Source organism: Inquilinus sp. OTU3971 (assembly GCF_038440215.1).
The window spans coordinates 1-43321 of the sequence record NZ_JASATH010000050.1; the positions used below are offsets into that span (position 1 = coordinate 1).

Genomic DNA, 43321 nt, shown 5'->3' on the forward strand with positions numbered 1-43321 from the left:
GTGAGATATCCGGGCTATCTCCGTTCGGCGAGAAGCGCAGTCAGCCGGGAAAATGGCCTTTTCCCATGGCGACCCATCCGGGCGACCGCTATAAGCCGGTCATGACTCAGGATAAGATCGCCACGGCCCAGCTTTCCAGCATGACCGGCTTCGCCCGCAAGGAGGGCGGCGTCGAGGGCATATCCTGGGTGTGGGAGGCGCGCAGCGTCAACGGCAAGTCGCTCGACCTCCGCCTGCGCACCCCGGCCGGCTTCGAGCGGCTGGAAGTGGCGGCGCGGGTCGAGCTGGCCAAGCGCTTCCGCCGCGGCAACGTCACCCTCAACCTGTCGCTCGGCCGCAGCGAGGCGGCGCCGCAGCTGCGCATCAACCGCGAGGTGCTGGACCAGCTGATCGCGCTGGTGCGAGAGGTCAACGGCGACAGCGCGCCGGTCCAGGTCGACGCGCTGCTCGGCGTGCGCGGCGTGGTCGAGAACGGCGACTCCGCCTCGGCCGAGCTGAACGGTGCCGTCGAGGCCGAAGCCGGGGCGGCGATCGCGCCGCTGCTCGACGACCTGCTGGCGACGCGACTGGAGGAGGGCGAGCGCCTGCGCGACGTCCTGGCCGGCCAGATCTACCAGATCACCGAGCTCGTCGGCCAGGCCCGGGCCTCCGCCGCCGCCCAGCCGGAGGCGCTCAAAGCGCGGCTCAAGGCCCAGCTCGACCTGCTGCTCGACGCTCGGCCGCCCTTGGCCGAGGACCGGCTGGCGCAGGAGGTGGCGGTGCTGGTCGGCCGCTGCGACGTGCGCGAGGAGCTCGATCGGCTCGACGCCCATATCGGCCAGGCGCGTGGCCTGCTCGCCGCCGGCAGCGGCGTCGGGCGCCGGCTTGATTTCCTGTGCCAGGAGTTCAACCGGGAAGCCAACACGCTGTGCTCGAAGGCGGCGGATGTGGCGCTGACCCGGATCGGCCTCGACCTCAAGGCCGTGATCGAACAGTTCCGCGAGCAGATCCAGAACATCGAATGACCACGGATATTCCTCGGCGCGGGCTCATGCTCGTCCTGTCCTCGCCCTCGGGGGCGGGGAAGACCTCGATCACCCGGGCCGTGCTGGCGCGGGACCCGAACCTGACGATCTCGGTCTCGGTCACCACCCGCGCCCAGCGGCCGGGCGAGATCGACGGCACGCACTACCACTTCATCGATCAGGCGGCCTATGACGCCATGGTCGCCAATGACGAGCTGCTCGAGCGTGCCAAGGTCTTCGGCCACGGCTACGGCACGCCGCGCGCGCCGGTCGAGGCGGCGCTGGCCGCCGGCCGCGACGTCATCTTCGACATCGACTGGCAGGGCACCCAGCAGCTGGCACAGAAGGCGCGGACCGACCTAGTCAGTGTCTTCGTCCTGCCGCCGACGGTGGAGGCGCTGGAGCAGCGGCTGCGCGCCCGCGCCCAGGACAGCGACGAGGTAATTGCCGGACGCATGGCCAAGGCGGCGGACGAGATGAGCCACTGGCCGGAATACGACTACGTGATCGTCAACCGGGATCTTGATGCCAGCATCGCCCAGGTGCAGGCGATCCTGGCGGCGGAACGGCTGCGCCGCAGCCGCCAGACCGGCCTGCCGGACTTCGTCCGCTCGCTGCAGGCCAAGCTTTAGCGGGCGAAGCCATACTTCCGCCGGGAAATGGACTAATCGCGGACACGTTTTGAATACAATATAGCGCTATCTGCTTTACTTCGATATTCATATTTCGTTTTCGCGATCGCGCGGTGTCGTGACGAGCGGCTTCGCCTTTTCGTCCTCTCCATTGCACGAGGGATTTCAGCCATGCCTATTACCGGTCGCGACTGGGAAATTCATATCGTCCGGTCGCGTGAGGAGACGCGCGTCGGGAAGGCTTTTGCCCGCACCGTCGGCAGCTACCAGGTGTTCCACAACGGGACCGCGGTCGCGCAGCTGAGCGGCACCATGGTCGAGCGGCAGGGGCCGGGCGACAACACCAGCACCGGCGTGTCGAAGCATCGCAGGGTGGCCGCCGGAACCTATGAGCTCCATACCCATGACGGGGCCAGCAACAACAAGTACATGACGATCGGCTATTCTCCGTCCGCTCAGATCAACAAGCTTCCGAAACCGGCCCTGCGGCTGTCGCCGACCGGATCCAGAACCGGCATCCTGATCCATCCGGCGAACGGGTATCTGGCAAGCATCGGCTGCCTCAACCCGGCCTCCGCCCTCAACGGTCCGAACGACAACATCCAGTGGAGCGACAGCCGGTCCCGCGTGATCGCGCTGATCGACGACCTGAAGGCGTTCCTCGGCAGCCAGTTCCCGGCCTCAAACAACAAGAAGATTCCCCGCTGCCAGTGCGTCATCGATGGCGAGCCTTGAGGAGGGGTTGCCATGACACAGCGTCTCCGGCAGGCACCCTCGGCCGTCGCCGCGGCCATCGTGTCGATGCTCGTCGCGGGGTGCCAGGGCTCGCAACCGGCCATGCCGGCCTCGGTGCCGGAGGCCCCGGCCACCACGCGGGTCATATTCGGCGCCGCCCCGGGCAGCATTCCCCGGGGTGTCCCGGTCGATGAGGAGTATCGTCGCGAGTTCGAACGCTGCGACCGGGAGAACATCTTTCGGAACCAGCTTATGACCGGGTTCCGGCGGTGCAGTGGGGATCCGAATCGGCTGACCGCGCTCGACCGCCTCGATGACGGCACGATCTCCTTCGATGCCAAGCTCGGGCTCGACATCGATGGCGGCTTCAAGGCACTGACCGATCCCGGGCTGACCGATCTGAGAGACACCTCCTACCGGTATCCGGACGGCAGTTCCGTCTATTCGGACACGGTGCCGTATGTGGTCATCCCGCAGGGTAGCGACTTCTCCCGTCTCACCGGGATTCAGATCGGGGATATCGGCGTCGTCCTGGATGGCTCCAAAGCCATTCCGATCCTGGTCGCCGATCGCGGGCCGGCCAACAAGATCGGGGAAGGGTCGATCGCGCTGTTCGAAGCGATCGGTGACAGCCGCTGCCGGACGTGGCAGGACCCGGATCGCAAGACCCGCTGCAGCGACATTCGCGACGCGAGCCTGAACCGCAATGTCCGATACCTGCTCTTCCCGAATTCGAAGATAGCAGGCCTGACGCCGCAGACCGTGAATCAGCGCGTGGCCGAGGAAGCGTTGCGGCGATTCGAGACGCTGAAGGCTGCAGCGCCAGGGCCCTGACGGTCGCCGGGCTCTGGGTCAGCTCCGCCGCGCGACCGCCTGGGCCAGGCGGACGAAACCGGCGATGTCGATCTCCTCGGCCCGCGCGGTCGGCGGCAGGCCCGCCTCGACCAGCAGCGCCTCGGCCTCGCCCAGGCTGCGCAGGCTGGCGCGCAGCATCTTGCGGCGCTGGCCGAAGGCGGCGGCGGTGACCGTCTCCATCGTCGCGAAGGGCACGTCCTCCCGATCGGGACGGGGGCGGAAGCGGACCACGGTCGAATCGACCTTCGGCGGCGGTGTGAAGGCGCGGGCCGGCAGGGTCAGCAGCGGATCGACCTCGGCGCACCATTGGGCGATCACCGACAGCCGGCCATAGGCGTGGCTGCGCGGCTCGGCCACCATCCGGTCCGCCACCTCCTTCTGGAACATCAGCGTCAGCGACCGGAACTCGTCGATCCGGCGCAACCAGCCGATCAGCAGCGGCGTCGCTACATTGTAGGGCAGGTTGGCGATCACGGCGCGGGGCGCCGGCACCAGGGCCAGGATGTCGGTCTTCAGCGCGTCGGCCTCGACGACCCGCAGCCGGTCGCCGGCGACGGCCGCCAGTTCCTCCAGCGCCGGCTGGAAGCGCCGGTCGCGCTCGATCACCGTGACGCTGTCGGCGGCGGAGGCCAGGAGGGCCCGGGTCAACCCGCCCGGGCCCGGCCCGATCTCGACCACATGCACGCCGGCCAGGTCGCCGGCCTCGCGGACGATCCGGGCGGTGACGTTGAGGTCGAGCAGGAAGTTCTGGCCGAGCGACTTCTTGGCCGCCAGGCCGTGCCGCGCGATCACGTCGCGCAGCGGCGGCAGGGCGGCGATCGCGTCGCGAAGGGCGTCGCCGGACAGGGTCAGAGACCCGTCAGAGCCGGATGTCGATATAGGCGTTGCCGCGCAGGTCGCGCAGCAGCCGACGCTGCATCATGTCGATCTTCTGGTCGGCCAGGCCGCCGCGAATCTGATCGCGGTCGACGCCGTCGGTCGGGGCATCCTGGCGGGAGCAGACCATCATCACGGCGACGCCGTTCGGCACGCGCAGCGGCGAGCTGACCTGGCCGTCGGGCAGGGCGCTGACCACCTGGCGCATCGCGTCGGGCAGACGGTTGAGCATGACGTCGCCCAGATCCGGGTTGGCGGTCACGCCCAGCTCCTTGGCCTTGGCTTGGAAGGCTTCGCAGCCGTTCACGCTGGAGAAGTCGTTGCGCATCTGCGAGACCACCGTCTCGACCCGGTTGCGCGGCGCGGTCGGCGGCACCGGGACAACGATCTGGTTCAGCCGGACCTTGACGCCGGCCGAGGTGTTGGCGTTGACGGTGCGCTTGTCGCGCAGCAGCAGGATGTTGTAGCCGCCGAGGGTGCGGATCGGGTCCGACACCTGGCCCTGCTGCATGGTGCCGAGCACCTGGTCGAGCGCGGGTTCGAGCTGCCCGGCCAGCACCCAGCCCATGTCGCCGCCGCTCTGAGCGCCGGCGGCCTGGCTGAACTGACGGGCCACGGCGGGGAAGGGGGCGCCGCGCCGGATTTCGGAGACCAGCCGGTCGGCCAGGGCCTTGACCTGGCCTTCGCCGGCATCCTGGTCGACCGCCAGGAAGATCGAGGCGACCAGATACTGCGGCTTGCCCTGGTTGGCCTTCAGCCGCTCCACCACCTCGTCGATCTGGGTGTCCGAGACCTCGACCTGGGAAAGGAAGCGGCGCTGGATCAGCTGGCGCCAGGCGAGCTGGGCCCGCACCTGGTCCTCCAGCGCGGTCTGTGGCACGCCGGTGGACTTCAGCATGGTGAACAGCTGCTGCGTCGACATCTTGTTCTGGCCGGCGATCGCCGCCAGCGCCCGGTCCACATCCTGGTCCGCAACGGCGATGCCGGCGCGCTTGGCCTCCTGGCCCTGCAGCTTCTCGTCGATCAGCAGGCGCAGCACCTGGGGCAGCAGCCGCTGCTGGGCGTCCGGAGTCGCCGGCAGGCCGCTGCTCATCAGCGCCAGCCGCATGCGCATCTGCAGGTCGGCCACGGTGATCACATCGTCATTGACCACCGCGGCGATGGTGCCGACGGCGGATGCCGGGGCGGGACGGGTCTGCGCCATGGCCGCGGGAACGGCGAGGGAGGTGATGGCCAGGATCAGGGCGACGATCGGGGCCGACAGGCGACGGATCATGAGGGCGACACGGCCTCGCTGTTGAAAGGCGCAGATACAGCACGTGACTTTGGCCGACTCAAGGCAAAAGCGGCCGAATCCATAATGGGCTAACCATCCTCGAGATGGAGCAGCGCGGCGACGCCGAACAGGAGGGCGACGCCGGAGGTGGCCCAGGCCGCCATCGGCACCGGCAGGGTGCCGGCCCGGCCGAGCGCCGCCACGATGTCGCCGAGCACGAAGATCGAGAAGCCGGTGACGATGGCGCCGACGATCATCAGCACGGTGTCGACCCGGCGCCCGGGCCGCAGGCTGAAGGCCGCGGCCACCAGGATCATCGCCGCCATCAGCAGCGGCTGCGACAGCAACCCCTGATAGGCGATGCGGTAGCGGGTCGAGGAGAAGCCGGTGGCCTCGAGGTTGCGGATATAGTCCGGCAGGTCCCAGAACGAGATGGTCTGCTGCGACGCGAACCGCTCCTGGATCCCGTTGCGGGTCAGGTTGCTTGCGATCGAGGTGGTGTCGACATGCTCCGCCGGCGTCTCGCCCTTCATCACCCAGGCGTCGCTGATCACCCATCTGCCGTCCTGCAGCTGGGCGCTGGCGGCGTCGATCCGGCCGCGATAGGTCTCGTCCGGGTTCAGCAGCAGGAACATCGCGCTCTGCAGCTGGTCGCCATTGCTGCCGACCTTCTCGGCATGGATGACGACGATCCCGCTCTCGTCCTTCTGGCGCAGCCAGAAGCCGGTTCTCGCCACTTTCATGACGTCGCCGGTGCCACCCAGGAAGTCGAGGTCCAGGCGCTCGAAACGGCTGTACATCGCCGCCGAGATCGGGTTGACGACCGTGATCTTGAGCACGCCCAACACCATCGCCGTGGCGATCACCGGCGCCAGGAACTGCCAGGCCGACAGGCCGGCGGCGCGGGCGACCACCAGCTCGCGGCTGCGGGTCATGCGCCAGAAGGTCACCATCGCCGCGATCAGCACGGCGAAGTGGAACAGGATCTCGATGTCGCTCGGCAGCTTGAAGGCGGCCAGGGTGAACGCCAGGCTGACCGGCAGCTCGGGGATGGAGCTGACCTGGCGCACGAACTCGACGAATTCGAACACCGCGATCACGCCGCTCAACACCAGCAGCACGGCCATGAACCAGAACAGGAACTGCCGCACGATATAGGCGTAAAGGGTGGGGGAACGGAGCATCGGGTGCGGTTGGCCTGTGGTGCCGAAGGCGGGTTGGGCAGATCTTCTACCTCAGACGGCCCGCCGCCGCGACCATCAAGGAGTCGCAGCCGAGCGGTGCGGGCCGTTTCGACCGGTGACGGCTGTGAAACCCGCTGTTACCTTGCAGGTTCCGCCGCCTTGGCCGCGGCCATCGGAAATCGCCCGGAAGACGACAAGATGCAGATCTCCTTCGCCTCGCCCGCTTCCGTGGAAGCCGGCGCCCTGGTGCTCGGCGTGTTCGCCGACGGTGTTCTCTCCGCCGCCGCCGCCGCGGTCGACAAGCGGTCGAAAGGGGCGTTGTCGCGGGCGCTGAAGGCGGCACCGAAGTTCAAGGGCGGCCGCGACGAGACGCTGGCGCTGTACGGCATCGCCGGCGCCGATCAGATCGTGCTGTTCGGCCTCGGCAAGCCGGAGGAAGTCGACGCGGTCCGGCTGCAGCGGGCGGGCGGCGCCGTCGCCGCGCTGCTGAACCAGGCCCGGATCAGCGAGGCGACGGCCCAGTTCGAGGGCATCGCCCTTGCCGGCCAGGGCGCGGGGGCCGCAGCCGCCGAATTCGCGTTCGGCGTCCGGCTGCGGGCCTGGCGCTTCGAGCGCTACCACACCAAGGAGAAGCCCGAGGCCAAGCCGACGCTGAAGAGCCTGACGGTGCAGACCGGCGAGGTCGCGGCGGCGAAGAAGGCCTTCGCCCGCGCCGATGCGGTGGCCCAGGGCGTGTTCCTGACCCGCGAGCTGGTGTCGGAGCCGGCCAACATCCTCCATCCCGAGAACTTCGCCGCCAAGGCCAAGGAGCTGGCGGATCTCGGCGTCGAGGTCGAGATCCTGGGCGAGAAGCAGATGCGCAAGCTCGGCATGGGCGCGCTGCTCGGCGTCGGCCAGGGCTCGGCGCGCGAGAGCCAGCTGGTGGTGCTGCAGTGGAAGGGCGCCGGCGGCAAGCGCAAGGACGAGGCGCCGATCGCCTTCGTGGGCAAGGGCGTCACCTTCGACACCGGCGGCATCTCGCTCAAGCCCGGCCAGGGCATGTGGGACATGAAGTGGGACATGGGCGGCGCCGGCGTGGTCACCGGGCTGTTCAAGGCGCTGGCGCTGCGCAAGGCCAAGGTCAACGCGGCCGGCGTGCTCGGCCTGGTCGAGAACATGCCGTCCGGCGACGCGCAGCGGCCGGGCGACATCGTCACCTCGATGTCCGGCCAGACCATCGAGGTCTGGAACACCGACGCCGAGGGCCGGCTCGTGCTGGCCGACGCGCTCTGGTACACGCAGGACCGGTTCAAGCCGAAGGCGATGGTCAACCTCGCCACCCTGACCGGCGCGGTCATCATCGCGCTGGGCACCGACCATGCCGGGCTGTTCGCCAATGACGACGCGCTGGCCGAGAAGCTGACCGCCGCCGGCAAGGCGGTCGAGGAGAAGCTGTGGCGCCTGCCGCTGGGCGACGCCTATGACAAGCAGATCGACAGCGACATCGCCGACATGAAGAACATCACCGGCAGCCGCGACGCCGGGTCGATCATCGGCGGGCAGTTCCTGCAGCGCTTCGTCAACAAGGTGCCCTGGGCCCATCTCGACATTGCCGGCACCACCTGGTCCAGCAAGGACACGCCGACGGTGCCGAAGGGCGCCACCGCCTTCGGCGTGCGGCTGCTGGAGCGCTTCGTGACCGACAATTACGAGGGCTGATGGCCGAGATTCGTTTCTACCATCTGACCGCGCGGACGTTCGAGCAGACACTGCCGGTGCTGCTCGACCGGACGCTGCAGCGCGGCTGGCGCGCCGTGGTCAGCGTCGGCTCGGAGGAGCGGGTGGAGAGCCTGGCCGGCCATCTCTGGACCTACTCCAAGGAAGGGTTCCTGCCGCACGGCACCAAGCGCGACGGTTTCGCCGAGGAGCAGCCGGTCTGGATCAGTGACCGGGTGGAGAACCCGAACGCCGCCCAGGTGCTGTTCCTGGGCGACGGCGCGGAGTCGGACGGCGACGGCGCCTTCGCCATGGTCTGCGACCTGTTCGACGGCAACGACCCGGAGGCGGTGCAGGCCGCCCGCGGCCGCTGGAAGCGGTTGCGGGACGCCGGCCACACCCTGGTCTACTACCAGCAGGACGAGGGCGGGGCCTGGAGCGAGAAGCAGCGGGTGGGCGGGTGACGCCGCGCACGGCGCTGTGGCTCGCGGTCGCCCTCTGTGCCCTGCTGGTCCTCGTGCCGGGGATCGATCTCGTCGTTTCCGGCTGGTTCTACGCCCCCGGCAGCGGCTTCGCCTGGGACAGCGCGCCGCTGGCGGAGGCGATCCACGAGTTGGTGCAGATCCTGGTCCGCACCGCCGCCGTGCTGCTGCTGCTCGCCGCGGGCTGGACCTGGCTGCGGCAGCGGCGGCTGTTCGGCCTCGATGCGCGGCGCTGGACCTTCCTGGCCCTGGCGCTGGCGGTCGGGCCGGGGCTGGTGGCCAACGCCGTGCTGAAGGACCATTGGGGTCGGGCCCGGCCGCGGCAGGTCGAGGCCTTCGGCGGCAGCGCTGTGTTCACGCCGCCGCTGATCCCGGCCGGCCAGTGCAGCCGCAACTGCTCCTTCGTCGCCGGCGATCCGACGGTCGGTTTCGTCGTGCACAGCGTCGCCTATGTCGTGCCGGCGCGGCGGCGGCGCCGGATCTTCTGGGCATCGATGGCACTGGGCGGCATGCTCGGCCTGCTGCGCATCGGCATGGGCGGGCATTTCTTCAGTGATGTGGTCTTTGCCGCCTTTGTCACTCTCCTGGTCAGCGCCGGGCTGCACGCCCTGCTGTTCGACCGCTGGAGTACGGCCGCGGCCTGGCGCGACTTCACCCGCGGCCTGATCCGCTGGCCGGAGCCGGGGTGAGCCGGAGGACCTATCCGGCCAGCGCCTGCGCCGCCTCCAGCTTGCCGTTGGCTTCCAGCCAGGCTTCCTCGGCGGCGTCCAGCTTGCTCTGCACGTCGTGCAGCGCGATCTGCTGTTCGGTCGCTGCGGCCGGGTTGCTGTAGAGCGCGGTGTCGGCCAGCTTCGCCTCGATTGCCTTCTTCTCCCGCTCCAGCCCCTGGATCCGCTTCTCGATCTCGCGGATCGCCAGGCGCAACGGGGCCAGCTGGGCGCGGGCCTCGGCGGCGGCGCGGCGCTGCTCCTTGCGGTCGGCCTGGCTCAGCTTCTCCGCCTGCCGCCCGGCGCGCTCCTGCCGGCGCTGTTCGTTCAGCAGACGGCGGTAGTCGTCGAGGTCGCCCTCGAAGGGGCTGACCGCACCGTCCTTGACCAGCAGAAGCCGGTCGGCGGTCAGCTCGATCAGATGCGGATCGTGGGTGATCAGCACCACGGCGCCGTCATACTCGTTCAGCGCCTGCACCAGCGCCTGGCGGCTGTCGACGTCGAGATGGTTGGTCGGCTCGTCGAGCAGCAGCAGCTGCGGCGCCTCGCGTGCCATCAGGGCCAGCAGCAGCCGCGCCTTCTCTCCGCCCGACATGTCGCCGATCCGGGTCTCCGACCGGCGCTGGACGAAGCCGAAGCGGCCGAGATGGGCGCGGATCTTCTCGTCGGTCGAATTCGGCATCACCCGCCGCGCCTGGGCGATGGCGTTCAGCGACAGGTCGAGCTCTTCGGCCTGGTGCTGGGCGAAATAGCCGACCTTGAGCTTGTTCGACTTGCGTAGCTGCCCGGCCATCGGCTGCAGCCGGCCGGCGAACAGCTTGACCAGGGTCGACTTGCCGTTGCCGTTGGCACCCAGGAGCGCGATGCGGTCGTCCATGTCGATCCGCATGTCCAGATTCTTCAGGACCGGCCGCTCGTCATAGCCGACGGTCACCTTGTCCAGCACCAGGATCGGCGGCGCCAGCTCCTCCGGCGGCGGGAAGTCGAAGCTGATCGACTGGCCCTCGACCAGGGCCACGATCGGCTCCATCTTCTCCAGCGCCTTGACCCGGCTCTGCGCCTGGCGGGCCTTGGTGGCCTTGGCCTTGAACCGGTCGATGAAGCTCTGCATGTGGGCGCGCTGGGCGATCTGGCGCTTCTGCAGCGCCGCCAGATGCTCCAGCCGCATGCGGCGCGTCTGCTCGAACTGGTCGTAGCCGCCGGTGTAGGCGGTCAGCTTCGCGTTCTCGAGATGGATGGTGGTGTCGACCACGCGGTTCAGCAGGTCGCGGTCGTGGCTGACCATCAGGATGGTGTGCGGATAGGTCTTCAGCCAGGTCTCGAGCCACAGCGTCGCCTCGAGGTCGAGGTGGTTGGTCGGCTCGTCGAGCAGCAGCAGGTCGGGCTGCAGGAACAGCGTCGCCGCCAGGGCCACGCGCATGCGCATGCCGCCCGACAGGTCGCCGACCGGCCGGCCTTGCGCCTCGGTGTCGAAGCCGAGGCCGGCCAGGATGGTGGCGGCCCGGGCCGGGGCGGTGTGGGCGTCGATATCGGCCAGGCGGGTGTGGATCTCGCCGATCCGGTCGGGATCCTCGGCGGTCTCCGCCTCCTCCATCAGGGCGGCGCGCTCGGTGTCGGCGGCCAGCACGGTGTCGAGCAGGCTGGCCGATCCCTCCGGCGCGTCCTGGGCCACGCTGGCCATCCGCCAGCGCCCGGGATAGCTGATCTGGCCGCCGTCGAGCCCGATCTCCTTGCGGATCGCGCGCAGCAGCGTCGACTTGCCCGTGCCGTTGTGGCCGACGAGCCCAGCCTTGTGCCCGGCCGCCACCGACACCGAAGCGGAGTCGAGCAGCACGCGGCCGGCGATGCGGATGGTGATGTCCTGGATCTGAAGCATGGCGGCGGCGTCATAGCACGACCGGGCCGGATTCGGGCCTTCGGATTCGGCTTCGGTTGCCGGATCGGGGCGGCCCGTCTATAAGGCCGCGCAATTCCGATCGCCAACGCCTGAAAACCGAGGATCCAATGGCCGAGCGCACCCTGTCCATCATCAAGCCGGACGCCACCCGCCGCAACCTGACCGGCAAGATCAACGCCAAGTTCGAGGAGGCCGGCCTGCGCATCGTCGCGCAGAAGCGGATCCAACTGAGCCGCGCCCAGGCCGAAGCCTTCTACGGCGTGCACAAGGAGCGGCCGTTCTTCAACGACCTGTGCACGTTCATGATCTCTGGCCCGGTCGTGGTCCAGGTGCTGGAGGGCGACAACGCCGTGGCCCGCAACCGCGAGGTGATGGGCGCCACCAACCCGGCCAACGCCGCCCCGGGCACCATCCGCAAGGAGTTCGCGGAATCGATCGAGGCGAACTCGGTGCACGGCTCCGATTCGGCCGAGAACGCGGCGATCGAGATCGCCTTCTTCTTCGCCGGCACCGAGATCGTCGGCTGATCCGAAGCGCTTTCGGCCATCCCCGCTGCGGCGGGGATGGCTGGATGCCGCCTTCCGGGCAACAAAAAAGGCCGGTCCCGCGGGGACCGGCCTTTTTCGTGCCAAGGGCGGAAATCAGAGCAGGAACAGCGCCATGCCGATCAGCAGGATGGCGACGGCGACAATGCCCCAGGTGCTGAAGCGCACGAAGCTGGCATACATCTGCTTGCGCGAAGCCAGCAGCTCATCGGGAACCTGATTCGTGCCTTCGCTGGCCATCGCGCCCATCCTCGTCACGCTTTCGTATGTTTGCGATCGAGGCACCATTTACGGGTGCCCCCCGGCCTTGTCCAGTGAAATAGGGTTTAATTGTCGCAGCGTCTATTGGGCTTTGTGACAATTATCACAATGGGTTGCGGATCGCGCCTGCGGCGGCGTCCGCACCGGTGATCCGAACCCGCCCATCCTCGATCCGGACCCGCCCTTCGGCGACCCAGCGCAGGGCCATCGGATAGCAGCGATGCTCCTCCACCAGGATGCGCGCGGCCAGGCTGGCGGCGTCGTCGCCGTCGAGCACCGGCACTGCCGCCTGGACCAGGATCGGCCCGTCATCGACCACAGGGCGCACGATGTGCACGGTGCAGCCGGCGAGCCTGACCCCGGCGGCCAGCGCCCGCTCATGCGTGTGCAAGCCCGGGAAGGCGGGCAGCAGCGACGGGTGGATGTTGAGGATGCGGTCATGCCAGCGTCCGACGAAATCGGCGCTCAGCACCCGCATGAAGCCGGCCAGGCAGATCAGCTCGACCCCGGCGTCGCGCAGCGCCTCGTCCATTGCCGCCTCGAAGGCGGCCTTGGACGGATGGGCCTTGCGGTCGATCGTGGCGGTGGCGATGCCGCGCGCGGACGCGACGGCGAGCCCACCGGCACCGGGGATGTCGGACAGCACCAATGCGATCTCGGCCGGGAAGTCCGGCGCGTCACAGGCCTCGGCCAGGGCCGCCATGTTGCTGCCCCGGCCGGAAATGAGGACGCCGACCTTAACCCGAGGGTTCAGACGGCCCATGCCGCCTCCGTGCCCGCGATCGCCACGGAATGCCCGGCATCGGCGACGACCCGACCGATCCGACGCACCGTCTCGCCCTGGCCGGCCAGGATCGCCGACACCGCCTCGACCCGGTCCGGCGCCACGATCATCACCATGCCGATGCCGCAGTTGTAGGTGCGGGCCAGCTCGGCCGCGTTGAGGCCGCCCTGCGCCTTCAGCCAGCGGAACACCGGGGGCAGGGGCCAGGCGCCGGCGTCGAGGGCGACGCCCAGCCCGTCCGGCAGCACCCGCGGGATGTTCTCGGTCAGCCCGCCGCCGGTGATGTGCGCCAGGGCGTGGACGCCGCCGGCACGGATGGCCGCGAGGCTGCTCTTCACATAGATCCGGGTCGGGGTCAGGAAGGCCTCGCCGACCGTGGTGTCGTTGGCGAAGGGCGCCGGCGCGTCCCAGGCCAGCCCGGCTTCGGCGACGGTGCGGCGGACCAGCGAGTAGCCGTTGGAATGGACACCGGTCGAGGCCAGGCCCAGCACCACATCGCCGTCACGCACGTCGCGGCCGGTCAGCGCCTGGTCGCGTTCGACCGCGCCGACGGCGAAGCCGGCCAGGTCGTAGTCGCCGGCGGCATACATGCCGGGCATCTCCGCCGTCTCGCCGCCGATCAGGGCACAGCCGGCCTGGCGGCAGCCCTCGGTGATGCCGCGCAGCACGCCGCCGCCGACCGAGCGATCGAGCTTGCCGGACGCGAAATAGTCGAGGAAGAACAGCGGCTCGGCGCCCTGCACCACCAGGTCGTTGACGCACATGGCGACGAGGTCGATGCCGACCGTGTCGTGCCGCCCGGTCTCGATCGCCACCTTCAGCTTGGTGCCGACGCCGTCGGTGGCGGCGACCAGGATCGGATCGCGGAAGCCGGCGGCCTTGGGATCGAACAGCGCGCCGAAGCCGCCCAGCCCCTCCATCATGCCGCTCCGCCGCGTGCTCTCGGCCAGGGGCTTGATGTCGCCGACGAAGGCCTCGCCCTCGGCGATGTTGACGCCGGCCCGGGCATAGGCGTCGGAGCTGTCCTTGGGGTCGACCGGCGGGCACATGATGACCTCGCAGAGAGGGGTGCTATATAAAGGCGGATTATCCGTGCGGATGGGCGCGGACCATAGCGAAACCGGAAGGCATTGCAATGATGCTTCGCATCGGATCGACCCTGGCTGTGGCGGCCGCGCTTCTCTGCGCCGGGCTGGTGCCGGTGCGTGCCCAGACCCCGGGCGGCGCGCCGATCGCGGGCAGCGCCTCCGGCTATTCGGTCGACAATGTCGCGGTCGAGGCCAGCGCCGGGAACGCCACCGAGGCCCGCGCCAAGGCTTTCGCCCAGGGGCCGCGCAAGGGGCTGCAGCAACTGCTGCAGCAGATCGGCGCCGATCCAAACCGCGTCTCCGGCATGTCCGACGCCGACGTCGAGCGGCTGGTGCAGAGCTTCCAGGTGAAGTCGGAGCAGGCCTCGCCCGGCCACTATTCCGCCAATCTGGCCTACACCTTCCGCAGCTCCGGCGTGCAGCAGCTGCTGGCCGGCGGCTCGCAGGACCACATCGCGACCCTTCCGGGCACTCCGCCGGGAACCCCACCGCAGCCTGGTGCCGCGCCGGGCTTCCAGGCGCGAGGCTCGGTCACCGTCACCGTGCCGATCGCGGCGCCGGCCGACTGGTACGACGTGCAGGGCCGGCTGACCCGCCTCGGCGGCGTGGTCTCGTCCTCCCTGCTCAGCCTGACGGCGCGACAGGCGGTGCTGGAGCTGCGCTTCCCCGGCGACCAGACCCAACTCAACCAGATCCTGGCGCAGCAGGGCCTGACGGTGCAGCAGGGCGCCCAGGCGCTCGAGCTGCACCGCGCCGGCGGACAGTAGCCCCGGCGTGACGACACCTTTGGCATCGAGGTCAGGCCCCTTGCGCCGTATGGTCCGATACCTGCCGAACCTGCTCAGCCTGGCACGGCTGGTCGTGGCCCCGGTCACCATCTGGCTGATCCTGGACGGCCGGCTGGTCACGGCCTTCTGGATGTTCTCGGCAGCGGCGCTGACCGATGCGATCGACGGCATCCTGGCCCGCTGGCTGCAGGCGCGCACGGCGCTGGGCAGCTATCTCGACCCGATCGCCGACAAGTCGCTGCTGGTCGGGACCTATCTGGCCCTGACCTGGACGGCGGAGCTGCCGGTCTGGCTGGTGGTGCTGGTGGTGGCGCGCGATATCGGCCTGGTGCTGGGCGTGGTGGTGCTGCACTTCGCCGGCCGTGGCACCCGCTCGCTGACCCCGTCGATGATCAGCAAGCTGAACACGGTGATGCAGATCGCGCTGGTGGTGCTGGTGATGGCCGCGCCCGGGCTGGATGTCGACGCCAGCGGCGTCATCGCGGTCCTGGTCTGGATCGTGGCCGGGACCACCACGCTGTCGGCGGTCGGCTATCTGCGCGAAACCGTCCGCCGCTTCTTCACCCCGGCCGGGGTGCATGCGTGAACGGCTCCACCCAAATCCGCTTCTGGCTGATCGGCTTCGTCGTCTTCTGCCTGCTGGTGTGGCTGCTGAGCGGCGTGCTGGCGCCGTTCGTCACCGGCATGATCATCGCCTATCTGCTCGACCCGGTGTGCCGGCGGCTGCAGGCGATGGGCATGGCGCGCTGGCTGGCGACCACGGTGCTGCTGCTGCTGTTCCTGGTCATCGCCGTCCTGGTGACGCTGATCATCCTGCCGATCCTGCTGAACCAGGTGACCGGGCTGCTCTCGGCCGTGCCCGACTACGTGGCCCGGGCCGCGACGCGGCTGCAGCCGCTGATCGCCGAGCTTCGCCACCGCGTGTCGGCGGCGAATTTCAACGAGATCCAGAAGGCGGTCAGCCAGTATGCCGGCAGCGCCGTGTCCTGGATCGGCACGGTGATCGGCAGCCTGTGGCAGGGCGGCATGGCGCTGATCGACCTGCTGTCGCTGGTCTTCATCACGCCCGTGGTCGCCTTCTACATGCTGCGCGACTGGGACCACATGATCGAGGTGATCGACCACAACCTGCCGGTGGCGCAGCGTGAGACCATCCGCGGCCTGGGCCGCGAGGTGAACCACACCCTGTCCCGCTTCATCCGCGGCCAGCTGATCGTCTGCCTGCTGCTGGGGCTGTTCTACGCCATCGCCCTGACCATCGTCGGGCTGAATTTCGGCCTGCTGGTCGGGCTGATGACCGGCCTCCTGTCGATCATCCCCTATGTCGGCTCGCTGGTCGGCCTGGTCAGCTCGATGGGCATCGCGTTCGTGCAATATGACGACTGGACGATGTGGGCCGTGGTGTTGGGCATCTTCGTGCTCGGCCAGTTCCTGGAGGGCAACTTCGTCACCCCGAAGCTGGTCGGCGAATCCGTCGGCCTGCATCCGGTCTGGGTGATCTTCGCGCTGCTCGCCGCCGGCAGCCTGTTCGGTTTCACCGGCGTCATGCTGGCGGTGCCGATGGCCGCCGTGATCGGTGTGCTGACGCGCTTCGCCCTGCACCGCTACCGGCAGAGCGCGCTGTACCGCCAGCCGCCCGCCGACCCGCCGGACATGGATCTCCCCACCGTTTCATGAGCAAAACTGCCAGCCCGGTGGCCCAGTTCGTCTTCGACCTGTCGCTGCCCCCCGCTTTGGGGCCCGAGGATTTTATCGTCGCCGAGAGCAACCGCGAGGCCGCGGGCTGGATCGCGCGCTGGCCGGGTTGGCCGGGACCGGTCCTGGCCCTGCATGGCGCGCCGGGAGCGGGGAAGAGCCATCTGCTCGGCATCTGGGCGCAGCGCGCCGGTGCCCGGATCCTGGCCGGCGACGCATTGGCCGCGACCGATCCGGCCGAGCTCGCCGCCGCCGGGGCGGTGGCGCTGGACGATGCCGATCGCGTGGCCGGCGACGCCGTGGCCGAGCGAGCGCTGTTCCACCTGCACAACCTGCTGAAGGAAGCCGGCGGCTTCCTGCTGCTGGCGGCGCGCGAGCCGCCGGCGCGCTGGGCCGTGGCTCTGCCGGACCTCGCCTCGCGACTGAAGGCGGCGCCGGCCGCGGGCCTCGGCGAACCCGACGACGTGCTGCTGGCGCAGGTGCTGGCCAAGCTGTTCGCCGACCGCCAGCTCGCGGTCGGGCCGGAGATCGTGCAGGCGATGCTGGCGCGGATGGAGCGCAGCTTCGCCGAGGCGCGCCGGCTGGTGGCCGAGATCGACGCCGCCAGCCTGGCCCAGGGCCGCTCGATCACCCTGCCGCTGGTGCGCGCGATCCTGGCCGAGCGGGGCTAGGCGACACTGTCGACATACCGGAAGGCGATCGGCGACAGGCGGGCGCCGGGGAAGCGGTGCAGCCCGGCGCGGCCGATCAGCCAGACATGGAAGAGGGGGCCGAGCAGCCCGCGGATGGCGGGGTCGAGCACGTCCAGGCCGCCGGTATAGGCGCCGAAGGCCGGCAGCACCAGGCGGTGCTCGTCGGCGACGAAGCAGCGCCCGGTCACCCGACCGGCGCGGCCGCTGATCGCCGCCTTCGGGTGGTAGTGGCCGGAGATCTCGCCGGACGCCCCTGGCCGGGCGGCGTGGCGGCAGACCAGGCCGTCGACCTGCAACTCCTCGGTTCGGTCGCCGGGCAGGGACCGCGGCAGGTCCGGATCGTGATTGCCCAGCACCCAGATCCAGTCCCGGCCTCGCGCCAGCCGCATCAGCGTCGCCAGGTCGTCGGCGGCGAGGCGGTCGGCCCCTTCCGAATCATGGAAGCTGTCGCCCAGCGCCACCACGACCGCCGGGTCCAGCCGGCCGATCGCGGCGCCGAGCCGGGCCAGGGTCGCGGTGCTGTCATAGGGCGGCAACAGGCGGTGCGAGCGCTGGGCCAGCGCCGTCGCCTTCTCCAGATGCAGGTCGGCGACCAGCAGCCAGCGCCGCTCCGCCCACCACAGCACGCCCGACGGGTCGGGCCGGAAGGCGTGGTCGCGGAGCGGGATGGTGCGGGTCGGCATCTCCCGGATGTAGCGCCGAACGGAGCCGTGGGGCAATGATCTTGTTCGATTTCTGTTCTCCGCTCCGCGGCCGGCGGAAATCTGCGTAGGGACCTCCACCCGGCAGCGTTCAAGGGGCCGTGATCCGGGAAATGCCGGGTGCCAAGCGGAGGAGACTGACTTCATGTCGATCATCAGAGGGGTCGCCATCGTCCTGGCCGCGACCGTCCTGGGCGGTGACGCCGGCCGGGCGCAGGAGCCGGGTCGATTCGCGGATCGGATGTTCGATCGGATCGACGCCGACCGCGACGGTGTCCTGACCCGGTCCGAGGTCCAGGCGGCACGCAGCCGCATGTTCGATCGGATCGACACCGACCGCGACGGCGCCCTGATCGCCGCCGAGGCCGAAGCGGCCCGGAACCAGGCCCGGGCGCGCACCGACGGGCGGTCCACACGCTTCGCCGGGATGCAGGGCGAGCGGCTGGCGGCGCTCGACCGGAACCGTGACGGCCGGGTCTCGCGCGACGAGTTCGTCGCCGGGACCGGCTGGTTCGATCGCCTGGACACCACCGGCCGCGGCGTCACCAAGGCGCAGCTCGCGGCCCTGATCAACCAGGCCCGCTGACGGCGGGCGAAAGGAGGGGATGATGACCAAGCTCGGCATAGTGGCGGTCGCGATGGGGCTTCTCTTGGTATCTGGGCCGACGAGCGCCGATGACTGGCCGCGAAGCCGGACCGGTCCGAATGGCGGAACCCGGACAATCACCGGACAGTGCGGCGGGCATTCCTGCAGCCGCACCGTCGACGTGACCGGTCCCGGTGGCCGGTCCTGGTCCCGCTCCCGAGGCGTGGTACAGGGCCCGTTCCGCAGCTACGGTTACCGCGCCGTCACCGGGCCTGCGGGCCGCGGCTATGCGGTGGGCCGGGTCTGGCGGCGGTTCTGACGAATCGCGGAATGGCGGCATGGCTGAGGGGGTGGGCGAGGAGGCGTTGGCCGATGCCGATCTGCTGGCCCGCATTGCGGGCGAGGACCGGCGTGCCTTCACCACCCTCATGCGCCGCCATGGCGACAGGGTGCGGGGCCTGGCCCTGGGGTTCACGGGCCGGGCGGCGGAGGCCGACGACATCGTGCAGGAGGTCTTCCTGATGCTGTGGCGGCGGCCCGACGCCTGGACGCCCGGCCAGGCGGCGTTCACCACCTGGCTCTACCGCGTCGTCGCCAATCGCTGCCTCGATCGGGCGCGGCGGCAGCGTCTGCGACGCTGGCTGCCCTTCGCAGATGTGCCCGAGCCGACCGACGACGCGCCGACCGCCCTGGCTGCACTGTCCGACCGCGACCGCCTGGCGGCGGTCGGCCGGATGATCCGGACCTTGCCGGAGCGACAGCGTCTGGCGCTGCTGCTGGCCGTCCAGGGTGGGCGCAGCAATGCCGAGATCGCATCCATCCTGGGCATCAGCGAGGGTGCGACGGAACAGCTTCTGGTCCGTGCCCGGCGGACGCTGCGCGCCATGATCGAGGAGAGGGAGCCATGACCAGGGCCGAATTCGACGAGGCGCTGCTCCGCTTCGGGGCCGATCTCGACCGCTGGCCGCAGAAGCTGGCCGCATCCGCCCGACAGCTTTTGGGCCGGGACCCGGCGGCGGTGGAGATCCTGGCGCAGTTCGCCGCCTTCGAGGACACGGTCGGCGCCGCGATCCACCCGCCGCCCTTCGGCGCCGCCGAGATCGGCCGGATCCTTGCCGCCGTCGAGGCGGAAGAGGCGGGCTGGCGGCCGACATGGCGCTTCTGGGCTGCAAGCGCAGGGGCCTCGCTGCTGTCTCTCGCCGCCGGCGCCATGGTGATGCTGGCGACGCTGCCGGGCCGCGGCGATCTCGACATCGCCCTGTCCGTCCTCGGGCTGGTGGCCGGCCAGGGTGACATCGGAGGCCTGCTGTGACTGCGGCGCCGCGGCGGCGAACCACGCTCGTCCTGGCCATCGTCCTGGCGGCCTCGCTGTGCCTCAACCTGTTCCTGGGCGGTGCCTGGCTGGCCGGCCGCTGGTTCGAGCGGCGCATGGAGACGACCACCGCCTCGGTGATGCGGGCCTATCCGCCGGAGCTGCGGCGGGACGTGCTGCGCCGGCTGCTGCAGGACCGGGCGGAGCTGCGGTCGGCGGTCGGCGGCCTGCGCGAGGCCCGGCTGCGCATGTTCGCTCTGATGCGGGCCGACCCGCTCGACCGCGGCGCCCTGGACGCGGCCATGGCCGAGGTCCGGGCCAGGACCGGCGCGCTGCAGGCGTTGCTGCAATCCGCCCTTGCCGACACCCTGGCGGGGACTCCGGCCGAGGAACGCGCGAAGATTCTGCCACCCAACGCTGGCCTCGGCCTTCTCGACGACCGAGATCCCTGAATGCGGTCCGGGCGGTCAGGCTTTCGGCTCCAGGATCGCCCCGATCTCCTGCGCCTTGCGGTGGCCCAGCCAGAACAGCCCGGAGGCGAGCCCGACGAACAGGACCAGGAAGACCCAGAGCGCGGTCGCCAGATAGTCGTACATCGGGTCGGCGGCGGCCGGGCGGATCATCAGCAGTCCCAGCACCAGGATGAACAGCACGAAGCCGATCACGCTGAGATTGACGGCGTAGGTGTGCCAGGTCGCCAGCCGGCGGTACTCGATCCGGCATTCGACGATGGCGCGCTTCTGCGCCTCGTCGCCGGCGAATCGGTTCAGCTCGATCTTCTGGCGCAGTGCCAGCAGGTCGCGCAGCCACTGGCTGAGCTGGATGTAGAAGAAGCTGCCGACCAGGCCGGCCAGGGTCAGCAGCGGGCTGAGCAGCGACAGCGGGTTGGTCATGGCCGGCCCTCCCGGCCCAGCGCATCGAGCAGGGCCAGGATCGCCTCCGCCGTGATCGAGAACCAGGTCAGGGTGGGCGACGAGGGCTTCTTCGCCGGCGGTGCCGGCCGGTCGCCCTTGGTGATCGCCGCCGCAACGGTGTCGTAGAGGGTGACGAGCTCGTCATAGCCGCCGCGCGACAGGCTCAGCTCGAAGCGCTGCACCTGGGCCCGGCCAGCCTCGGCGGCGGCGCGGGCGTCGGTTTCGGTACGCTCCAGCACCTGGCGCAGCTCGGTCCGGGCGGCGGCCCGCCACTGCGCGGTGCGGCGGGCGCGCAGCAGCCGCGCCAGGTATTGCGCCCGCGGCAGGCCGAGCTGGTAGCGGGCATAGATCCGGTTCGCGTCCGGCTGCTCGTCGCTGTGCAGCGCGTCGTAGAACCGGGCGACCCAGGCCTCGGCCTGCTGCCCCTGGCTCTCGTACCGGCGCTCGCCGAGCACCCATTCGCTGACCAGGTCGACGCACAGCGCCTCATAGCCGGAGTCGATCCGCGCCCGGCTTGCCGGCGAGGCGTCGAGCGCCAGCGCCGCCTTGGCCCGGGCCAGGCGATCCCGTCCGTCCGCATCCTCCGCCATCACGTCTCCCCGATTCCGCCGTGCGGACCGATCCTAACGAATCCCTCGGGCGGCGGCAGGACACATCTGGTGAGCTTGGCGATCAGGCGGGCAGCCCGGCCTTGAGCAGGCCGTCGCGGCAATGGGCGCGATCCTCGTCCCGCTTGTAGTGCAGGGTCGCCAGGAACGCCTCCGTCGTGAAGGCCGGATCGATCCGCAGCACCGCCTGGGCATGGGCGCCGGCGGCGGTGGAGTCGCCCATCCAGGCCAGCGCGGCGGCAAGGAAGGCGTGATGGCTGTGGTCGGGCTTGGTGATGTGGCTATAGGCCTCCACCGCCTCGGCATAGCGCCGGGCGGTGTAATAGGCCCGGCCGAGATGGCTCCAGAACCGCTCCGGGTGATGCGGGTTGAGCCGCATCGCCTTGCGGATCCAGTCGATGCCCTCTTCCGGCCGGCCGAGCCAGGTCAGGATCTCGCCCTGCTGCACCACGATCAGGTCGTAATTCGGGTTCGACGCGATCGCCCGTTCCTGGTGGTACATGGATTTGTCGAATTCGTCCCGCGCCAGGGCGACGGCGGCCAGGATGCGGTGGACATCGGCGTCGTTGTCGTCGAGGGCGATCGCGGTCTCGAGCTCGCCGACCACGGCGTCCCAGGTGGCGTCGCGGTCGGCGCACCAGCCATTGACCCAGCTCTGGCCCAGCACGCAGGCCCGCCAAGCATGGGCATGGGCGTATTTCGCGTCGAGGGCGATGGCACGGTCTAGCATCGCCAGCGCCTGGGTATTGTCGTCGCGCGTCGACCGGTGGTGCAGCACCTTGCCGGCCAGCAGGCATTCATAGGCTTCCAGATTGTCCGTGGTCTTCCGCTTCGCCCGGTCGCGCGCCGCGGCCTCGACCCGGCCGGGGAGGGTGGCGGCGATCGCCGACGTCACCTCGTCCTGGATGGCGAAGATGTCGGCCAGGTCGCGGTCGTAGCGCTCGGCCCAGATGTGGCGGTCGGTCTCGGCGTCGATCAGCTGCACCGTGACCCGCACCCGGCCGCCGGCCTTGCGCACGCTGCCCTCGACCACGTAGTGGACGCCGAACTCGTGGGCCACGTCCTGCACCTTCACCGCCTTGCCCTTGTGCACGAAGGCGGAGTTGCGCGAGATCACCAGCAACTCGTGGAAGCGCGACAGCTCGGTGATGATGTCCTCGGTCAGCCCGTCGGCGAAGAACTCCTGCTCCGGGTCGCCACTCATATTGGCGAAGGGCAGCACGACGATGGAGGGCTTGGTCGCGGCCGGAACGGCGGCAGCGACGTCGGACGGGGCCTCCGCCGCCACCGTGTCGAGCCGGACCCGGTAGACGCGGATCGGCCGGGAGATGTTCTTGACCGCCTGCTCGCCGAGATCGTCGAAGCCGAAATCGAGCCGGTCGCCGACCTGATCGCGCACCGCGCCCGACACGCAGATCCCGCCCGGCTCCGCCAGCGCCTCCAGCCGCGCCGCAACGTTGACGCCGTCGCCGAACAGGTCGCCATCCTCGACGATCACGTCGCCGAGATTGATGCCGATGCGGAACTGGATCCAGCGGGCCGGCGAGACGTCGCTGTTGCGCCGGGCCATGCGGCGCTGGATCTCCGCGGCGCAGGTCACGGCGTCGACGACGCTGGCGAACTCGACCAGCAGGCCGTCGCCGGTGGTCTTGACGATGTTGCCGCGGGTCTTGGCGATCGCCGGGTCGATCAGCTCGAGCCGATGGGTCTTCAGCCGCGCCAGGGTGCCGGACTCATCGGCTTCCATCAGCCGGCTGTAGCCGACCATATCCGCCGCCAGGATCGCCGCCAGCCTGCGCTGGACCTCCGGCCGTTCCATGGGCTCGTCCTCGCCCCGAAAGACGCAATTTTAGCAAATCCGGACCGGGGCGACAAACGATGTCGGCCGGTCAGGCCCGCTTTCGGCCTCTCTCGCCCCGCTTCGGGGTGGCCTCGGCGATCATCTCGGCGGCGGCCTCCTCCAGCATCGTGTCGATGGCGCCGTCGGCGATGCTGACCCGGCCGATCTCCAGCAGCACCGGCACGGCCAGGGGCGAGATCCGGTCGAGGGCGCGCAGCGTCAGCTTGCGCCGGGCGCGCTTCAGCAGCAGGGTGACGCGGCCGAGATCGACCAGGCCGCGGGCCGCGTCGGCGCGGGTGGCGCGCAGCAGCACATGGTCGGGCTGGTGCCGGCGCAGCACGTCGTAGATCAGGTCGGCGCTGACCGTGACCTGGCGGCCGGTCTTGCGCTCGCCGGGCATGCGGCGCTCGATCAGCCCGGCGATCACGGCGACGTTGCGGAAGGTACGGCGCAGCAGGCTGGATTCGCCCATCCAGGCCTCCAGATCGTCGCCCAGCATGTCCTCGTCGAACAGCGGCGCCGGATCGGTCACCGGCTCCAGGCTCCAGGTCGCCAGCACGTAGTCGGTGGCGACGAAGCCGATCGGCCCCAGCCCGGCGCGCTCCATCCGCTTGGTGATGAGCATGCCCAGCGTCTGGTGCGCCTGCCGGCCCTCGAAGCAGTAGGCGACCATGTAGTGCCGGCCGCCGCGCGGAAAGGTCTCGATCATCAGCTCGCCGGGACCGGGCAGGCCGGAGCGGTCGCGCTGCAGCTCCAGCCATTCGCGGGTGTCGTCCGGCAGCCCGGCCCAGTGGGCGGGGGTGGACAGCAGGCGCCGCACCCGGTCGGCCAGATGGGTGGTCAGCGGCATGCGGCCGCCGGCATAGGCCGGCACCTTCGGCTCGCCGCTGGCGGCCCGACTGCAGATCACGCTCATCTCGCGGATGCCTTCGAAGCGCAACAGCTGCCCCGCGAACATGAAGGTGTCGCCCGGCACCAGCCCTTGCGCGAAATACTCCTCGACCTCGCCCAGCACCTTGCCGAAGCCGCCGGAGAGGCGGACCTTCAGCATCTCCTCCTCGACGATGGTGCCGACATTCATCCGGTACTGCCGGGCGACCACGGCGCTGGCCACTTTCCAGCGGCCCTCGGCATCCTGCTTCAGCCGGTGGAAGCGGTCGTAGTTGCGCAGCGCGTAGCCGCCATGGGCGACGAAATCCAGCACGTCGTCGAAGTCGCGGCGGGTCAGGCCGGCATAGGGCGCGGCCCGGCGCACCTCGGCATGCATCGCCCGGGCGTCGAAGGCGGCGGAGCAGGCGCAGCCCAGCAGGTGCTGCGCCAGCGTGTCGAGCGTGCCGGGGGCGGGCGGGTCGCCGTCCAGCGTCATCGCCTCGATGGCGTCGGAGGCGGCGCGGCACTCCAGCACCTCGAAGCGGTTGGCGGGCACCAGCACCGCGACCGAAGGCGCGTCGAAGCGGTGGTTCGACCGGCCGATGCGCTGCAGCAGGCGGCTTGCGCCCTTCGGCGCGCCGATCTGGATCACCAGGTCGACCGCCGCCCAGTCGATGCCGAGGTCGAGCGAGGAGGTGGCGACCACGGCGCGCAGCTCGCCCCGCGCCATCGCCGCCTCGACCTTGCGGCGCTGCTCGGCCGCCAGGCTGCCGTGGTGCAGCGCGATCGGCAGCACCTCGTCGTTGAGCCGCCACAGCGCCTGGAACACCAGCTCGGCCTGCGCCCTTGTGTTGACGAAGAGCAGCGTGGTGCCGGCCTTGCGGATGCGGTCGTAGAGGTCCTTGGCCGCATAGGTGCCCATATGGCCGGCCCAGGGCCGCCGGCTCTCGGTCTCCATGATCTCGACGACCGGCTTGATCCCGGGCGGGCCGCGCACCGTGCGCACCAAGGCCGGGTCGGCATGGCCGGTCGGCGACAGCCAGGCGACCAGCGCGTCGGGATGCGCCACCGTGGCCGACAGCCCGATCCGGCGGGCGCCCGGCGCCAGGGTGGCCAGGTGGGCGAGGCCGAGCGCCAGCAGGTCGCCGCGCTTGGTGCCGGCCAAGGCGTGCAACTCGTCGACGATGACGCAGCGCAGCGATCCGAAGATGCGGTCGGCGTCGCCATAGGACAGCAGCAGCGCCAGGCTTTCCGGCGTCGTCATCAGGATCTGCGGCGCGTGGCGGCGCTGGCGCTCGCGCTTGATCTGCGGCGTATCGCCGGTGCGGGTCTCGGCCCGGATCGGCAGCCGCATCTCGGCGATCGGCTGCTCCAGGTTGCGGTGGATGTCGACCGCCAGCGCCTTGAGCGGCGAGATGTAGAGCGTGTGCAGCCCTTCACGCGGCCGCTCCGCCAGCTCGGTCAGCGTCGGCAGGAAGCCGGCCAGGGTCTTGCCGCCGCCGGTCGGGGCGATCAGCAGGGCGTGGGTGCCGTCGCGCGCCGCCTGCAGCATCTCCAACTGATGCGGGTGCGGCGTCCAGCCCTTGTGCCGGAACCAGCCCAGGAAGGCCGGCGGCAGCAGCGGTTCGGCGGTCTCCGCCAATGCGGTCATGGGCCTGCGCCTCGACATCCAACCATCACGGCACCGCGCCGTTTCGGCCATGATCGGGAGGCAGCCTGCGCCGACCCCGTCACCCGGACAGATCAGCCCATGACCCGCCGGACACGCAAGCGTTTAGTGTTTGTTCTCGTCACCTTCGGCGTGTTTGCCGCCTTCGCCTTCGCCAGCAACAGCTCCTGGCTGCACGGCGCGCCGGGCGGCAAGCCGGTGCTGCTGGCGCATCGCGGCCTGGCCCAGGGCTTCGACCGGACGGGGCTGACCGGCGAGACCTGCACCGCCGCCCGGATGCTGCCGCCGGAGCATCCCTATCTGGAGAACACCATCGCCTCGATGCGCGCCGCCTTCGATCTCGGCGCCGGCGTGGTCGAGTTCGACATCCAGCCGACGACGGATGGTCGTTTCGCCGTGTTCCACGACTGGACCGTCGACTGCCGCACGGACGGCCACGGCGTCACCCGCGATCACAGCCTGGCCGAGCTTCAGGCGCTCGATATCGGCCATGGCTACACCGCCGATAGCGGCAAGACCTTCCCGTTCCGGGGCAAAGGCGTCGGGCTGATGCCGTCGCTGGACCAGGTGCTGGAGGCATTCTCCGGCCGCCGCTTCCTGCTGAACGTCAAGAGCAACGATCCGGCGGAAGGGGAGCTTCTGGCCCGGTATCTCGCCGCCCTGCCGGAGGATCGCCGCGACCTGCTGGCTGTCTATGGCGGTGACCGGCCGATATCGGTGCTGCGCGAGCGGCTGCCCGACTTTCGCTCGATGTCCCGCGCCTCGATCAAGGACTGCTTCGTCACCTACGCCGCGCTGGGCTGGACCGGCCATATGCCGGAGCCCTGCCGGCGGTCGGTGCTGCTGGTGCCGTCGAACGTCGCGCCCTGGCTGTGGGGCTGGCCACATCTTTTCGTCGCCCGGATGCAGGCGGCCGGCACGCCGGTCTTCCTGATCGGCCCGTGGAGCGGCGGCTTCTCCGAAGGCATCGAGGAGCCGGCACAGATCGCCGATCTGATCGCCGACGGCTATGCCGGCGGCATCGAGACGGACCGGATCGACCGGTTCGCCGCTGTTCTGAAGAAATGAATCGGGACAATCCGTCTTTGCTGTCTGCACTCTCCGGACGATCCAAGGTCTTTCATCATACAAATATCGATTCAGTTTTAGCGATTATTGTAGAACTATCCTTCGTGGTGGCCCGGATGATACGACACGAAATTATATAACAACTCTGATGCGTTTTTTCCTTTCCCTCCTAAGATGCCGGCCGACGGGCTTCAGGCTCGAAGAAACCAGGAGGAAGCGCGATGGGCCCTGTGAGCCAATCGTCCGGCGCCGCGGCCGAAGGCGGCGATCTCGCCCGCCGGCTGAAGAGCCGCCACATCCACATGATCGCGATCGGCGGCGCCATCGGCGTCGGGCTGTTCCTCGGCTCCGGCAAGGCGATCGCCAAGGCCGGGCCGGGGCTGCTGCTGAGCTACGCCATCGGCGGCATCGCCATCTTCTTCATCATGCGGGCGCTGGGCGAGCTCTTGCTGCACAAGCCGGTGGCCGGGTCCTTCGCCACCTATGCCGAGGAGTTCGTCGGCCCCTTCGCCGGCTTCGCCACCGGCTGGTCCTACTGGTTCATGTGGGTGGTGATCGGCATGGCCGAGATCACCGCCGTCGGCGTCTATGTCCACTACTGGCTGCCCGACGTGCCGCAATGGATCCCGGCGCTGGCGACGCTGGCCGTGCTGACCCTGGTCAACATCGTGGCGGTGCGGCTGTTCGGCGAGCTCGAATTCTGGTTCGCGCTGATCAAGGTCGTGACCATCGTCGCGCTGATCCTCGGCGGGCTGGCCGTGATCGTCTTCGGTATCGGCGACCTGGGGCAGGGGGCCAGCGTCTCCAACCTGTGGTCGCATGGCGGCTTCCTGCCCTTCGGCATGCTCGGCGCCGTGCTGGCGCTGCAGATGGTGATGTTCGCCTATCAGGGGGTGGAGCTGATCGGCGTCACCGCCGGCGAGGCCGAGGACCCGGCCCAGGTGCTGCCGCGCGCCACCAACGGCATCATCTGGCGCATCCTGATCTTCTACCTGGGCGCGCTGGCGGTGATCATGTCGCTGTTGCCCTGGACCCAGCTGGACCCGAACGCCAGCCCCTTCGTCTTCGTGTTCGACAAGCTGGGGTTGTCCGCCGCGGCCGACGTGATCAACCTCGTGGTCATCACCGCCGCCGCCTCGTCCTGCAACAGCGGGCTGTTCAGCAACGGCCGCATGCTGTTCACACTGGCCCGGTCCGGCCAGGCGCCGCGCGCCTTCGGCCGGGTCAGCCGCAACCATGTGCCGGTGGCCGGCATCGCCGCCTCGGCCGCGGTGATGCTGATCGGCGTCGGGCTGAATTACGTGGTGCCGGAGGAGGCCTTCATCTGGGTCACCAGCATCTCGCTGGTCGGCAGCCTGTGGACCTGGGGCATCATCATGATCGCCCATCTCGGCTACCGCCGCGCCGTGGCCGAGGGCCGGTCGGCGGCCGTCGGCTTCCGCATGCCGGGCGCGCCGGCCGCCAACTGGCTGGTGGTGGCGTTCCTGGTGCTGGTGGCGGTGTTCCTCGGCTTCGACCCGTCGACCCGGGTGGCGCTCTATGTCGCGCCGGTGTGGTTCGCGCTGCTGATCGTCGGCTACCTGCTGACCGGCGGCCGGCGCCGGCCCGCGCTCGGTCTGTCCTGACCCTTTGCGCCGGCGGGCGGGCCGGCGCATAAGGGGCGGCGACAAGAGCGGAGGATGCGATGCGCGCGGATGGACCGATCGGGCTGATGGCGGCGATCCCGCAGGAGCTGGCGGCGCATGACGATCTGGTGGTGCGCACCGAGCGCGAGATCGCCGGCTGCCGGTTCCGCCTCGGCCGGCTCGGCACCCGCGACCTGGTGGCGGTCGAGGCGGGCATCGGCAAGAGCCACGCCGCCATGGTCGCGACCCTGCTGCTGCAGGAGTTCAAATGCAGCTCGCTGCTGTTCTCCGGCGTCGCCGGTGGCCTCGACCCCGACCTCGCCATCGGCGACGTGGTGGTGGCCGACCGGCTGGTGATGCACGACTACGGCGCCCGGGTCGGCGGCCGGCTGAAGCCCTACCAGCCCGGCGTGCCGCCGCTGCCCGGCTTCCCGGAGGAGACCGGCTACAGCCTGGATCAGAACCTCAGAGAGAAGATCAGGGACGCTCTCGAAGGCATTGATATCGGTGGGTTCGGCGCCGCGGCAACCGGCGGAGAGCCGCATCGGTCCCGGCTGATCTTCGGCACCATCCTGACCGGCGACATCTTCCTCAACGACACGCAGGAGCGCGAGCGGCTGCAGCGCGAATTCGGCGGTGTCGCCATCGAGATGGAGGGTGCGGCGGTGGCGGCGGTGGCCGAGCGCTTCGGCGTGCCCGTGGTGGTGGTCCGGGCGCTCAGCGACCTCGCCGGCAGCGAGAGCCACATGGATTTCCGCGCCTTCCTCGACGCCGCCGCCCGTATCGCCGCCCGCGTCGTCGGGCGGATCTCGACGGTGCTGTAGCCGGATCCTTGCCAGACGCTCCGAGACGGACGAGCGGCCGCGTCGAGCGGCCGTCGCATGGCCGCGTTTTAAGGTGATCTAACCTTCTTGCTGGTTATAGTATCCCGGAGATCCGGCATCGAGCCCAAGCCGGACCGGCAGATTGCAAGGAGGAGCCCCGATGGCGATCCGTCTTCCGTTCGCCGCCTTCATGCTCGGCATGTCCATGCTCCGCATGTCGCTGTCCCTGGCCGCCACGGCGGCCACGCCGGAGCAGAACCTCGCCTCGGCGAGGCCGGTGATCGACAAGGCCAATGCCGACTGGGTGCCGGCGCTGCAGGCGGGCGACGTCCACCGCGCCGCCGAGCCCTTCGCCGACGACGCCATGTTCATCCTCGGCAACGGCAGGACCTATGCCGGCCGGGCGGCGATCGAGGATTTCCTCAAGGAGCGGCTGACGCCCGGCAGCAAGATCACCGGCGGCACCATCCAGCAGGACGGCATCCAGGTCATCCGCGACGGGCTGATCTATGAATGGGGCCATGGCGGCACCACCAAGGTCGACGCCAAGGGCGAGAGCCACACCTCCGGCGGCCTCTATCTGACGGTGTGGCAGCGCAGCCCGTCGGGGCAGTGGCAGATCATCCGCAACCTGAACTTCTGACGGAGTCGGCCCGTTTCCTTCCGGAACCGGAGGAGACGGAGCATGCTTCCGACCCTGCAGGTGCTCAGCCTGAGCCTCGTCGCGCTGGCGATGACGCCGGCCCTGGCCCATGCACTGGAACGACCCGGCAAGATGCGCCTCGGCAAGGAGGCGTATCTGGCCGTGCAGCCGATCTACTATCCCGGCTTTACCTGGGCCGGCGGCCTCGGTGAGGCTGCCGGCATCGTGGCCGTGCTGGTCCTGCTGCTGTTGACGCCGGCCGGCAGCACGGATTTCTGGTGTGTGGCAGCAGCCTTCGTCGCCCTGGTCGCCATGCATGCCGTCTATTGGCTGCAGACCCATCCGGTGAACGGCTTCTGGCTGCGGAATCGAGACCTGAAGAGCATGGGCAAGGGATTCTTCGCCTTCGACCCGTTGCACCGCGCCGCATCCGGCACGTCGGTCGAGGAGAACTGGACGGCCTATCGCGACCGGTGGGAACGCTCGCATGTCGTAAGGGCCATCCTCGCGTCGATCGGCTTTCTGGCGCTGGCGATCAGCGTGGCGCTCTGAAGCGCGGACATCGCGCCGCGTCGTGCAGCACGGGCTCGACAGGTCCGCAGCGAATGACATCATGGTCCTGACCGTCGGCCCCGAAACGGGGCGGGTGCGGAGGAGGCCATGGACGCAGCGATCATCGAGGACTATGCCCGGAAGCTCCGGGCCGCGGGGCCAGGGGCGTCGCTGGTGCTGTTCACCCGCGGCGGGCATGAGCATCCCGCCCACGACGTCCGGACCGCGCGCGATCTCGTCCACCTGACGCATGACGGCACCGAGACCGTCATCCTGCGGTCGGAGGTCGTCGCCATCCGGTTCCGCGACGCCAAGACGGGGGCGTCCAGGGTGGGATTCTAACCGGCAAGGGCGACCGGGCCGTCTTGAATCGCAGGCGTCCGATCCTCTTCTATCGAGTCTCCGGAACCGCGAGATCGCCCATGGATTACGAACCCCGGCTGCGCAACCACGGCCTGCCGCACGACCCGTTCAAGGCCCTGGTGGTGCCGCGGCCGATCGGCTGGATCAGCACGGTCAGCCGCGACGGTATAGTCAATCTGGCGCCCTACAGCTTCTTCAATGCGGTGGCCGACCGGCCGCCGATGGTGATGTTCGCGCCGAGCGGGCCGAAGGATTCGCAAGCCAACGCCGAGGCGACCGGCGAGTTCGTCGCCAGCCTCGCCACCTGGGATCTGCGCGAGCAGATGAACACCACCTCGGCCTCGGTCGGGCCGGAGGTCAGCGAGCCCGAGCTGGCCGGGCTGGAGATGGCGCCGTCGCGGCTGGTGAAGCCGCCGCGGGTCGCGGCCGCCGCCGCGGCGCTGGAATGCCGCTGGGTCAAGTCGGTGCCGCTAGCCACCGCGGCCGGTGAGACGGTGCCGGGCGCGATCGTGATCGGCGAGGTGGTCTCGATCCATATCGACGAGTCGGTGATCGTCGACGGCCGCATCGACCTGTCGTCCCGGCGCGCGATCTCGCGCCTCGGCTACATGGATTACGGCGTGCTCGACACTGTGTTCAGCATGCAACGCCCGCGCTGAACCACCCCTCCGGCCGGGAACCGTTGCGCCGACCTGCCGTTCCGTTTGCCGAGGAGCCCGGTGACGGGCTGTGAGGGAAGGGGAGCAGCATGGGTTTTCGCACCGGGTTCCGGTGGTCTTCAGTTTCAGCCGTGGTCGGCGTCGCGCTGCTGCCGGCCTTCGCCTCAGCCCAGGAGGTACCGGCCGAGCCGAAGCGGCCGGCGATCGTGACCTCGACGCCGCAGGCGCCGCGGCCGCTGGAGGAGGATCCCGGCGCCTTCATCAGCTTTGGCCTCGAGAACGACGTCTTCGCCAACACCGACCGCGGCTACACCAACGGTTTCCGCTTCGCCTATACCAGCTCGGAGACCGGAACGCCGGACTGGCTCGCCACCGCGGCCCGGGCCTTCCCGCTGTTCCCCGATGCCGCGCCGATTCGGTCCACCCTGTCCCTCGGCCAGAGCCTGTACACGCCGAAGGACATCTCGCTGCGCGACCCGGACCCGAACGACCGGCCTTACGCCGCCTGGCTGTACGGCAGCGCCGCCGTTCTGGCGGATTCCGGCGACCGGCTCGACCGGCTCGAACTGCAGCTCGGTGTCGTCGGGCCCTATGCGATCGGCGAGCAGGTGCAGAACACGGTGCACGGCATCATCGGCTCGGAGAAGGCGCATGGCTGGAAGCACCAGCTGCACAACGAGCCCGGCGTGATCCTGAGCTACGAGCGCACCTGGCGCAGCCTCTACGCCGCCGCGCCGCTGGGCATCGGCTTCGACCTGTCGCCCTATGTCGGCGCCAGCCTCGGCAACGTGCTGACCCAGGCCTCGGTCGGCGCCACGGCGCGGCTCGGCTTCGACCTGCCGGCCGATTACGGGCCGCCGCGGATCCGGCCGAGCGTGCCGGGGTCGGACTTCTTCATCCCGACCAGCGGCTTCAGCTGGTACCTGTTCGCCAGCGTCGAGGGCCGGGCGGTGGCCCGCAACATCTTCCTCGACGGCAACACCTTCGAGGACAGCCCGCACGTCACCAAGAACCCGTTCGTCGGCGACCTGCAACTCGGCCTCGCGGTCCAGATCGACGACATCCGCATCGCCTACACCCATGTGTACCGGACCCAGGAGTTCGAGGAGCAGAAGAACCACTTCAGCCAGTATGGGGCCTTCACCCTGTCCTGGCGGTTCTGAGAGGCCGTTCCGGAACTCTACTCCGACGACCATCTGACGCGGTTTTCTCCGCTTCCGGTGCTCACGGACCAAACGTCCGCTGCGCTCCGGTTCTAGAAAACCACGTCAGATGGTCGTCGGAGCGACTTCCGAAACGGCCTCTGAGGCTGTCTCAGCCGAGCGCCGCCCAGGCCTTGGCGATCCGCGCCCCGACCCGGGCGTTGTGCTCCACCAGCGCGATGTTGGCGGTGAGGCTGCGGCCCTCGGTCAGGGCGACGATCCGGGCCAGCAGATAGGGCGTCACCGCCTTGCCGGCGATGTCCTCGCGGCCGGCGTCGGCCAAGGCGCTGGCGATGGCGGTGTCGATCTCCGCCTCCGGCAGGGCGTGCGCCTCCGGAATCGGGTTGGCGATCACCGCCCCGGCCGGGAAGCCCAGCGCCGCCTGGGCCGCGAGTACGGCCGCGACCTCCTCCGGCGTGTCGCGGCGCAGCGCCAGGGCCAGGCCGCTCGACCGGCAGAAGAAGGCGGGCAGGGTGTCGGTGCCGTAGCCGATCACCGGCACGCCGCGGGTCTCCAGGTACTCCAGCGTCTTCGGCAGGTCGAGGATCGACTTGGCGCCGGCGCAGACCACCGCCACCGGAGTGCGCGCCAGTTCTTCCAGATCGGCGGAGATATCGAAGCTGGTCTCGGCGCCGCGATGGACGCCGCCGATGCCGCCGGTGGCGAACACCCGGATGCCGGCGAGATGGGCGCCGATCATGGTCGCCGCGACGGTGGTGGCGCCGAGCCCGCCCGAGGCCAGGATCGCGCCCATGTCGCGGCGCGACAGCTTGGCCACGTCCTTGGCCGTCGCCAGGCGCTCGAGCAGCGCGTCGTCGAGGCCGACATGGATGCGGCCGTCGGCCACCGCGATCGTGGCCGGCACCGCGCCCTCCTCGCGGATGATCGCCTCGACCCGGCGCGCCATCTCCAGATTCTGCGGATGGGGCATGCCGTGCGAGATGATGGTGCTCTCCAGCGCCACCACCGGGTGCCCGGCGGCCAGGGCGGCGGAGACCTCGGGGGCGATCGACAGCAGGCGGTTCATCAGGATCCTCACGCGGAGATCAGGGCGCGTCGGCGCAGCGCGTCGGCGGTCAGGGTTTCGGGAACGGCGGTCGGCGCCTCCAGCGCCAGGGCCGCGGCGGCGCGGCCGAGCCGGGCGGCCTCGGCCAGGGTCAGGCCGGTGACCAGGCCGTAGAGGGTTCCGGCTGCGGCGGCATCGCCGGCGCCGGTGACGTCGACGACCTCGGCCGGGCAGATGGCAACCGTGGCCTCGCCGGCCGCATCGGCGATCAGCGCGCCGGCGTTGCCGCGGTTCAGCACGACGCGGCCGACGCCTTCGGCGCGCAGCCGGCGCAGCGCCGCCCAGGCCGTCGCCTCGTCGGTGACCGGCTGGCCGGTGATCGCCTCGGCCTCGTCGCGATTCAGGCACAGCAGATCGATGCGGCCGAGGAGGCCGCGCAGCCTCTCGGATTTCGGCGAGGACACGGCGTCGACCGCCACCAGCGCCGGCCGTCCCGGATGGGACAGCACGGCGGCCAGCCCCTCGGCCGGCAGGTTGGCATCGACGAACCACGCGGAAGCCGGCTGCGCCGCCGCCAACGCCGAGGCGAGGGCTTCGGGCCCCATCTCGTCATAGATGCCCATATCGGCGATCGCGACCGCCATCTCGCCGCCCGGCTCCAGCACCGCAGTATAGCTGGCGGTGCCGCTGGTCTCCGACCGGCCGACCAGGGACAGGTCGAGGCCCAGCCGCGCCATCTCCGTCAGGATCCGATCGGCCGAAGGATCGTGGCCCATGCGGCTGACCAGCCCGACCGGCAGGCCCAGCCGGGCAAGGGTCTCGGCCACGTTGCGGGCGACGCCGCCCAGGCTGGTGCGGATCGTCACCGGGTTCGAGGTGCCCAGCCGCACCGCGCGGTGGGCGTGGGCCTGGCGGTCGATATGGGCGGCGCCGAAGCACCAGACGGGCAGGGACATGCGGTCTCGTCTCAGGATCGGGCGCACCCTGCGTCGGCCGCCGGCGAAAGGCAAGATCCGGGGTTGCGCGGCGCCGCCGCAGCCGGCAGCATCCCGGCCATGCGTCGCCTCGTCCTCCTGATCGTCCTGCTGTTCGCCGGCCCGGCCTTGGCCCAGGGGCAGTCGGCGCCGGCCGGCACCTATCGCGGCCAGGTCACCTCGGGCGGCGTGCTGGCCCCGTCGATGCTGACCTTCCTGCCGGAGAAGCGCGGCGGCTGCTATCACGTGATCGACTCCACCGCCGGCCCCTATGACGGCCAGTTGAGCGACGGCGAAGCCCTGGGCGGCGGCCTCTACCGCTTCACCTGGAGCGACAAGTTCGGTACGGGCACCGTGACCTTCGCCTTCAAGGACGGCGGGTCCGGATTCAGCGGCAAATGGTACTTCGCCGACCAGTTCGCCGGCGTCTGGCTGGCCAAGCGGGCCGAGGGCGAGGACCTCCCATGCAAGCCGATTCCGGTGGCGTCGCTGGACTGAAGCGGCGTTTGGCGTCGTCTCGATCCGTCCCTTATCCTTGAGGCCATGCCGACGCCGCGCCCCGACCAGTGGATCCGAGTCCAGCCAGAGGGCCTGCTGGTGGTGCCCGGCGGCTTCCATGTCGACCCGGTGCGGCCGGTCGACCGGGCGCTGGTCACCCACGGCCATTCCGACCATGCCCGGCCGAACAACCGCGCGGTGCTGGCGACGGCTGAGACGCTGGCGATCATGCGCGCCCGCTACGGCGAGGAGGCCGGCCGCAGCCTGCAGCCGGTGGCGTTGGGCGAGACCATGCGGATCGGCGAGGTCGACGTCATCTTCGTGCCGGCCGGCCATGTGCTGGGCTCGGCCCAGATCGTGCTGGAGCATGCCGGCAGCCGGGTGGTGCTGTCCGGCGACTACAAGCGCCGGCCGGACCAGACCTGCCTGCCGTTCCAGCCGGTCGTCTGCGACGTCTTCGTCACCGAGGCGACCTTCGGCCTGCCGGTGTTCCGCCACCCGCCGGACGGGGAGGAGATCGGCAAGCTGCTGCACTCGGTTGCCCTGTTCCCGGAACGGGCGCATCTGGTCGGCGTCTATGCCCTCGGCAAGTGCCAGCGGGTGATCCGCCTGCTGCGCCGGGCCGGCTGGGAGCGGCCGATCTATGTCCATGGCGCGCTGCAGGCGCTGTGCGAGCTCTACGAATCGCTCGGCGTGCCGCTCGGGCCGCTGCTGCCGGCCACCGAGGCGTCCAAGGTCGAGCTCGCCGGGCAGATCGTGCTGGCGCCGCCCTCGGCCGCCGCCGACCGCTGGTCGCGCCGCCTGCCCGACCCGGTGGTGGCCGCCGCCTCGGGCTGGATGCGGGTGCGCCAGCGCGCCCGGCAGGGCGGGGTCGAACTGCCGCTGATCATCTCGGACCATGCCGACTGGGACGAACTCTGCGCCACGATCGAGGAGGTGGAGGCTGGCGAGGTCTGGGTCACCCATGGAAGGGAGGAGGCTCTGATCCATCAGGTCCGCAAGTCGGGCCGCGCCGCCAGGGCCCTGGCGCTGATCGGCTTTGAGGAGGACGACAGCGCATGAAGGCGTTTGCGGCGCTGATCGAGGGGCTGGTCTACATGCCGTCGCGCAACGGCAAGATCCGGCTGCTGGCCGACTATTTCGAGCACACGCCGGATCCCGACCGCGGCTGGGCCCTGGCGGCGCTGACCGGCAACCTGACCTTCGCCGCCGCCAAGGCCTCGACCATCCGCAACCTCGCCATCGAGCGGGTCGACGAGGCGCTGTTCGGCTGGTCCTACGACTTCGTCGGAGACCTGGCCGAGACCGTGGCCCTGATCTGGCCGGCGAAGCCCGGCGCCAACCGCGAGCCGAGCATCACCGAGGTGGTGGAGGAGCTGCGGGCCACCTCGCGCGCGGCGGCGCCGCTGCTGGTCGAGCGCTGGCTCGATTCGCTGGCGGCGTCGGAGCGCTTCGCCCTCCTGAAGCTCATCACCGGGGCGCTGCGCATCGGCGTCTCGGCGCGCCTCGCCAAGGTGGCGCTGGCGGAATGGGGCGGCCAGCCGGTCGACGATATCGAGGAGCTGTGGCACGCGCTGGAGCCGCCCTATGAGGAGCTGTTCGTCTGGCTGTCGGGGCAGGGGCCGAAGCCGGAGATCGGCGACCGCGCCACCTTCCGGCCGCTGATGCTGGCGCATCCGCTGGAGGCCGAGGACATCGCCGGGCTGGACCCGGCCGCCTATCGGGCCGAGTGGAAATGGGATGGCATCCGGGTGCAGGTGGTCGGCCGCGGCGACCGGCCGCCGCGGATCTATTCGCGCAGCGGCGACGACGTCACCGGCGCCTTCCCGGACCTGGCCGACACCATCCGCTTCCACGCCGTGCTGGACGGCGAGCTGCTGGTGGCGCGGGACGGGGTGGTGGCGCCGTTCAACGACCTTCAGCAGCGGCTGAACCGCAAGGCGATCTCGGCCCGGATGATGGAGGAGTACCCGGCCTGGGTGCGGCTCTACGACATCCTGTTCGAGGGCGAGGAGGATCTGCGGCCGCTGCCCTTCGATGCCCGGCGGGTGCGGCTCGATTCCTGGATCACGCGGGAGCGGCCGGCGCGCATGGACCTGTCGCCGATGATTTCGTTCGAGAGCTGGGACGAGCTGGCGGAGCTGCGCGATGGCGCCCGGGCCCAGGCGATCGAGGGGCTGATGCTGAAACGTTGCGACAGCGACTATGTCGCCGGCCGGCCGAAGGGGCCATGGTTCAAGTGGAAGCACGGCGCCCTGACCCTCGACACCGTGCTGATGTATGCCCAGCGCGGCCACGGTAAGCGGTCGTCTTTCTACTCCGACTACACCTTCGGCACCTGGCGCAGCGAGGCGGAGGGGGACCGGCTTGTGCCGGTGGGTAAGGCCTATTTCGGCTTCACCGACGAGGAGCTGGCGCAGCTCGACCGCTGGGTGCGCAACCACACGGTCAAGCGCTTCGGCCCGGTGCGCGAGGTCGAGCCGCGTCTGGTGCTGGAAGTGGCCTTCGACAGCGTCCACCGCTCGACCCGCCACAAATCCGGAGTCGCGATGCGATTCCCCCGAATCCACCGCATCCGCTGGGACAAGCCGGCGGCGGAGGCCGACCGGCTGGAGACGCTGGAACGAATGATCGTCGAGTAATACTTCGATTTAACATCACTTTCATTTGACAATGAATTTTATGCACATTGCCCACGTATTAAGCGTTGACAGTCATCGCCGGCTGCGCGAGGGTCGACGGCAAGAGCGGCCCCTCATGAAGGTCGCCGAGCACTTGATGCCAGCAGACGAGTCGCGCCCCGAAACAGGGCGAGGAGCCGTGCGCTTTCTTCGGAGGGACGCGGCAAGGACACGGAAGGATGACATGTTGGCGACAGGCATCAGACCGACCCTCCCGACCTCGGATCACCCGGCCGGGCGATGGCGGAACTGACGGTCCTGCCGTCATGTTCTTCCGTCGCTCTCGTCATTGCCCGGCGCGTTGTGCGCCGTCTCCGCAGAGGTCCACCATGGTTCGTTCCGAAGCGTTCACGATCGAGGTCGCGGGCGAGGCGATCGGCATTGTCGTCGCCCAGAAGCGCGGCTTCCGCTTCTACGCTTCCGATTCCCGCTTCCAGCATCTCGAAGGACAGGATTTCCGGACCGTCCCGGATGCCGAGCGCGCCGCCCGGGATCTCGGGCGCACGGCGGCGCTGCCGCGGGTTGCAGGCATCGCCAGCTGAGGCCGGCCTATCGGGCCGGGCTGGCGGCGAAGCGGCGTAGGATCGGGGACGCGAGGAGGCGCCGGCCCAGCGCCCGTCCGGGCATTTCGATGGTGGTGTAGGCCAGCCAGGTGGCGGCGGCGACGATCGGTAGGGTAATCGCCATCGCCAGGGCGAAGCGGGCTGGCGCCGGTGTCGCAGCGCCCAATGTCGTCGAGACGAAGGCGGCGGCCGGCAGCAGCACCAGCAGATGCGTCAGGTAGACGCCGTAGGAGGCCTCGCCCAGCAGGTGGAACGGCCGGCTGCCCAGCATGGCAGCCATCCGCGACAGGGCCCGCGCCAACCGGCCTCCAAACACCGCGTGATGGATCAGTCCGGACATCCCGAAAGCGATCATCGCCCGCGCCGCCAGCGCGACGGGCCCGGTGCGGCCGCCGATCGGAATGGCGGCCAGCAGGACGGCCAGCAGGACATAGAGCAGCACGACGCGCCGCGACCGCCCGATGGCCGCGGCACACAGCATTCCTGCCAGGAAGACATGCAGCTTCAGCGCCAGCACGGACGGCATCTCGAAGCTGTCGAAGAAGGCCGGGCTGATGCTGAACAGCAGGACTCCGCCGGCGGCGCCGGCCAAGGCGCCGGCCAGCCAGCCGATTCGGCCGATGATCAGCATCAGGAATGGCAGCACCAGATAGTACTGCATTTCCAGCCCGATGCTCCAATCCGGCAGTGCCGTGCGGAAGCCGTAATCGGGCAGCAGGCCGAACGCGAAGGAGAGGTGCAGCAGGACGTTCTGCAGGCTCTGATCCGTGTATCGCGCCATGCTGGTCATGGAGGCGGGGACGACGGCGGCGATCTCCAGCCGCGCATCCCCGAGCCAGGGGCCGCTGGTGATCGCGATCGCCAGCGTCACGTAGTAGAGCGGCGCGATCCGGAAGAATCGCCTGATCCAGAACGCGACCCAGGTCGACGGTGCTTCCCATGGCTCGCGCTGCCGCCGCCGCATGTAGTGGAACGCCATCAGGAAGCCGGAGATCATGATGAACAGATCGACCCCGAAATCCGGCGAGGCGGCAACCGGGACGCGCCACCCCGAAAGCAGCAGACCGTGCCCGATCAGCACCCAGAGCGAGGCCAGCCCCCTCAGCCCGTCCAGGCACCCGATCCGGCTGGCGTCGCTACGGTCGGTGTCTTGCATGCGGTCCACCTGATGCAGGCCGGTTGACGGGATGCGGCAACGCCCCGCGCCTGGATCGGTCAGGCTCACCCCATGTACCAAGTGGCTGTCGAAGTCGTCGAGAGTGTGGCGAAACGGCGATCCTGGCCATGCCGGCGGGAAACCGAGATTTCCCGAGGATCGCTGGTGCTGCCGCTGAGGATTGAACTCAGGACCTCTCCCTTACCAAGGGAGTGCTCTACCACTGAGCTACGGCAGCCCGCCTTTGAGGCGGCGCGGAACCTGCCATAGCGTCGGGGGTGGTGCAAGCGCTTTTCCGAAGGGTTCGTCGATTACCTTCATTCCGCGCCGTTCGCCCCTCCGCTCCGGTTGCGTAACGGCGTCGCATCGGCCATACCAAAGCCGAAATGACCGATCAGCGTCGACCCCCGACAGCGAAGCCCGGCACCGGGTCGCGCCAGGAGCGCGAGGCGGCGGCGCTGCGCGCCAATCTGGCGCGGCGCAAGGCGCAGAGCCGGGGGCGGGCGGCGGTCGAGGACGAGGCGAGCGCGCAGGACAAGGAGTCCGGCCGCGACGATGAGGCGAGGGGTTAGGCCGTGACGATCATGTCCGATATCTGGATCCGCGAGCGGGCGCTCCAGGACAAGATGATCGACCCTTTCGTCGAGCGGCAGAAGCGCGAGGGCACGATCTCCTACGGCCTGTCGAGCTACGGCTACGACGCCCGCGTCTCGGACGAGTTCCTGGTCTTCACCAATGTCGACAGCGCCCTGGTCGACCCGAAGAACTTCGATCCGAAGAGCTTCGTCGAGCGCAAGGGGCCGGTCTGCATCATCCCGCCGAACAGCTTCGCTTTGGCCCGCACGGTCGAGTATTTCCGCATCCCGCGCGACGTGCTGGTGATCTGCCTGGGCAAGTCGACCTATGCCCGCTGCGGCATCATCGTCAACGTCACGCCGCTGGAGCCGGAATGGGAGGGGCATGTGACGCTGGAATTCTCCAACACCACGCCGCTGCCGGCCAAGATCTACGCCAACGAAGGCGCCTGCCAGTTCCTGTTCCTCAAGGGCGACCAGCCCTGCGAGGTGTCCTATGCCGACCGGGCCGGCAAATACATGGGCCAGCGCGGCGTCACCCTGCCGAAGCTTTAGCCTCACCTCATTCCAGGGCCCGGGGGAGCCAAGATGGACAAGATTCGTATCCGGGGCGGGCGCCCCCTGCGGGGCCGGCTTCCGATCAGCGGGGCGAAGAACGCGGCGCTGCCGTTGATGGCCGCGGCGCTGCTGTCGGACGAGACCCTGACCCTGACCAACCTGCCGCATCTGGTCGACATCTCCACCCTGGCGACGCTGCTGGCCCAGCACGGCGTCGAGATCGCGCTGAACGGGGCGGATTCCGACGGCGCCCAGGGCCGGGTGATCGAGCTGACGGCCCGCCGCATCCGCAGCACCACCGCCCCCTATGACCTGGTGCGGAAGATGCGCGCCAGCGTGCTGGTGCTGGGGCCGCTGGTGGCGCGCGAGGGCCATGCCAAGGTGTCGCTGCCCGGCGGCTGCGCCATCGGCAGCCGGCCGGTCGACCTGCACATCATGGGGCTGGAGCAGCTCGGCGCCGAGATCGAGGTCACCGAGGGCTACATCAACGCCCTCGCCCCGAACGGGCTGCAGGGCAGCCGCATCGTGTTCCCCAAGGTCTCGGTCGGCGCCACCGAGAACCTGATGATGGCGGCGTCCCTGGCCCGCGGCGAGACCGTGCTGGTCAACGCGGCGCGCGAGCCGGAGATCGTCGACCTCGCCGCCTGCCTCGCCGCCATGGGGGCCGAGATCGAAGGGGCGGGGACCGACACCATCCGGATCCAGGGCCGCGAGCGGCTGCACCGGGCGACGCACCGCATCGTCGCCGACCGGATCGAGACCGGCACCTATGTCATGGCCGCGGCCGCGACCGGCGGCGAGGTCGAGCTGGTCGGCACCAGCCTGCACCTGATCGAGGCGGCGGCCGACGTGCTGCGCGGCGCCGGGGTCGAGTTCGAGCCGACGGCGGACGGCTTCAAGGTCCGCCGCAGCGGCGACCTGGTCGGCGTCGACGTGATGACCGAGCCCTATCCCGGCTTCCCGACCGACCTGCAGGCCCAGATGATGGGGCTGATGACGGTGGCCAAGGGCGCCTCGATGATCACCGAGACGATCTTCGAGAACCGCTTCATGCACGTGCCGGAGCTGGCCCGGATGGGCGCCAACGTCACCGTGCACGGCGCCTCCGCCCTGGTGCGCGGGGTGCCGAGGCTGACCGGCGCCCCGGTGATGGCGACCGACCTGCGCGCCAGCGTCTCGCTGGTGATCGCCGGCCTCGTGGCCCAGGGCGAGACGGTGCTGAACCGGGTGTACCACCTCGACCGTGGCTATGAGCGGCTGGAGGAGAAGCTGGCCGGCTGCGGCGCCGACATCACCCGGCTGAAGAGCGACTGAGATGGCGGCCGACACGACCGTCCCCCTGCGCCTGCGCGCCCGCGACGCGGACGACCTCGCGGTCCTGTCCGCGGCGCTGCAGGACGCGATCGTGCCGGTGCACGACATCACCTTCCTGCGGCCCGAGCGCTGCTTCGTCATGGCGCTGAACCGCTTCTGCTGGGAGCAGCCGGCGCAGCTGGTCGACGGCCAGGAGTTCTGGCAGCGCACCCTGTGCGGCGTGCGCTTCCAGGGCATCGATTCGGTGCAGAGCCGAAAGCTCGACCTGCGCGACCGGGCGCGCATGCTGGACCTGCTGGCGGTGACGGCGGAGGAGGGCGGCCTCCTGCTCAGCTTCGCCGGCGACGCCTCCCTGCGCCTGCTCGGCGAGGGCATCGACGTGATCCTGGAGGACCGCGGCGAGCCCTGGCCGACACCGCAGAAGCCGCAGCACCCGGAAGACTGACCAGTCGGTCAGTCCAGCCCGCCCTGGGCGCGGAAATGGCCGCGGATGCGCTGGGTCAGCTCGACGAAGCGCGGGTCGCCCATGATGTCGAGCGACCGCGGCTTCGGCAAAGGCACGTCGTAGATCGCCGCGATCGACCCCGGCCGCTCGCTCATCACCAGCACCCGGTCGGCCAGGAACACCGCCTCCGGGATCGAATGGGTGATCAGCAGGATGGTCTTGCGGGTCTCGCGCTGGATCCGCTGCAGCTCGACATTCATCCGCTCCCGCGTCATGGCGTCGAGCGCGCCGAAGGGCTCGTCCATCAGCACGATCGACGGGTCGGTCACCAGCGCCCGGCACAGCGACACCCGCTGCTGCATGCCGCCGGAGAGCTGCCAGGGCAGCTTGGCCTCGAACCCCTCCAGCCCGACCATGCGCAGCAGCCGGTGCGCCCGCTCCAGATGCGGGGCGCGGGGCAGGCGCTTGACCTCGACCGGCATCATGACGTTGGCCAGGACGTTGCGCCATGGCAGCAAGAGCGCGTTCTGGAACACGATGCCGGCGTCGCCATGCGGCCGGTCGACCGTGCGGCCGCCGAGCCGGATCCGGCCGGTGCTGGGCGGCAGCAGGCCGGCGATCATGCGCAGCAGCGTGGACTTGCCGCAGCCGGACGGGCCGACCAGCACCAGGAACTCGCCCTCGTCGATGGTGAAGTCCAGCGGCGCCAGCGACGGCACCTCGCCGTCGCGGCCGCGATAGGTCTTCGACACGCCCTCGACGGCGATGACGGCGGGCGGCGCCGCCTCCGCCGTCTCGACCAGTTGCAGCCTCGCCCGGCTCATCTCGGCTCCGCTCACTTCGGCAGGAAGTCGTTGGTGTAGAAGGCCTTCGGGTCGGTCGCCGCGTCGGGGGGGGCGCCCCCCGCGGAGAGGCCCCA

48 protein-coding genes and 1 tRNA gene are annotated in these 43321 nt (G+C 69.9%); 32 read left to right on the forward strand and 17 right to left on the reverse strand.

The genetic code is table 11. The annotated features are described in order from the left end of the window. Nucleotides 1-101 precede the first annotated feature (101 nt). The 4 genes from AAHM41_RS14790 (at nucleotide 102) to AAHM41_RS14805 (ending at nucleotide 3205) form a co-directional block, all read left to right on the forward strand. The gene (locus AAHM41_RS14790) at nucleotides 102-1004 is read left to right on the forward strand and encodes a YicC/YloC family endoribonuclease (RefSeq protein WP_342237318.1); all 903 of its coding nucleotides are present in this window, start codon (nucleotides 102-104) and stop codon (nucleotides 1002-1004) included. Continuing rightward, the gene (gene gmk / locus AAHM41_RS14795; protein ID WP_342237319.1) at nucleotides 1001-1636 is read left to right on the forward strand and encodes a guanylate kinase; all 636 of its coding nucleotides are present in this window, start codon (nucleotides 1001-1003) and stop codon (nucleotides 1634-1636) included. The genes AAHM41_RS14790 and gmk overlap by 4 nt, the downstream gene beginning before the upstream one ends. Nucleotides 1637-1948: 312 nt before the next feature. Beyond that, nucleotides 1949-2371, forward strand: a complete 423-nt coding sequence (locus AAHM41_RS14800) for a hypothetical protein (protein ID WP_342237320.1) — start codon at nucleotides 1949-1951, stop codon at nucleotides 2369-2371. Between the two features lie 12 nt (nucleotides 2372-2383). Beyond that, on the forward strand, nucleotides 2384-3205 hold the full coding sequence (locus AAHM41_RS14805) for a glycoside hydrolase family 75 protein (RefSeq protein WP_342237321.1): 822 nt from the start codon (nucleotides 2384-2386) through the stop codon (nucleotides 3203-3205). An 18-nt stretch (nucleotides 3206-3223) separates the two neighbouring features. Here the strand turns inward: AAHM41_RS14805 and rsmA are convergent, their stop codons facing one another. The 3 genes from rsmA to lptG all read right to left on the reverse strand — a co-directional run bounded on the left by rsmA (nucleotide 3224) and on the right by lptG (nucleotide 6562). Beyond that, nucleotides 3224-4078: a 16S rRNA (adenine(1518)-N(6)/adenine(1519)-N(6))-dimethyltransferase RsmA gene (rsmA, locus tag AAHM41_RS14810; protein WP_342237363.1), complete on the reverse strand. Its 855-nt coding sequence runs from the start codon at nucleotides 4076-4078 to the stop codon at nucleotides 3224-3226. Nucleotides 4079-4085: 7 nt separating this feature from the next. Beyond that, nucleotides 4086-5378 carry a peptidylprolyl isomerase gene (locus AAHM41_RS14815; RefSeq protein ID WP_342237322.1) on the reverse strand — a complete coding sequence of 431 codons (1293 nt, stop codon included), beginning with the start codon at nucleotides 5376-5378 and terminating at the stop codon, nucleotides 4086-4088. Nucleotides 5379-5467: 89 nt separating this feature from the next. Next, complete coding sequence (gene lptG / locus AAHM41_RS14820) at nucleotides 5468-6562, reverse strand: LPS export ABC transporter permease LptG (protein WP_342237323.1); 1095 nt, start codon at nucleotides 6560-6562, stop codon at nucleotides 5468-5470. Between the two features lie 198 nt (nucleotides 6563-6760). Between lptG and AAHM41_RS14825 the strand changes: the two genes are divergently transcribed. The 3 genes from AAHM41_RS14825 to AAHM41_RS14835 are packed head-to-tail and all read left to right on the forward strand — an operon-like array spanning nucleotide 6761 to nucleotide 9428. Further along, nucleotides 6761-8260 carry a leucyl aminopeptidase gene (locus AAHM41_RS14825; RefSeq protein WP_342237324.1) on the forward strand — a complete coding sequence of 500 codons (1500 nt, stop codon included), beginning with the start codon at nucleotides 6761-6763 and terminating at the stop codon, nucleotides 8258-8260. After that, a complete protein-coding gene (locus AAHM41_RS14830) occupies nucleotides 8260-8721 on the forward strand; it encodes a DNA polymerase III subunit chi (RefSeq protein WP_342237325.1) in 462 nt (153 codons plus the stop codon). The genes AAHM41_RS14825 and AAHM41_RS14830 overlap by 1 nt, the downstream gene beginning before the upstream one ends. Beyond that, nucleotides 8718-9428: a phosphatase PAP2 family protein gene (locus AAHM41_RS14835; protein WP_342237326.1), complete on the forward strand. Its 711-nt coding sequence runs from the start codon at nucleotides 8718-8720 to the stop codon at nucleotides 9426-9428. The genes AAHM41_RS14830 and AAHM41_RS14835 overlap by 4 nt, the downstream gene beginning before the upstream one ends. Nucleotides 9429-9438: 10 nt before the next feature. Here AAHM41_RS14835 and AAHM41_RS14840 read toward each other — a convergent pair whose 3' ends face one another. Further along, the gene (locus AAHM41_RS14840) at nucleotides 9439-11322 is read right to left on the reverse strand and encodes an ABC-F family ATP-binding cassette domain-containing protein (protein ID WP_342237327.1); all 1884 of its coding nucleotides are present in this window, start codon (nucleotides 11320-11322) and stop codon (nucleotides 9439-9441) included. Between the two features lie 128 nt (nucleotides 11323-11450). Here AAHM41_RS14840 and ndk point away from each other — a divergent pair, with 128 nt between their 5' ends. Next, nucleotides 11451-11870, forward strand: coding sequence for a nucleoside-diphosphate kinase (ndk, locus tag AAHM41_RS14845; protein WP_342237328.1), 420 nt, complete (start codon nucleotides 11451-11453; stop codon nucleotides 11868-11870). 114 nt (nucleotides 11871-11984) lie between these two features. Here ndk and AAHM41_RS14850 read toward each other — a convergent pair whose 3' ends face one another. The 3 genes from AAHM41_RS14850 to purM all read right to left on the reverse strand — a co-directional run bounded on the left by AAHM41_RS14850 (nucleotide 11985) and on the right by purM (nucleotide 13982). Further along, a complete protein-coding gene (locus tag AAHM41_RS14850) occupies nucleotides 11985-12128 on the reverse strand; it encodes an aa3-type cytochrome c oxidase subunit IV (RefSeq protein ID WP_342237329.1) in 144 nt (47 codons plus the stop codon). A gap of 124 nt (nucleotides 12129-12252) precedes the next feature. Then, nucleotides 12253-12912, reverse strand: a complete 660-nt coding sequence (purN, locus tag AAHM41_RS14855; RefSeq protein ID WP_342237330.1) for a phosphoribosylglycinamide formyltransferase — start codon at nucleotides 12910-12912, stop codon at nucleotides 12253-12255. After that, nucleotides 12900-13982, reverse strand: a complete 1083-nt coding sequence (purM, locus tag AAHM41_RS14860) for a phosphoribosylformylglycinamidine cyclo-ligase (RefSeq protein ID WP_342237331.1) — start codon at nucleotides 13980-13982, stop codon at nucleotides 12900-12902. Before purM ends, purN begins: the two co-directional genes overlap by 13 nt. 86 nt (nucleotides 13983-14068) lie before the next feature. On the opposite strand from purM, the gene AAHM41_RS14865 reads away from it, so the two are divergent. The 4 genes from AAHM41_RS14865 to AAHM41_RS14880 are packed head-to-tail and all read left to right on the forward strand — an operon-like array spanning nucleotide 14069 to nucleotide 17175. Next, the gene (locus AAHM41_RS14865; RefSeq protein ID WP_342237332.1) at nucleotides 14069-14788 is read left to right on the forward strand and encodes a hypothetical protein; all 720 of its coding nucleotides are present in this window, start codon (nucleotides 14069-14071) and stop codon (nucleotides 14786-14788) included. Nucleotides 14789-14837: 49 nt separating this feature from the next. Then, nucleotides 14838-15395, forward strand: a complete 558-nt coding sequence (locus AAHM41_RS14870; RefSeq protein ID WP_342237364.1) for a CDP-alcohol phosphatidyltransferase family protein — start codon at nucleotides 14838-14840, stop codon at nucleotides 15393-15395. After that, nucleotides 15392-16486 (forward strand): AI-2E family transporter, encoded by a 1095-nt coding sequence (locus AAHM41_RS14875; protein WP_342237333.1) that lies wholly within the window; start codon nucleotides 15392-15394, stop codon nucleotides 16484-16486. Before AAHM41_RS14870 ends, AAHM41_RS14875 begins: the two co-directional genes overlap by 4 nt. Beyond that, entirely contained in the window at nucleotides 16483-17175 is a 693-nt protein-coding gene (locus AAHM41_RS14880) for an HdaA/DnaA family protein (RefSeq protein WP_342237334.1), read from the forward strand. The genes AAHM41_RS14875 and AAHM41_RS14880 overlap by 4 nt, the downstream gene beginning before the upstream one ends. Here the strand turns inward: AAHM41_RS14880 and pdeM are convergent. Continuing rightward, nucleotides 17172-17879 (reverse strand): ligase-associated DNA damage response endonuclease PdeM, encoded by a 708-nt coding sequence (pdeM, locus tag AAHM41_RS14885; protein WP_342237335.1) that lies wholly within the window; start codon nucleotides 17877-17879, stop codon nucleotides 17172-17174. The two genes, AAHM41_RS14880 and pdeM, sit on opposite strands and share 4 nt — an antisense overlap. A gap of 163 nt (nucleotides 17880-18042) precedes the next feature. On the opposite strand from pdeM, the gene AAHM41_RS14890 reads away from it, so the two are divergent. From AAHM41_RS14890 to AAHM41_RS14905, 4 genes are all read left to right on the forward strand, one after another. Continuing rightward, nucleotides 18043-18483, forward strand: coding sequence for a hypothetical protein (locus tag AAHM41_RS14890; RefSeq protein WP_342237336.1), 441 nt, complete (start codon nucleotides 18043-18045; stop codon nucleotides 18481-18483). A 338-nt stretch (nucleotides 18484-18821) separates the two neighbouring features. Further along, a complete protein-coding gene (locus AAHM41_RS14895) occupies nucleotides 18822-19391 on the forward strand; it encodes a sigma-70 family RNA polymerase sigma factor (RefSeq protein ID WP_342237337.1) in 570 nt (189 codons plus the stop codon). Then, entirely contained in the window at nucleotides 19388-19795 is a 408-nt protein-coding gene (locus AAHM41_RS14900; RefSeq protein WP_342237338.1) for a hypothetical protein, read from the forward strand. Before AAHM41_RS14895 ends, AAHM41_RS14900 begins: the two co-directional genes overlap by 4 nt. After that, a complete protein-coding gene (locus tag AAHM41_RS14905; protein WP_342237339.1) occupies nucleotides 19792-20247 on the forward strand; it encodes a periplasmic heavy metal sensor in 456 nt (151 codons plus the stop codon). The genes AAHM41_RS14900 and AAHM41_RS14905 overlap by 4 nt, the downstream gene beginning before the upstream one ends. 15 nt (nucleotides 20248-20262) lie before the next feature. On the opposite strand, the gene AAHM41_RS14910 is transcribed toward AAHM41_RS14905, so the two are convergent. The 4 genes from AAHM41_RS14910 to AAHM41_RS14925 all read right to left on the reverse strand — a co-directional run bounded on the left by AAHM41_RS14910 (nucleotide 20263) and on the right by AAHM41_RS14925 (nucleotide 25678). Continuing rightward, nucleotides 20263-20688 (reverse strand): hypothetical protein, encoded by a 426-nt coding sequence (locus tag AAHM41_RS14910; RefSeq protein ID WP_342237340.1) that lies wholly within the window; start codon nucleotides 20686-20688, stop codon nucleotides 20263-20265. Next, nucleotides 20685-21299 carry a hypothetical protein gene (locus tag AAHM41_RS14915; protein WP_342237341.1) on the reverse strand — a complete coding sequence of 205 codons (615 nt, stop codon included), beginning with the start codon at nucleotides 21297-21299 and terminating at the stop codon, nucleotides 20685-20687. Before AAHM41_RS14915 ends, AAHM41_RS14910 begins: the two co-directional genes overlap by 4 nt. A gap of 82 nt (nucleotides 21300-21381) precedes the next feature. Next, nucleotides 21382-23136, reverse strand: a complete 1755-nt coding sequence (locus tag AAHM41_RS14920; protein ID WP_342237342.1) for an adenylate/guanylate cyclase domain-containing protein — start codon at nucleotides 23134-23136, stop codon at nucleotides 21382-21384. A gap of 70 nt (nucleotides 23137-23206) precedes the next feature. Beyond that, the gene (locus tag AAHM41_RS14925) at nucleotides 23207-25678 is read right to left on the reverse strand and encodes a ligase-associated DNA damage response DEXH box helicase (protein WP_342237343.1); all 2472 of its coding nucleotides are present in this window, start codon (nucleotides 25676-25678) and stop codon (nucleotides 23207-23209) included. 99 nt (nucleotides 25679-25777) lie between these two features. On the opposite strand from AAHM41_RS14925, the gene AAHM41_RS14930 reads away from it, so the two are divergent. The 8 genes from AAHM41_RS14930 to AAHM41_RS14965 all read left to right on the forward strand — a co-directional run bounded on the left by AAHM41_RS14930 (nucleotide 25778) and on the right by AAHM41_RS14965 (nucleotide 32593). Next, nucleotides 25778-26764, forward strand: coding sequence for a glycerophosphodiester phosphodiesterase family protein (locus AAHM41_RS14930; RefSeq protein WP_342237344.1), 987 nt, complete (start codon nucleotides 25778-25780; stop codon nucleotides 26762-26764). Nucleotides 26765-26985: 221 nt separating this feature from the next. Further along, the gene (locus AAHM41_RS14935; RefSeq protein WP_342237345.1) at nucleotides 26986-28389 is read left to right on the forward strand and encodes an amino acid permease; all 1404 of its coding nucleotides are present in this window, start codon (nucleotides 26986-26988) and stop codon (nucleotides 28387-28389) included. Nucleotides 28390-28448: 59 nt separating this feature from the next. Continuing rightward, nucleotides 28449-29213, forward strand: coding sequence for a 5'-methylthioadenosine/adenosylhomocysteine nucleosidase (locus tag AAHM41_RS14940; RefSeq protein ID WP_342237346.1), 765 nt, complete (start codon nucleotides 28449-28451; stop codon nucleotides 29211-29213). A 160-nt stretch (nucleotides 29214-29373) separates the two neighbouring features. Further along, the gene (locus AAHM41_RS14945) at nucleotides 29374-29856 is read left to right on the forward strand and encodes a YybH family protein (protein WP_342237347.1); all 483 of its coding nucleotides are present in this window, start codon (nucleotides 29374-29376) and stop codon (nucleotides 29854-29856) included. Nucleotides 29857-29898: 42 nt separating this feature from the next. Then, nucleotides 29899-30408 carry an anthrone oxygenase family protein gene (locus tag AAHM41_RS14950; RefSeq protein WP_342237348.1) on the forward strand — a complete coding sequence of 170 codons (510 nt, stop codon included), beginning with the start codon at nucleotides 29899-29901 and terminating at the stop codon, nucleotides 30406-30408. 108 nt (nucleotides 30409-30516) lie between these two features. Beyond that, nucleotides 30517-30750: a hypothetical protein gene (locus AAHM41_RS14955; protein WP_342237349.1), complete on the forward strand. Its 234-nt coding sequence runs from the start codon at nucleotides 30517-30519 to the stop codon at nucleotides 30748-30750. Between the two features lie 80 nt (nucleotides 30751-30830). After that, complete coding sequence (locus AAHM41_RS14960) at nucleotides 30831-31430, forward strand: flavin reductase family protein (RefSeq protein ID WP_342237350.1); 600 nt, start codon at nucleotides 30831-30833, stop codon at nucleotides 31428-31430. Between the two features lie 89 nt (nucleotides 31431-31519). Next, nucleotides 31520-32593, forward strand: coding sequence for a lipid A deacylase LpxR family protein (locus AAHM41_RS14965; RefSeq protein ID WP_342237351.1), 1074 nt, complete (start codon nucleotides 31520-31522; stop codon nucleotides 32591-32593). Nucleotides 32594-32744: 151 nt separating this feature from the next. Here the strand turns inward: AAHM41_RS14965 and AAHM41_RS14970 are convergent, their stop codons facing one another. Continuing rightward, the gene (locus AAHM41_RS14970; RefSeq protein WP_342237352.1) at nucleotides 32745-33659 is read right to left on the reverse strand and encodes a pseudouridine-5'-phosphate glycosidase; all 915 of its coding nucleotides are present in this window, start codon (nucleotides 33657-33659) and stop codon (nucleotides 32745-32747) included. Between the two features lie 8 nt (nucleotides 33660-33667). Beyond that, nucleotides 33668-34594, reverse strand: a complete 927-nt coding sequence (locus tag AAHM41_RS14975) for a PfkB family carbohydrate kinase (RefSeq protein WP_342237353.1) — start codon at nucleotides 34592-34594, stop codon at nucleotides 33668-33670. 99 nt (nucleotides 34595-34693) lie between these two features. Between AAHM41_RS14975 and AAHM41_RS14980 the strand changes: the two genes are divergently transcribed. The 4 genes from AAHM41_RS14980 (at nucleotide 34694) to AAHM41_RS14995 (ending at nucleotide 38333) form a co-directional block, all read left to right on the forward strand. Further along, entirely contained in the window at nucleotides 34694-35110 is a 417-nt protein-coding gene (locus AAHM41_RS14980; RefSeq protein WP_342237354.1) for a hypothetical protein, read from the forward strand. 45 nt (nucleotides 35111-35155) lie between these two features. Further along, nucleotides 35156-36172 (forward strand): ligase-associated DNA damage response exonuclease, encoded by a 1017-nt coding sequence (locus tag AAHM41_RS14985; protein ID WP_342237355.1) that lies wholly within the window; start codon nucleotides 35156-35158, stop codon nucleotides 36170-36172. After that, nucleotides 36169-37752, forward strand: a complete 1584-nt coding sequence (locus AAHM41_RS14990; RefSeq protein ID WP_342237356.1) for a cisplatin damage response ATP-dependent DNA ligase — start codon at nucleotides 36169-36171, stop codon at nucleotides 37750-37752. Before AAHM41_RS14985 ends, AAHM41_RS14990 begins: the two co-directional genes overlap by 4 nt. Before the next feature lie 368 nt (nucleotides 37753-38120). Continuing rightward, complete coding sequence (locus tag AAHM41_RS14995) at nucleotides 38121-38333, forward strand: hypothetical protein (protein ID WP_342237357.1); 213 nt, start codon at nucleotides 38121-38123, stop codon at nucleotides 38331-38333. Between the two features lie 7 nt (nucleotides 38334-38340). Here the strand turns inward: AAHM41_RS14995 and AAHM41_RS15000 are convergent, their stop codons facing one another. Next, on the reverse strand, nucleotides 38341-39510 hold the full coding sequence (locus AAHM41_RS15000; protein WP_342237358.1) for an acyltransferase family protein: 1170 nt from the start codon (nucleotides 39508-39510) through the stop codon (nucleotides 38341-38343). Nucleotides 39511-39673: 163 nt separating this feature from the next. Continuing rightward, nucleotides 39674-39748 (reverse strand) — tRNA-Thr (locus AAHM41_RS15005). A 148-nt stretch (nucleotides 39749-39896) separates the two neighbouring features. On the opposite strand from AAHM41_RS15005, the gene AAHM41_RS15010 reads away from it, so the two are divergent. From AAHM41_RS15010 to AAHM41_RS15025, 4 genes are read left to right on the forward strand one after another with little or no spacing between them, the layout of a single operon-like run. Beyond that, entirely contained in the window at nucleotides 39897-40082 is a 186-nt protein-coding gene (locus AAHM41_RS15010) for a hypothetical protein (protein WP_342237359.1), read from the forward strand. 12 nt (nucleotides 40083-40094) lie between these two features. Further along, nucleotides 40095-40640 carry a dCTP deaminase gene (gene dcd / locus AAHM41_RS15015; RefSeq protein ID WP_374200720.1) on the forward strand — a complete coding sequence of 182 codons (546 nt, stop codon included), beginning with the start codon at nucleotides 40095-40097 and terminating at the stop codon, nucleotides 40638-40640. Between the two features lie 33 nt (nucleotides 40641-40673). Continuing rightward, entirely contained in the window at nucleotides 40674-41957 is a 1284-nt protein-coding gene (gene murA / locus AAHM41_RS15020; protein WP_342237360.1) for a UDP-N-acetylglucosamine 1-carboxyvinyltransferase, read from the forward strand. A 1-nt stretch (nucleotide 41958) separates the two neighbouring features. Beyond that, nucleotides 41959-42402: a DUF2948 family protein gene (locus tag AAHM41_RS15025; RefSeq protein WP_342237361.1), complete on the forward strand. Its 444-nt coding sequence runs from the start codon at nucleotides 41959-41961 to the stop codon at nucleotides 42400-42402. An 8-nt stretch (nucleotides 42403-42410) separates the two neighbouring features. Here the strand turns inward: AAHM41_RS15025 and AAHM41_RS15030 are convergent, their stop codons facing one another. After that, entirely contained in the window at nucleotides 42411-43226 is an 816-nt protein-coding gene (locus tag AAHM41_RS15030; RefSeq protein WP_342237362.1) for an ABC transporter ATP-binding protein, read from the reverse strand. Nucleotides 43227-43321: the final 95 nt, after the last annotated feature.

Coding starts and splice junctions, on each gene's coding strand:
- AAHM41_RS14790 (WP_342237318.1), top strand. CDS start 102: ATGACTCAGGATAAGATCGCCACGGCCCAGCTTTCCAGCATGACCGGC.
- gmk (WP_342237319.1), top strand. CDS start 1,001: ATGACCACGGATATTCCTCGGCGCGGGCTCATGCTCGTCCTGTCCTCG.
- AAHM41_RS14800 (WP_342237320.1), top strand. CDS start 1,949: ATGGTCGAGCGGCAGGGGCCGGGCGACAACACCAGCACCGGCGTGTCG.
- AAHM41_RS14805 (WP_342237321.1), top strand. CDS start 2,384: ATGACACAGCGTCTCCGGCAGGCACCCTCGGCCGTCGCCGCGGCCATC.
- AAHM41_RS14815 (WP_342237322.1), bottom strand. CDS start 5,378: ATGATCCGTCGCCTGTCGGCCCCGATCGTCGCCCTGATCCTGGCCATC.
- lptG (WP_342237323.1), bottom strand. CDS start 6,562: ATGCTCCGTTCCCCCACCCTTTACGCCTATATCGTGCGGCAGTTCCTG.
- AAHM41_RS14825 (WP_342237324.1), top strand. CDS start 6,761: ATGCAGATCTCCTTCGCCTCGCCCGCTTCCGTGGAAGCCGGCGCCCTG.
- AAHM41_RS14830 (WP_342237325.1), top strand. CDS start 8,260: ATGGCCGAGATTCGTTTCTACCATCTGACCGCGCGGACGTTCGAGCAG.
- AAHM41_RS14840 (WP_342237327.1), bottom strand. CDS start 11,322: ATGCTTCAGATCCAGGACATCACCATCCGCATCGCCGGCCGCGTGCTG.
- ndk (WP_342237328.1), top strand. CDS start 11,451: ATGGCCGAGCGCACCCTGTCCATCATCAAGCCGGACGCCACCCGCCGC.
- AAHM41_RS14850 (WP_342237329.1), bottom strand. CDS start 12,128: ATGGCCAGCGAAGGCACGAATCAGGTTCCCGATGAGCTGCTGGCTTCG.
- purN (WP_342237330.1), bottom strand. CDS start 12,912: ATGGGCCGTCTGAACCCTCGGGTTAAGGTCGGCGTCCTCATTTCCGGC.
- purM (WP_342237331.1), bottom strand. CDS start 13,982: ATGTGCCCGCCGGTCGACCCCAAGGACAGCTCCGACGCCTATGCCCGG.
- AAHM41_RS14865 (WP_342237332.1), top strand. CDS start 14,069: ATGATGCTTCGCATCGGATCGACCCTGGCTGTGGCGGCCGCGCTTCTC.
- AAHM41_RS14870 (WP_342237364.1), top strand. CDS start 14,838: ATGGTCCGATACCTGCCGAACCTGCTCAGCCTGGCACGGCTGGTCGTG.
- AAHM41_RS14880 (WP_342237334.1), top strand. CDS start 16,483: ATGAGCAAAACTGCCAGCCCGGTGGCCCAGTTCGTCTTCGACCTGTCG.
- pdeM (WP_342237335.1), bottom strand. CDS start 17,879: ATGCCGACCCGCACCATCCCGCTCCGCGACCACGCCTTCCGGCCCGAC.
- AAHM41_RS14890 (WP_342237336.1), top strand. CDS start 18,043: ATGTCGATCATCAGAGGGGTCGCCATCGTCCTGGCCGCGACCGTCCTG.
- AAHM41_RS14895 (WP_342237337.1), top strand. CDS start 18,822: ATGGCTGAGGGGGTGGGCGAGGAGGCGTTGGCCGATGCCGATCTGCTG.
- AAHM41_RS14900 (WP_342237338.1), top strand. CDS start 19,388: ATGACCAGGGCCGAATTCGACGAGGCGCTGCTCCGCTTCGGGGCCGAT.
- AAHM41_RS14910 (WP_342237340.1), bottom strand. CDS start 20,688: ATGACCAACCCGCTGTCGCTGCTCAGCCCGCTGCTGACCCTGGCCGGC.
- AAHM41_RS14915 (WP_342237341.1), bottom strand. CDS start 21,299: ATGGCGGAGGATGCGGACGGACGGGATCGCCTGGCCCGGGCCAAGGCG.
- AAHM41_RS14920 (WP_342237342.1), bottom strand. CDS start 23,136: ATGGAACGGCCGGAGGTCCAGCGCAGGCTGGCGGCGATCCTGGCGGCG.
- AAHM41_RS14925 (WP_342237343.1), bottom strand. CDS start 25,678: ATGACCGCATTGGCGGAGACCGCCGAACCGCTGCTGCCGCCGGCCTTC.
- AAHM41_RS14930 (WP_342237344.1), top strand. CDS start 25,778: ATGACCCGCCGGACACGCAAGCGTTTAGTGTTTGTTCTCGTCACCTTC.
- AAHM41_RS14935 (WP_342237345.1), top strand. CDS start 26,986: ATGGGCCCTGTGAGCCAATCGTCCGGCGCCGCGGCCGAAGGCGGCGAT.
- AAHM41_RS14940 (WP_342237346.1), top strand. CDS start 28,449: ATGCGCGCGGATGGACCGATCGGGCTGATGGCGGCGATCCCGCAGGAG.
- AAHM41_RS14945 (WP_342237347.1), top strand. CDS start 29,374: ATGGCGATCCGTCTTCCGTTCGCCGCCTTCATGCTCGGCATGTCCATG.
- AAHM41_RS14950 (WP_342237348.1), top strand. CDS start 29,899: ATGCTTCCGACCCTGCAGGTGCTCAGCCTGAGCCTCGTCGCGCTGGCG.
- AAHM41_RS14955 (WP_342237349.1), top strand. CDS start 30,517: ATGGACGCAGCGATCATCGAGGACTATGCCCGGAAGCTCCGGGCCGCG.
- AAHM41_RS14960 (WP_342237350.1), top strand. CDS start 30,831: ATGGATTACGAACCCCGGCTGCGCAACCACGGCCTGCCGCACGACCCG.
- AAHM41_RS14965 (WP_342237351.1), top strand. CDS start 31,520: ATGGGTTTTCGCACCGGGTTCCGGTGGTCTTCAGTTTCAGCCGTGGTC.
- AAHM41_RS14970 (WP_342237352.1), bottom strand. CDS start 33,659: ATGAACCGCCTGCTGTCGATCGCCCCCGAGGTCTCCGCCGCCCTGGCC.
- AAHM41_RS14975 (WP_342237353.1), bottom strand. CDS start 34,594: ATGTCCCTGCCCGTCTGGTGCTTCGGCGCCGCCCATATCGACCGCCAG.
- AAHM41_RS14980 (WP_342237354.1), top strand. CDS start 34,694: ATGCGTCGCCTCGTCCTCCTGATCGTCCTGCTGTTCGCCGGCCCGGCC.
- AAHM41_RS14985 (WP_342237355.1), top strand. CDS start 35,156: ATGCCGACGCCGCGCCCCGACCAGTGGATCCGAGTCCAGCCAGAGGGC.
- AAHM41_RS14990 (WP_342237356.1), top strand. CDS start 36,169: ATGAAGGCGTTTGCGGCGCTGATCGAGGGGCTGGTCTACATGCCGTCG.
- AAHM41_RS14995 (WP_342237357.1), top strand. CDS start 38,121: ATGGTTCGTTCCGAAGCGTTCACGATCGAGGTCGCGGGCGAGGCGATC.
- AAHM41_RS15000 (WP_342237358.1), bottom strand. CDS start 39,510: ATGCAAGACACCGACCGTAGCGACGCCAGCCGGATCGGGTGCCTGGAC.
- AAHM41_RS15010 (WP_342237359.1), top strand. CDS start 39,897: ATGACCGATCAGCGTCGACCCCCGACAGCGAAGCCCGGCACCGGGTCG.
- dcd (WP_374200720.1), top strand. CDS start 40,095: ATGTCCGATATCTGGATCCGCGAGCGGGCGCTCCAGGACAAGATGATC.
- murA (WP_342237360.1), top strand. CDS start 40,674: ATGGACAAGATTCGTATCCGGGGCGGGCGCCCCCTGCGGGGCCGGCTT.
- AAHM41_RS15025 (WP_342237361.1), top strand. CDS start 41,959: ATGGCGGCCGACACGACCGTCCCCCTGCGCCTGCGCGCCCGCGACGCG.
- AAHM41_RS15030 (WP_342237362.1), bottom strand. CDS start 43,226: ATGAGCCGGGCGAGGCTGCAACTGGTCGAGACGGCGGAGGCGGCGCCG.